49 protein-coding genes and 2 pseudogenes (1 of these 51 only partly in view) are annotated in these 56,946 nt (G+C 63.4%); 25 read left to right on the top strand and 26 right to left on the bottom strand.

Going from position 1 to position 56,946, the window contains the following annotated elements; genetic code table 11:
• Positions 1-107 carry the beginning of a putative quinol monooxygenase gene (locus DM374_RS21820; protein ID WP_110971766.1) on the bottom strand. Its footprint begins 202 nt before the window's first position, so 107 of the gene's 309 nt are visible here — the first part of the coding sequence; the start codon lies at positions 105-107; its stop codon lies beyond the left edge, outside the window.
• A 303-nt stretch (positions 108-410) separates the two neighbouring features.
• Here DM374_RS21820 and DM374_RS21815 point away from each other — a divergent pair, with 303 nt between their 5' ends.
• Entirely contained in the window at positions 411-1,316 is a 906-nt protein-coding gene (locus DM374_RS21815; protein ID WP_110971765.1) for an AraC family transcriptional regulator, read from the top strand.
• Between the two features lie 16 nt (positions 1,317-1,332).
• On the opposite strand, the gene DM374_RS21810 is transcribed toward DM374_RS21815, so the two are convergent.
• Positions 1,333-2,970: a 5-guanidino-2-oxopentanoate decarboxylase gene (locus DM374_RS21810; protein ID WP_110971764.1), complete on the bottom strand. Its 1,638-nt coding sequence runs from the start codon at positions 2,968-2,970 to the stop codon at positions 1,333-1,335.
• 116 nt (positions 2,971-3,086) lie between these two features.
• On the opposite strand from DM374_RS21810, the gene DM374_RS21805 reads away from it, so the two are divergent.
• Positions 3,087-3,965: a LysR substrate-binding domain-containing protein gene (locus DM374_RS21805; protein WP_110971763.1), complete on the top strand. Its 879-nt coding sequence runs from the start codon at positions 3,087-3,089 to the stop codon at positions 3,963-3,965.
• Between the two features lie 104 nt (positions 3,966-4,069).
• Here DM374_RS21805 and DM374_RS21800 read toward each other — a convergent pair whose 3' ends face one another.
• Positions 4,070-4,684, bottom strand: coding sequence for an NAD(P)-dependent oxidoreductase (locus DM374_RS21800; RefSeq protein WP_110971762.1), 615 nt, complete (start codon positions 4,682-4,684; stop codon positions 4,070-4,072).
• Between the two features lie 28 nt (positions 4,685-4,712).
• Positions 4,713-5,597 carry an MBL fold metallo-hydrolase gene (locus DM374_RS21795; RefSeq protein WP_110971761.1) on the bottom strand — a complete coding sequence of 295 codons (885 nt, stop codon included), beginning with the start codon at positions 5,595-5,597 and terminating at the stop codon, positions 4,713-4,715.
• 102 nt (positions 5,598-5,699) lie between these two features.
• Between DM374_RS21795 and DM374_RS21790 the strand changes: the two genes are divergently transcribed.
• Positions 5,700-6,608: a LysR family transcriptional regulator gene (locus DM374_RS21790; RefSeq protein ID WP_110971760.1), complete on the top strand. Its 909-nt coding sequence runs from the start codon at positions 5,700-5,702 to the stop codon at positions 6,606-6,608.
• A 77-nt stretch (positions 6,609-6,685) separates the two neighbouring features.
• Entirely contained in the window at positions 6,686-6,859 is a 174-nt protein-coding gene (locus DM374_RS33515) for a hypothetical protein (RefSeq protein ID WP_175652214.1), read from the top strand.
• On the opposite strand, the gene DM374_RS21785 is transcribed toward DM374_RS33515, so the two are convergent.
• Positions 6,843-7,739: a helix-turn-helix domain-containing protein gene (locus DM374_RS21785; RefSeq protein WP_110971759.1), complete on the bottom strand. Its 897-nt coding sequence runs from the start codon at positions 7,737-7,739 to the stop codon at positions 6,843-6,845. The genes DM374_RS33515 and DM374_RS21785 overlap by 17 nt on opposite strands.
• Before the next feature lie 165 nt (positions 7,740-7,904).
• Between DM374_RS21785 and pobA the strand changes: the two genes are divergently transcribed.
• On the top strand, positions 7,905-9,095 hold the full coding sequence (gene pobA, locus DM374_RS21780; RefSeq protein WP_110971758.1) for a 4-hydroxybenzoate 3-monooxygenase: 1,191 nt from the start codon (positions 7,905-7,907) through the stop codon (positions 9,093-9,095).
• A 146-nt stretch (positions 9,096-9,241) separates the two neighbouring features.
• Entirely contained in the window at positions 9,242-10,642 is a 1,401-nt protein-coding gene (locus tag DM374_RS21775; RefSeq protein WP_110971797.1) for an MDR family MFS transporter, read from the top strand.
• A 7-nt stretch (positions 10,643-10,649) separates the two neighbouring features.
• Here the strand turns inward: DM374_RS21775 and DM374_RS21770 are convergent, their stop codons facing one another.
• Both DM374_RS21770 and DM374_RS21765 read right to left on the bottom strand, forming a co-directional pair.
• Positions 10,650-11,534, bottom strand: a complete 885-nt coding sequence (locus tag DM374_RS21770) for a DMT family transporter (RefSeq protein WP_110971757.1) — start codon at positions 11,532-11,534, stop codon at positions 10,650-10,652.
• A 157-nt stretch (positions 11,535-11,691) separates the two neighbouring features.
• Positions 11,692-12,324: a TetR family transcriptional regulator gene (locus DM374_RS21765; RefSeq protein ID WP_110971756.1), complete on the bottom strand. Its 633-nt coding sequence runs from the start codon at positions 12,322-12,324 to the stop codon at positions 11,692-11,694.
• A gap of 264 nt (positions 12,325-12,588) precedes the next feature.
• Here DM374_RS21765 and DM374_RS21760 point away from each other — a divergent pair, with 264 nt between their 5' ends.
• The 4 genes from DM374_RS21760 to DM374_RS21745 all read left to right on the top strand — a co-directional run bounded on the left by DM374_RS21760 (position 12,589) and on the right by DM374_RS21745 (position 19,853).
• Positions 12,589-13,740, top strand: a complete 1,152-nt coding sequence (locus DM374_RS21760; RefSeq protein WP_110971755.1) for an efflux RND transporter periplasmic adaptor subunit — start codon at positions 12,589-12,591, stop codon at positions 13,738-13,740.
• A gap of 3 nt (positions 13,741-13,743) precedes the next feature.
• On the top strand, positions 13,744-16,896 hold the full coding sequence (gene ttgB / locus DM374_RS21755; RefSeq protein WP_110971754.1) for a multidrug efflux RND transporter permease subunit TtgB: 3,153 nt from the start codon (positions 13,744-13,746) through the stop codon (positions 16,894-16,896).
• Positions 16,893-18,311 (top strand): AdeC/AdeK/OprM family multidrug efflux complex outer membrane factor, encoded by a 1,419-nt coding sequence (gene adeC, locus DM374_RS21750; protein ID WP_110971753.1) that lies wholly within the window; start codon positions 16,893-16,895, stop codon positions 18,309-18,311. Before ttgB ends, adeC begins: the two co-directional genes overlap by 4 nt.
• Positions 18,312-18,599: 288 nt before the next feature.
• The gene (locus tag DM374_RS21745; RefSeq protein WP_110971752.1) at positions 18,600-19,853 is read left to right on the top strand and encodes an OprD family porin; all 1,254 of its coding nucleotides are present in this window, start codon (positions 18,600-18,602) and stop codon (positions 19,851-19,853) included.
• A gap of 97 nt (positions 19,854-19,950) precedes the next feature.
• Here the strand turns inward: DM374_RS21745 and DM374_RS21740 are convergent, their stop codons facing one another.
• On the bottom strand, positions 19,951-20,856 hold the full coding sequence (locus tag DM374_RS21740; RefSeq protein ID WP_110971751.1) for a TauD/TfdA dioxygenase family protein: 906 nt from the start codon (positions 20,854-20,856) through the stop codon (positions 19,951-19,953).
• Between the two features lie 183 nt (positions 20,857-21,039).
• On the opposite strand from DM374_RS21740, the gene DM374_RS21735 reads away from it, so the two are divergent.
• The gene (locus DM374_RS21735; protein WP_110971750.1) at positions 21,040-21,966 is read left to right on the top strand and encodes a LysR family transcriptional regulator; all 927 of its coding nucleotides are present in this window, start codon (positions 21,040-21,042) and stop codon (positions 21,964-21,966) included.
• On the opposite strand, the gene DM374_RS21730 is transcribed toward DM374_RS21735, so the two are convergent.
• Positions 21,923-22,969: an ABC transporter substrate-binding protein gene (locus DM374_RS21730; RefSeq protein WP_110971749.1), complete on the bottom strand. Its 1,047-nt coding sequence runs from the start codon at positions 22,967-22,969 to the stop codon at positions 21,923-21,925. The genes DM374_RS21735 and DM374_RS21730 overlap by 44 nt on opposite strands.
• A 286-nt stretch (positions 22,970-23,255) precedes the next feature.
• Between DM374_RS21730 and DM374_RS21725 the strand changes: the two genes are divergently transcribed.
• The 3 genes from DM374_RS21725 to DM374_RS21715 are packed head-to-tail and all read left to right on the top strand — an operon-like array spanning position 23,256 to position 27,281.
• Positions 23,256-24,848 carry an ABC transporter permease gene (locus tag DM374_RS21725; RefSeq protein WP_110971748.1) on the top strand — a complete coding sequence of 531 codons (1,593 nt, stop codon included), beginning with the start codon at positions 23,256-23,258 and terminating at the stop codon, positions 24,846-24,848.
• Positions 24,845-25,669 (top strand): ABC transporter ATP-binding protein, encoded by an 825-nt coding sequence (locus tag DM374_RS21720; protein ID WP_110971747.1) that lies wholly within the window; start codon positions 24,845-24,847, stop codon positions 25,667-25,669. The genes DM374_RS21725 and DM374_RS21720 overlap by 4 nt, the downstream gene beginning before the upstream one ends.
• Positions 25,670-25,679: 10 nt before the next feature.
• Positions 25,680-27,281, top strand: a complete 1,602-nt coding sequence (locus tag DM374_RS21715; protein WP_110971746.1) for an arylsulfatase — start codon at positions 25,680-25,682, stop codon at positions 27,279-27,281.
• 107 nt (positions 27,282-27,388) lie between these two features.
• Here DM374_RS21715 and DM374_RS21710 read toward each other — a convergent pair whose 3' ends face one another.
• On the bottom strand, positions 27,389-28,078 hold the full coding sequence (locus tag DM374_RS21710; RefSeq protein ID WP_110971745.1) for a Crp/Fnr family transcriptional regulator: 690 nt from the start codon (positions 28,076-28,078) through the stop codon (positions 27,389-27,391).
• Between the two features lie 91 nt (positions 28,079-28,169).
• Here DM374_RS21710 and DM374_RS21705 point away from each other — a divergent pair, with 91 nt between their 5' ends.
• The gene (locus DM374_RS21705; protein WP_110971744.1) at positions 28,170-28,694 is read left to right on the top strand and encodes an Mpo1 family 2-hydroxy fatty acid dioxygenase; all 525 of its coding nucleotides are present in this window, start codon (positions 28,170-28,172) and stop codon (positions 28,692-28,694) included.
• Between the two features lie 92 nt (positions 28,695-28,786).
• Here the strand turns inward: DM374_RS21705 and pcaC are convergent, their stop codons facing one another.
• The 9 genes from pcaC to pcaR all read right to left on the bottom strand — a co-directional run bounded on the left by pcaC (position 28,787) and on the right by pcaR (position 38,445).
• Positions 28,787-29,179 (bottom strand): 4-carboxymuconolactone decarboxylase, encoded by a 393-nt coding sequence (gene pcaC, locus DM374_RS21695; protein WP_095154770.1) that lies wholly within the window; start codon positions 29,177-29,179, stop codon positions 28,787-28,789.
• 12 nt (positions 29,180-29,191) lie between these two features.
• On the bottom strand, positions 29,192-29,983 hold the full coding sequence (pcaD, locus tag DM374_RS21690; protein ID WP_110971742.1) for a 3-oxoadipate enol-lactonase: 792 nt from the start codon (positions 29,981-29,983) through the stop codon (positions 29,192-29,194).
• Between the two features lie 10 nt (positions 29,984-29,993).
• Positions 29,994-31,358 (bottom strand): 3-carboxy-cis,cis-muconate cycloisomerase, encoded by a 1,365-nt coding sequence (locus tag DM374_RS21685; RefSeq protein WP_110971741.1) that lies wholly within the window; start codon positions 31,356-31,358, stop codon positions 29,994-29,996.
• Positions 31,359-31,403: 45 nt separating this feature from the next.
• Complete coding sequence (locus tag DM374_RS21680; protein ID WP_110971740.1) at positions 31,404-32,693, bottom strand: MFS family transporter; 1,290 nt, start codon at positions 32,691-32,693, stop codon at positions 31,404-31,406.
• 123 nt (positions 32,694-32,816) lie between these two features.
• Positions 32,817-34,022, bottom strand: a complete 1,206-nt coding sequence (pcaF, locus tag DM374_RS21675; protein WP_175652198.1) for a 3-oxoadipyl-CoA thiolase — start codon at positions 34,020-34,022, stop codon at positions 32,817-32,819.
• Positions 34,019-34,798, bottom strand: coding sequence for a CoA-transferase subunit beta (locus tag DM374_RS21670; RefSeq protein ID WP_095154765.1), 780 nt, complete (start codon positions 34,796-34,798; stop codon positions 34,019-34,021). Before DM374_RS21670 ends, pcaF begins: the two co-directional genes overlap by 4 nt.
• Positions 34,795-35,655, bottom strand: a complete 861-nt coding sequence (locus DM374_RS21665) for a CoA transferase subunit A (protein ID WP_110971738.1) — start codon at positions 35,653-35,655, stop codon at positions 34,795-34,797. Before DM374_RS21665 ends, DM374_RS21670 begins: the two co-directional genes overlap by 4 nt.
• Positions 35,656-35,940: 285 nt before the next feature.
• Positions 35,941-37,287 carry an MFS transporter gene (locus tag DM374_RS21660; RefSeq protein ID WP_110971737.1) on the bottom strand — a complete coding sequence of 449 codons (1,347 nt, stop codon included), beginning with the start codon at positions 37,285-37,287 and terminating at the stop codon, positions 35,941-35,943.
• 282 nt (positions 37,288-37,569) lie between these two features.
• Complete coding sequence (gene pcaR, locus DM374_RS21655; RefSeq protein ID WP_177431591.1) at positions 37,570-38,445, bottom strand: pca regulon transcriptional regulator PcaR; 876 nt, start codon at positions 38,443-38,445, stop codon at positions 37,570-37,572.
• A 564-nt stretch (positions 38,446-39,009) separates the two neighbouring features.
• On the opposite strand from pcaR, the gene DM374_RS21650 reads away from it, so the two are divergent.
• Together DM374_RS21650 and DM374_RS21645 are read left to right on the top strand one after the other, a co-directional pair.
• Positions 39,010-39,210 (top strand): hypothetical protein, encoded by a 201-nt coding sequence (locus DM374_RS21650; protein WP_110971735.1) that lies wholly within the window; start codon positions 39,010-39,012, stop codon positions 39,208-39,210.
• A gap of 332 nt (positions 39,211-39,542) precedes the next feature.
• Complete coding sequence (locus DM374_RS21645) at positions 39,543-41,015, top strand: inorganic phosphate transporter (RefSeq protein WP_095154760.1); 1,473 nt, start codon at positions 39,543-39,545, stop codon at positions 41,013-41,015.
• Positions 41,016-41,071: 56 nt separating this feature from the next.
• Here DM374_RS21645 and DM374_RS21640 read toward each other — a convergent pair whose 3' ends face one another.
• On the bottom strand, positions 41,072-42,547 hold the full coding sequence (locus DM374_RS21640; RefSeq protein WP_110971734.1) for a helicase HerA-like domain-containing protein: 1,476 nt from the start codon (positions 42,545-42,547) through the stop codon (positions 41,072-41,074).
• A gap of 171 nt (positions 42,548-42,718) precedes the next feature.
• Here DM374_RS21640 and DM374_RS34435 point away from each other — a divergent pair.
• From DM374_RS34435 to DM374_RS21620, 5 genes and pseudogenes are all read left to right on the top strand, one after another.
• A pseudogene (locus tag DM374_RS34435) lies at positions 42,719-43,738 on the top strand (cache domain-containing protein); the annotation flags it as partial.
• A 90-nt stretch (positions 43,739-43,828) separates the two neighbouring features.
• Positions 43,829-44,593 carry a methyl-accepting chemotaxis protein gene (locus DM374_RS34430; protein WP_404821364.1) on the top strand — a complete coding sequence of 255 codons (765 nt, stop codon included), beginning with the start codon at positions 43,829-43,831 and terminating at the stop codon, positions 44,591-44,593.
• A 152-nt stretch (positions 44,594-44,745) separates the two neighbouring features.
• Positions 44,746-45,861 (top strand): glycosyltransferase family 4 protein, encoded by a 1,116-nt coding sequence (locus tag DM374_RS21630; protein WP_404821363.1) that lies wholly within the window; start codon positions 44,746-44,748, stop codon positions 45,859-45,861.
• The gene (locus DM374_RS21625; RefSeq protein WP_110971731.1) at positions 45,854-46,621 is read left to right on the top strand and encodes a DUF2334 domain-containing protein; all 768 of its coding nucleotides are present in this window, start codon (positions 45,854-45,856) and stop codon (positions 46,619-46,621) included. The genes DM374_RS21630 and DM374_RS21625 overlap by 8 nt, the downstream gene beginning before the upstream one ends.
• A 32-nt stretch (positions 46,622-46,653) precedes the next feature.
• A pseudogene (locus tag DM374_RS21620) lies at positions 46,654-47,493 on the top strand (lysylphosphatidylglycerol synthase transmembrane domain-containing protein); the annotation flags it as partial.
• On the opposite strand, the gene DM374_RS34425 reads toward DM374_RS21620, so the two are convergent.
• On the bottom strand, positions 47,479-47,742 hold the full coding sequence (locus DM374_RS34425) for a hypothetical protein (RefSeq protein ID WP_404821362.1): 264 nt from the start codon (positions 47,740-47,742) through the stop codon (positions 47,479-47,481). The pseudogene DM374_RS21620 and the gene DM374_RS34425 overlap by 15 nt on opposite strands.
• 18 nt (positions 47,743-47,760) lie before the next feature.
• On the bottom strand, positions 47,761-48,612 hold the full coding sequence (gene purU / locus DM374_RS21615; RefSeq protein ID WP_110971729.1) for a formyltetrahydrofolate deformylase: 852 nt from the start codon (positions 48,610-48,612) through the stop codon (positions 47,761-47,763).
• A gap of 308 nt (positions 48,613-48,920) precedes the next feature.
• Between purU and mvaT the strand changes: the two genes are divergently transcribed.
• Entirely contained in the window at positions 48,921-49,301 is a 381-nt protein-coding gene (gene mvaT, locus DM374_RS21610) for a histone-like nucleoid-structuring protein MvaT (RefSeq protein WP_110971728.1), read from the top strand.
• Positions 49,302-49,380: 79 nt separating this feature from the next.
• On the opposite strand, the gene sbcB is transcribed toward mvaT, so the two are convergent.
• From sbcB to DM374_RS21595, 3 genes are all read right to left on the bottom strand, one after another.
• Positions 49,381-50,808 (bottom strand): exodeoxyribonuclease I, encoded by a 1,428-nt coding sequence (gene sbcB / locus DM374_RS21605; protein WP_110971727.1) that lies wholly within the window; start codon positions 50,806-50,808, stop codon positions 49,381-49,383.
• A gap of 41 nt (positions 50,809-50,849) precedes the next feature.
• Positions 50,850-51,209 carry a PilZ domain-containing protein gene (locus DM374_RS21600; protein ID WP_110971726.1) on the bottom strand — a complete coding sequence of 120 codons (360 nt, stop codon included), beginning with the start codon at positions 51,207-51,209 and terminating at the stop codon, positions 50,850-50,852.
• Between the two features lie 146 nt (positions 51,210-51,355).
• Complete coding sequence (locus tag DM374_RS21595; protein ID WP_095154750.1) at positions 51,356-51,742, bottom strand: tol-pal system YbgF family protein; 387 nt, start codon at positions 51,740-51,742, stop codon at positions 51,356-51,358.
• A gap of 203 nt (positions 51,743-51,945) precedes the next feature.
• On the opposite strand from DM374_RS21595, the gene pyk reads away from it, so the two are divergent.
• Positions 51,946-53,397, top strand: a complete 1,452-nt coding sequence (pyk, locus tag DM374_RS21590) for a pyruvate kinase (RefSeq protein WP_095154749.1) — start codon at positions 51,946-51,948, stop codon at positions 53,395-53,397.
• 96 nt (positions 53,398-53,493) lie between these two features.
• Here pyk and DM374_RS21585 read toward each other — a convergent pair whose 3' ends face one another.
• Positions 53,494-54,432, bottom strand: a complete 939-nt coding sequence (locus tag DM374_RS21585) for an iron-sulfur-binding ferredoxin reductase (protein WP_110971725.1) — start codon at positions 54,430-54,432, stop codon at positions 53,494-53,496.
• A gap of 421 nt (positions 54,433-54,853) precedes the next feature.
• Here DM374_RS21585 and DM374_RS21580 point away from each other — a divergent pair, with 421 nt between their 5' ends.
• On the top strand, positions 54,854-56,377 hold the full coding sequence (locus DM374_RS21580) for a fumarate hydratase (RefSeq protein ID WP_095154747.1): 1,524 nt from the start codon (positions 54,854-54,856) through the stop codon (positions 56,375-56,377).
• Positions 56,378-56,946: the final 569 nt, after the last annotated feature.

The following is a 56,946-nucleotide window of genomic DNA, read 5'->3' as shown; positions in this document are numbered from 1 at the left end:
CGCCGGCTGGGTTCGAGCAATTGCTGAAGACGTTCGCCCAGTTCCGCAGAACGGCCCGCGCTGGCGCGCACGAAGGAAAGGTGGCTGACCGGTTGAGATGACGTCATGTGCGGTGCTCCTGAAGACGGCCAGAGGGAAACTGCCAGGCTGCCAAGAGTACGGGCCGCCGCGCGAGCACGTTAGGCGAAAGCTGTCGAACGATTGCCTGATCCTGCATGCCTCACTGAGTTCATTGCGGCGAACCAGCACCCACGGCGATTTCGCCGAGAGGGCATCAGGCAATGGCAATCGCTTCAATTTGGTGACGGCACCAAGGTGGCAGCAGGATCGTGCAAGAACACGACAGCATCCGGCTAGCGTGCGCACTTGCACAAACCTATGCTGCGAGGATCCGCCGAGGAAGCCTCTCCATGTCATCCCCCGAACTGCTCGACTCCGCCCTCGAATCCCAGCGCCAGGCGCTGGCCGATCTCGTCCGCCGCCACGCCGCGCCAGAGTGCTCGGCAATCAATGGCCTGTACCTGGTGCGGCACGAAGAAAACATCCGCTCGATGCCGACCCTCGCCCAGCCGGCGCTGTGCATCCTGGCGCAGGGCAGCAAGGCAGTGCACCTGGGCGACGAACGCTATGTGTACGACCCGCTGCATTACATGGTGGTGTCGGTGGCGATGCCGATCAGTGGCGTCTACCTCGATGCCAGTCCGGAGAACCCGAGCCTGGGCATTCGCCTGGACATCGACCCGGCAGAAATCAACAAGCTGATTGCCGAGGGCGGGCCAATGGGCGTACCGGCCGCGTCGGCGCGCGGGCTGTATGTGGAACGGCTCGACGTACCGCTGCTGGACGCGCTGCTGCGCCTGATCCGCCTGCTGGAAACACCGAAGGACATCGCGGTGCTCGCGCCGCTGATCCGCCGCGAGATCCTCTACCGCCTGCTACGTGGGCAACAAGGCCACCGGCTGTACGAAATCGCCATGTCCAACAGCCAGACCCACCGCGTCTGCCAGGCGATCCAGTGGCTCAACGATCATTACAACAAACCGCTGCGCATCGAAGACCTGGCCAGGGAAGTGAACCTCAGCGCCTCGGCCCTGCACCACCGGTTCAAGGCGGTGACCTCGATGAGCCCGTTGCAGTACCAGAAGCAGTTGCGCTTGCAGGAAGCCCGTCGGTTGATGCTCAACGACGGGCTGGAGGCGGCGGTGGCGGGCTATCGGGTGGGGTATGAAAGCCCGTCGCAGTTCAGCCGCGAATACAGCCGGGCCTACGGCGCGCCGCCGCTGCGCGATATGGCGCGGTTGCGCAGCGCGCTGTAAGGCGCCGTCAGCAACCTCAGGCCAGGACGGTCTCGGTCCACTGCCATTGATCGATTTCGATCAGCGTCGGGCCTTTGCGCTCGCGGGCCTTGAGCAGGGCCTGACGCAGAGGCTCGATATCGCTCACCGCCTCGGTCGCACAGCCAAAGCCCTTGGCGATGGTGAGGAAGTCCGGGGTGTGGATGTCCACGCCCACCGGTTCGATGTCGCGGTTGACCATGTAGCGCTTGATCTCTTCATAGCCCTGGTTGTTCCACAGCAGGACGATCAGCGGCACCTGGGCTTCCACGGCACTGGCCAGTTCCGGCAAGGTGAACTGGATGCCGCCGTCACCGATCAGGCACACCGCAGGCAGGCGCGCCTGAGCATCTTCGGCGCTGCCCAGCCAGGCACCCATCGCCGCCGGCAAGGCGTAACCAAGAGTGCCGTAACCGGTGGAGGCGTTGAACCAGCGGCGCGGCTGGTCCAGGTCCAGGGTCAGGTTGCCGGTGTAGACCGGCTGGGTCGAATCGCCCACCAGCACCGCATCCGGCAGCGCACTGAGGATGGTGCGCAGGAACAAGGTTTGCGCCTGCGCCGCCGCATCCCACTGGCCGGCCAGGGTTTCCCGCAGGCGTGCAGCACGGGCCGGGCCCCATTCGGCGGCACGAACCGGCGCCGGCTGTTCGGCCAGGGCCAGCAGCAACGCATCGCTGGCTTCGCGGGAGTCGGCAACCAGGGCGAGCTTCGGCGGGTAGTTGCGCACGGTCTGATCCGGGTCGATATCGATGCGCAACAAGGTGCCGGGGATCTCGAAGCCGCCCTTGAACGTCACGTCGTAGTCGGTCTCGCCCAGCTCGGTGCCGATGGCCAGCACCACGTCAGCCTCGCGCACCAGTTCGCGGGTCGCCACCAGCGACTGGGTCGAGCCGATCAGCAGCGGGTGGCTCGACGGCAGCATGCCCTTGGCATTGATGGTCAGCGCGGTCGGCGCCTGCAGGTATTCGGCGAGGCGGGTCAGCGAGGCGCTGGCGTCGATGGCGCCGCCGCCAGCGAGGATCAGCGGGCGTCGCGCGCCTGCCAGCAACCCGGCCATCTTCGCCACGGTCGAAGGCGCCGCACCGGCGCGGGCAACCCGCACCGGCTCGCTGGCCAGCAGGTGATCGGCCTCTTCGACAATCACATCCAGCGGAATCTCGATATGCACCGGCCGCGGCCGCGCGCCTTGGAACACGGCGAAGGCCCGGGCCAGCACCGCCGGCAAGTCGTCGACGCTCATCAGGGTGTGGGAGAACGCGGCGACACCGGCTACCAGGTTGCTCTGCGCCGGCAGTTCGTGCAGCTTGCCGCGCCCGCCGCCGAGGGCATTGCGCGATTGCACGCTGGAAATCACCAGCATCGGGATCGAGTCGGCGTAGGCCTGGCCCATGGCGGTGGTGATGTTGGTCATGCCGGGGCCGGTGATGATGAAGCACACGCCCGGCTTGCCGCGAGTACGCGAATAGCCGTCGGCCATGAAGCCGGCGCCTTGCTCGTGGCGCGGGGTGATATGACGAATGGTCGATGCGGCCAGACCGCGATACAGCTCCACGGTGTGCACGCCGGGAATGCCGAAGACATGGTCCACGCCGTAGTTTTCGAGGAGTTTTACCAGCACTTCGCCGCAAGTCGCCATGTTCGTTCGCCTGTTGTTGGTTTTTGGAGCAGGCGTTAATTGGACCGCCGGGCGGCTACCGGCACAATGCAAAGTTCCTCATACTAGCCATGCGCCCAGATCATGGCTCCCGACCAATGAAACGACTTCCGCCTCTCCCCGCCCTGCACACCTTCCTTGTCACGGCCCAGTGCTGCAACTTCACCCATGCGGCGCAGCAGTTGCACCTGACCCAAGGTGCCGTCAGCCGGCAGATCGCCGGGCTGGAAGAACAGCTCGGCTACCCGCTGTTCGTGCGCCAGGCCCGTGGCCTGAGCCTGACCCGCGAGGGCCAGGAATGGCTGCCACGGGTGCAGCAGGTATTCGCGCTGATCGAGGACGGCGTGCAACAGATCGGCGCCGCCGGCACGACCTTGCAGCTCAAGGCGCCGACCTGCGTGATGCGCTGGCTGCTGCCACGGCTGATGGAATGGCAGGCGCTGCGCCCGGACGTCCCGGTGGAACTGACCACCACGCTCCAGCACGGCGGCGATTTTCGTCGTGAAGGCTTCGATGCTGCGGTGGTCTATGGCGCCGAGCCCGAGACCGCGATGCCACTGCTGAAGCTGTTCGATGAACAACTGACGCCGGTGTGTTCGCCGCAGTTGCTGGCGGGAAAACTGCCGCTGCGCGAGGTAGCGGACCTGGAAAAACACATGCTGCTGCACCCGGCGCGGGACGAGCGCGATTGGCAGACCTGGCTGGAAGCGGCGGGATCGAGCCTGTCGGCACAGGGCAAGCGCCAGCATTTCGAAACGCTGGACATGGCCATGGCGATGGCGGTGCAGGGAACCGGGGTGGCGATCGGCGATTGGTCGTTGATCGGCGAGGATCTGGCGGGCGGGCGATTGGTGTCGCCGTTCGGGCTGCGGGTGGCGACGGGGAAAGCGTATTACCTGGTGTGGCCGGAGAAAGCGCTGGCGCCGGGGTTGCTGGGGTTGTTTGAGTGGTTGGTGGAGCAGGCGAATAGCCGATAGAGGGCGGTGGGTCTGAGGGCCTCATCGTCGGCAAGCCGACTCCCACAGGTTCGGTGCACGCCGTACCTTGTGGGAGTTGGCTTGCCGACGATGGGGCCTTTAGATCAGTACCCGACAGTAAACCGCTGGCGCGAATGCGCTGGTTTCTCGACCTCATCCAGCAACGCGATGGCGAAATCGGCAAAGGTGATCCAGCTCTTGCCGTCCGCGCCGATCAGCAGGTGATCCTTGCCCAGACGGAAGGTGCCAGTGCGTTCGCCTTCAACGAATTCCGCCGATGGCGAGAGGAAGGTCCAGTCCAGTTCCTTCTCCTGTTTCAGGGCATCGAGGTACACCGCACCAGCACTGGCTTCGGCCTTGTAGGCTTCCGGGAAGTCCGGGCTGTCGATAACCCGCGAGTCGTCAGGCAGCAGCAGGCTGCCGGCCCCACCGACCACCAGTACGCGTTTCACGCCAGCCTTTTTCGCGGGCGCCAGCAACGTCTCGGCAGGGATGCCGGTAAAGTGCGCGGCGCTCAGCACCACGTCATGACCGGCCAGCGCCTTTTCCAGCGCCGCAGCATCCTTGATGTCCAGCGCCACCGGGGTTACCCCGGCACGGCCCTGCAACTTCGCCGGATCACGGGCGATGGCGGTAACGCTATGACCACGGCGCAGGGCCTCTTCCAGCAGTTGGCTGCCAGCACGGCCGGTCGCGCCGATGATTGCGATCTTGCTCATGAAACACCTCCGATCAGGATTGAATGACTTACCACTGCATTTCGCCCTTGGCGACCTTGGCTCCCAGCTCCAGGGAGCTTTCCTCGGCCAGGCCCGGGTAACGTTGCTTCATCGCCGCCGTCAGAGCGGCGGCATTGGCGGTGCGGGCGCTTTCTTCATCGAAGGCGCGAATGTATCCCGCAGTAAAGCGCACCGCGTCCAGCGAACCGCTGTTTTTACCCAGGAAATGGCCCGGCACCACGGTGACCGGGTGCAGGTTTTCGATACGCTGCAAGCCCGTCAGCCAGTCGGCGTGGGATTGCGCGGTCTGGGTATCAGCCATCCACACGTGCAGGTTTTCCGCCACGAGGATGCCGCCCACCACCGCCTTGATCGACGGAATCCAGACGAAGCTGCGATCCGGCTGCGGACCTTCGAGGCCGATCACTTGCAGCGCCTGGCCTTCCAGCAGCAAGCGATCACCGTCCAGCACCTGCGGCACGATCAGCCGCTGCGGTTTGTCGCTGCCCATTTGCGGGCCCCAGTAGGCGAGCTTGGCGTCCATGGTCTTCTTGATGTGCTCGACGGTCGGCGCGCTGGCGACCACGCGGGCGTCAGGGAAGGCGCTGACCAGGGTGTCGAGGCCGAAGTAGTAGTCCGGGTCGCCGTGGCTGATGTAGATGGTGGTCAGGTGTTTGCCGCTGGCGCGCAGCTTGTCCACCACCTGCTCGGCCTGGGCCTTGCCGAATTGGGCGTCTACCAGAATGGCGTCGTGCTGGCCGGCAACGATCACCGAACTGACCGGGAACAACGCATCGGTCCCCGGGTTGTAGACCGTCAGTTCCAGCGGCGCACCCGCCGCGTTGGCGCGGGCGATCCAGAGAAGAGCAAACAGGGCCAGCAACAGCCGGCGTGGCGAGAAGAGGCGAAGCATCGGGAAATTCCAGTGAGGGGCAATGGCTCACAGCTTAGTTGCGCGATTCGTCGCAAAAAATGCGATGCTTGGACATAGTTTGTTTCAAGAATCGGGCAAATCATGGACCGTCTTACCGCAATGCGGGTCTTCGTCACCGTCGTCGACCTGGGCAGCCAATCGGCCGCCGCCGACCATCTGGACATGTCGCGCCCAGTGATCTCACGCTATCTGGCGGACCTGGAGAACTGGGTCGGCGCACGCCTGATGCAGCGCACCACGCGCAAGCTGAGCCTGACCGCCGCCGGTAACGAAATTCTCCCGCGCTGCCGGCAGATGCTCGACCTTGCCGGCGACCTGCAGGCGGCCGTCAGCACCCCGGACGAGGCACCGCGCGGCGAGCTGCGGATCAGCGTCAGTACCTCGTTCGGCCAGGCGCAACTGGTGGACGCGGTGGCCGAGTACGTCAAACGCTACCCGCTGGTGAAGATCGAACTGCAGATGCTCGACCGCACCGTGAATCTGGTGGATGAGCGCATCGACCTGGCGATCCGCACCAGCAACGATATCGACCCGAACCTGATCGCCCGGCGCCTGAGCGTCTGTAATTCGGTGATCTGCGCCTCGCCCGAGTACCTGCGGCGACACCCTGTGCCAACGCGGGTGGAGGAACTGAGCAACCACAACTGCCTGACCCACTCCTACTTCGGCCGCAGCCTCTGGCACTTCGAGGTGGCCGGCGAGAACGTCGCGGTGCCGGTGCACGGCAACATCAGCGCCAACGAGGCACTGACCCTGCAACAGGCAACTCTCGCTGGTGCCGGCATCGCCATGCTGCCGACTTACTTGTCGGCCGGAAAACTGCGTAACGGCGAACTGATCCGCCTGCTGCCCGACGCCAGACCCATGCCGCTGAACCTCTACGCCGTGTACACCTCACGCAAGCACATGCCGGCGACGCTGCGCAGCATGCTGGACTTCCTCGCCGAGCGTTTCACCGACATCCCGGAATGGGACCAGGCGCTGGCCTGAGCAACTTGCGCGGTGCTGGACTATCCTCGTAGCAACATGCGAGTAACAGCATGTGTTGGTCGCCGGAGGTCAGCATCATGGGTGTCAAAACCGCAAAATGCGCCATCGTCCTGGGTATCGTCGCCGTCATGGGGCTTTATGCAACTGCTGCCTACCGGGTCGAGCAGACCCGTAACCAGCCGTGGTCCGCCGCCAGTTGCGGCCTCGCCCACTGCGTGCCGCACACCGCCACCCTCAGTGCGCTGAGGTAAGCCCGGTCTCGTTGGGTTCGCGCTGGCGAAAGGCCCGGGGTGACAAGCCCGTCAGACGGCGGAAGAACCGCGAGAAATACGCCGGATCGGCGAACCCCAGGCTGTCCGCCAACTGGTTGATGCTCAGGGTGGTGTAGATCAGCTCGCGCTTGGCCTCCAGCAACAGCCGCTGGTGAATGATCTGCAGCGCCGACTGCCCGGCCAGTTCGCGGCAGAGGGTGTTCAGCGACGTCACCGAAACCCCCACCTGATGCGCCAGGTCCTCCACCGCGGGGTGCTGGCGAAAGCTGTGTTCCACCAATTGATTGAAACGGCGCAACTGCTCGCGGCCGCGCTCGGGCACCTGCGCACCAGCCTGGCGTTGCAGGTGTCGGCGGCTGATCCACACCACCAGCAGGTTGATGATCGAACGCAGTTGCAGATCGCGGCCCGGCTGGTCGGTCTGGTATTCGGCCTGCAAGGTGCTGAACAGGCTGTAGAGATAGTCGGCATCGGCGCCGGCCAGCCAGGTGCCGGCCTGAGTCAACGGCGCCGGAGCGCTACCCAATTGCTGGTGGAGCAAGGCCACCAGCGGCGCGGCGAGGGTCACCACATAGCCGTCGACATCCTCGGAAAAACGAAAACCGTGCACGCACAGCGGCGGCACCACTTGCAGCGCCGGCTCGCGCAGAGTGCGCGCCTGGCCTTCCAGTTCCACCTCGGCGGTGCCCCGGTAAAGGAACAGCAACTGGCACAGATCGGCGTGCCGGTGCGGCTCGATTTCCCAATGGTGCAAGCGGCTGCGGGCCGGGATCGACTCGCTGTGGAGCAGATCGGGGGTCGGCCAGTCGAGGGACTCGCCGTAGAGCTTGAACACCGGAATCGCCGCTTTTGCCACCATCGTCCGCCCCTTGGGTGAATGCCCGATAATCGCCCGTATTGGCGAAAAGTACAGTTTTGCTGTGCCTTTATCCCTTCTTCCGCCGCTATTACAGGCGAAAAATACAGGCGCTCACCACTATAAGATGCCTTCGGCGTTCAGCTGAAGCTGCCTGGGACAATAACAATGAAAACTCAAGTCGCAATCATCGGTGCCGGTCCGTCCGGTCTCCTGCTCGGCCAGTTGCTGCACAACGCCGGGATTTCCAACGTCATCGTCGAACGCCAGAGCCCTGACTACGTGCTCGGCCGCATCCGTGCCGGCGTGCTGGAACAAGGCATGGTCGACCTGCTGCGCGAGGCCGGGGTTGGCGAGCGCATGGACGCCGAAGGCCTGCCCCATGATGGTTTCGAACTGGCCTTCGACGGTCGCCGCGAACACATCGACCTCAAGGGCCTGACCGGCGGCCAGGGCGTGATGATTTACGGCCAGACCGAAGTCACCCGCGACCTGATGGCCGCTCGCCAAGCCTGCGGCGCCGTCACTGTCTATGAGGCGACAAACGTACAGCCTCATGAACCGAAGTCCGAGCAGCCCTGGCTGACCTACGAGAAAGACGGCCAGGTGCATCGCCTGGACTGCGACTACATTGCCGGCTGCGATGGCTACCACGGCGTCGCCCGGCAATCGATCCCGGCCGATGCGCTGAAGGTGTTCGAGCGGGTCTACCCGTTCGGCTGGCTGGGCATCCTCGCCGACACCCCGCCGGTCAACGACGAACTGGTCTACGCCCGCCACGAGCGCGGCTTCGCCCTGTGCAGCATGCGTTCGCCGACCCGCACCCGTTACTACGTTCAAGTGGGTGCCGAAGAGAAAGTCGAGGACTGGTCCGACGAGCGCTTCTGGGACGAACTCAAGACCCGCCTGCCCGCCGACCTCGCCGAACGCCTGGTGACCGGGCCGTCGATCGAAAAGAGCATCGCGCCGCTGCGCAGCTTCGTGGTCGAACCGATGCAGTACGGACGGATGTTCCTCGTCGGCGACGCCGCGCACATCGTCCCGCCAACCGGCGCCAAGGGCCTGAACCTGGCCGCGAGTGACGTCAGCACCTTGTTCAACATCCTGCGCCGGGTCTACGCCGAAGGCCGCACCGACTTGCTGGAGCAATACTCGTCCATCTGCCTGCGGCGGATCTGGAAGGCCGAACGCTTCTCGTGGTGGATGACCTCGATCCTGCACCGCTTCCCTGACAGCGACCCGTTCAGCCAGCGCATCCAGCAGACTGAACTGGATTACTTCGTCAGCTCCGAGGCGGGGCGCAAGACCCTGGCGGAAAACTACGTCGGGCTGCCTTACGAGGCCATTGCAGACGCTTAGCAAGCTATCGGATAGACTCGGACATACTTTGCTTCGATCTTCAGGGCCTCATCGCTGCGGTCCTGAAGACTCCAATAAGTAACGAGCCTGCCGTGACCCAACTGAGCACACCCCAACCCGCCATCAAGACCGTCCTCGTCGCGCTGATGCTGGCCATCTTCCTCGGCGCCCTCGACCAGACCATCATCGCCGTATCGATGCCGGCGATCTCCGCGCAATTCAACGATGTTGGCCTGCTGGCCTGGGTGATCTCCGGCTACATGGTGGCGATGACCGTGGCCACGCCGATCTACGGCAAGCTCGGCGATTTGTATGGGCGGCGACGGATGATCCTGTCCGGCACGGCGATCTTTACTCTCGCTTCGGTGTTCTGCGCCGCCGCCCAGAACATGGAACAACTGGTGCTGGCGCGGGTACTGCAAGGCATCGGCGCTGGCGGCATGGTCTCGGTCAGTCAGGCGATCCTCGGCGATCTGGTGCCGCCTCGGGAACGCGGGCGCTATCAGGGCTACTTCAGCAGCATGTACGCGGCGGCGAGTGTGGCCGGGCCGGTGCTCGGTGGCCTGCTGACCGAGTACCTGTCGTGGCGCTGGGTGTTCTGGCTGAACCTGCCGCTGGGCCTGACCGCCTGGTGGGTGACCCGCAACAGCCTGCGCGGGCTGGCGACTCCGCAGCGTCAGGCCAAGGTCGATTATCCCGGCGCCTTGCTGTTGATCCTCGGCCTCACTGGCCTGCTGCTCGCCATCACCCTGATCGGCCAGGGCCACCCGTGGCACAGCCAGGCGGTGCTGGCGCTATTGGCGGCCGCGCTGTTCGGTCTGACGCTGTTCGTGCTCTATGAACGCCGCGCGCCGGAACCGCTGCTGCCGCTGAAGCTGTTTGGCAACCGGGTCGCGGTGCTGTGCTGGTGCACCATCTTCTTCACCAGCTTCCAGGCCATTTCGCTGACCATGCTGATGCCGCTGCGCTACCAGAGCATCACCGGCGCCGGTGCCGACAGCGCCGCGCTGCACCTGCTGCCGCTGGCCATGGGCCTGCCGATCGGGGCTTACTGCGCCGGTCGCCTGACCAACATGACCGGCCGCTTCAAGCCACAGATTCTCTTCGGCAGCGTGCTGATGCCGCTGTCGATTGTCGGCATGGCGCTGAGCCCACCCTCCTCCGGCCTGCTCAGCGGGCTGTTCATGCTGCTGACCGGCATCGCTTCCGGCACCCAGTTCCCGACCTCGCTGGTGGCGACCCAAAGTGCGGTGCAACAGCAGGACATCGGCGTCGCCACCAGCACAACCAACCTGTTTCGCTCGCTCGGCGGCGCAGTAGGCGTGGCCCTTATGTCGGCCTTGTTGCTGGCGATGTTGCAAGACGGCGGCTACACCCTTGCGGGCGAAGCGCTACTTGGTAGCCTGCGCACCGGTGAGGCGAGCCTGGCGGTGCAGGCCGAGCTGTCGGTTACGTTCCGCAACCTGTTGCTGGGCAGTGCGGCGATTTCGCTGTTCGGCCTGGCGGCGGCGCTGGCCTTGCCCAATCGCGAGCTGCGCGGTCACTGACCGACGTTCAACCGCGTCGCTGCACCCAGGCCACGGCCAGGCCGCTGAGGCAGATGATGGAGATGCCGACTACGCCAAAGACGTCCGGGCTGTGGTCGAAGATCAGGTAGCCGAACATCCCGGCGAAGATAATCTGGCCATAACTGAACGGCGCCAGCATCGCCGGCGCGGCATGGCGGAAGGCCTGGGTCAGAAGCATGTGACCGAGCATTCCGCAGGTGCCGAGGCAAAGCATGAACAGGGCGTGGCTGAAGGTCGGCACGCTCCAGAAGAACGGCACCAGCGCGGTCATGATCAGGCTGTTGAAGATCCCGGTGAGGAAGTTGCTGGTGGTCGGGCTGTCGGTGGCGCTGAGCTTGCGGGTCAGCAACTGATAGCAGCCAAAGCAGAAGGCCGAACCCAGCGGCAGCAGGATCGCCGGGGTAAACAGCGCGCCACCGGGGCGAATCACGATCAGCACGCCGACAAAGCCGGCGAGCACCGCGATCCACTGCCCACGACTGACCCGCTCACCCAGCAGCGGCACCGACAATGCGGTCACCAGCAACGGCGCGAGAAAGTTGACCGCCGTGGCTTCAGCCAGCGGGATATACCGCAAGCCGGTGGTGAACAGCAGGCTGGTGCCGATCAGGCACAACGCCCGGGCCAGTTGCAGCAGCGGCCGCCGCGTGCGCACCACCGCCGACAGCCCGGTGCGCGGCACAAATACCACCAGCATCAACAGGGTGTGCACCACATAGCGCGCCCACACCACCATGACGATGGCGTAGAAACCGGACAGGTATTTGGACAGGGCGTCGTGGCTGGCGAACAGCAGCACCGCCAGGCAGATCAGGGCAATCCCCCGCAGCGGTTGCTCGGCGCCTCGAAGGGACGGAATCTGCGCGGTCATGTGCGGACTCGATGAAGAAAATTTAATTAGCCAGCTAAGTATCCACCTGGACCCCAGCACCCATAATGACGACGCCAGGCGGATTCTTGCTCAGCCCGGCGTCGGAAACAACTCAACTCAATTGGAAATACAAAGATTCACAAACGCTCACAAAACCTCAATTGCGCAGGGCCGGGCTCACGCGCAGCATGTCGAGCCCTGTATCGACCCAGCGTTCCGCATCGTTGAACAGGTCAAAACTGTCCGGCAACAGCAGCCAGCGTCGGATCAATCCGTCGATGTAGGCAAACAACGCCACGGCCGCGCGCTCCGGGTCGACATCGGTCGGCAACTGCCCGCGCTTGATGGCGTTGCCCAGTGAGCGGGTGATGCGTTCGTGACACTCGACGGTCGCGCTCTGGCGCTGGAGACGGATCTCGCACATCTCGTCGGTGAATTCACATTTGTGATGAAGGATTTCATTGATACGCCGCGTCTTCGGGTCGCTGGCCATCTGGTGCATCAACTGCACCAGCAGCTTGCGCATGCAGCCCAGCGGGTCGAGTTCGTCCTCGCTTTCGCTGGCCTGGGCCAGGGCGTCCAGCGGCTCTTGCAGGCTGTCGAGCAGGGCCTGCACCAGTTCGGCTTTATTGTCGAAATGCCAGTAGATGGCACCACGGGTCACGCCAGCCAATTCCGCGATGTCGGCAAGGGTGGTACGCGCAATCCCGCGCTTGTAAAAGGCTTTTTCCGCAGCTTCGAGGATCTGGTTACGGGTTTCCTGAGCTTCCTCTTTGGTTCGATGGACCATGGCAGTACAACCTCATCAAGGAGCCGGCCACCTGCATCGGGCGACCGATTTCTGATCCGGTGCGACCTGGGTGGGGCCGCGTTCCGGGTGTTCTAGTTTCGTGCCTTGCGCAATGAGAAGACAAGGTAACGGGTGTTTACAAACAAGCATGAATGTAAGTATATTCATTAGCATGCTACTTATCCAGCCGGATAGAGTTTTTTCCTACATCCCGTTTTCTATTACTCTTGAGCGTCTTCAGCTCTTTCTGACCCGAGGATCTTCATGCAACTCAAGCCAGCTGTTTCCGCTCTGGTTTCCGCCGTCGCCCTGGCAACACTGCTCAGCGGCTGTAAAAAGGAAGAAGCGGCGCCCGTGGCGCAGATTCCTCAGGTCGGCGTCGTCACCCTTCAGGCCCAACCCTATACCCTCGTCTCCGATCTACCAGGTCGCACCATTGCGTACCGGGTGGCGGAAGTGCGTCCGCAGGTAAACGGCATCATCCTCAAGCGCCTGTTCAAGGAAGGCAGCGAGGTCAAAGACGGCCAGCAGCTCTACCAGATTGACTCGGCGGTCTACGAGGCGACCCTGGCCAGCGCCAAGGCCAACCTGCAATCGACCCGCTCGCTGTCCGAGCGCTACAAGCAGCTGGTGGCCGAACAAGCCGTCAGCCGCCAGGAATTCGACGACGCCCAGGCCAAACGTTTGCAGGCTGAAGCGACGCTGAAGAGCGCCGAGATCGACCTGCGCTACACCAAGGTCCTCGCGCCGCTGAGCGGCCGTATCGGGCGCTCCAACTTCACCGAGGGCGCGCTGGTCAGCAACGGCCAGACCGACGCCATGGCCGTGATCCAGCAACTGGACCCGATCTACGTCGACGTCACCCAGTCCTCGGCCGAGCTGCTCAAGCTGCGTCGCGAGCTGGAAAGCGGCCGCCTGCAGAAGGTCGGCGAGAACGCCGCCAAGGTCACCCTCAACCTGGAAGACGGCAGCACCTACGCTCAGGAAGGCCGCCTGGAGTTCTCCGAAGTCTCGGTCGACCAGACCACAGGTTCCGTGACCCTGCGCGCCGTGTTCCCCAACCCGGAGCACAACCTGCTGCCTGGCATGTTCGTCCACGCGCGCCTCAACAACGGTGTGAACGCCGCCGCCATCCTCGCGCCGCAACAAGGCGTGACCCGCGACCTGAAAGGCCAGCCGACCGCCCTGGTGGTCAACCAGGACAACAAGGTCGAGCTGCGTCAGCTCAAGGCCAGCCGTACCGTCGGCAGTGACTGGCTGATCGAAGAAGGCCTGAACCCAGGCGACCGCCTGATCACCGAAGGCCTGCAATACGTCAAGCCGGGCGCCGAAGTGAAGGTGAGCGAAGCCACCAACATCAAGCCTGCCCAGCCAACCCAGGCCAATGCCGCGACCGCAGGGGCCAAAGGGGAATAAACCATGTCGAGATTCTTTATCGATCGCCCGATCTTCGCCTGGGTGATCGCCCTCGTGATCATGCTGGTCGGGGCGCTGTCGATCCTCAAGCTGCCGATCAACCAGTACCCGAGCATCGCCCCGCCAGCGATCGCCATTGCCGTGACCTACCCGGGCGCTTCCGCGCAGACCGTGCAGGACACCGTGGTCCAGGTGATCGAGCAACAGCTCAACGGTATCGACAACCTGCGTTATGTATCGTCGGAAAGTAACTCCGACGGCAGCATGACCATCACCGCGACCTTCGAGCAGGGCACCAACCCTGACACCGCGCAGGTCCAGGTGCAGAACAAGCTGAACCTGGCCACCCCGCTGCTGCCGCAAGAAGTGCAGCAGCAGGGTATCCGCGTGACCAAGGCGGTGAAGAACTTCCTGTTGGTGATCGGTCTGGTGTCGGAAGACGGCAGCATGACCAAGGACGACCTGGCCAACTACATCGTCTCCAACATGCAGGACCCGATCTCGCGGACCGCCGGTGTCGGTGACTTCCAGGTCTTCGGTGCCCAGTACGCGATGCGTATCTGGCTCGATCCGGCCAAGCTGAACAAGTTCCAGTTGACCCCGGTAGACGTGAAAACCGCCGTTGCCGCGCAGAACGTCCAGGTGTCGTCCGGTCAGCTCGGCGGCCTGCCCGCCCTGCCCGGCCAGCAACTGAACGCGACCATCATCGGCAAGACCCGCCTGCAGACCGCCGAGCAGTTCGAAAAGATTCTGCTCAAGGTCAACCGCGACGGTTCGCAAGTGCGCCTGGGCGATGTCGCCAAGGTCGCGCTGGGTGGTGAAAACTACGCGGTCAGCGCCCAGTTCAACGGCAAGCCGGCCTCTGGTCTGGCCGTGAAACTGGCAACCGGCTCCAACGCCCTGGATACCGCCAAGGCGCTGCGCAAGACCATCTCCGACCTCGAACCGTTCTTCCCGCCAGGCATGAAGGCCGTATTCCCGTATGACACCACCCCGGTGGTGACCGAATCGATCAGCGGCGTGATCCACACCCTGATCGAAGCGATCGTGCTGGTGTTCCTGGTGATGTACCTGTTCCTGCAGAACTTCCGCGCTACGGTCATCACCACCATGACGGTGCCGGTGGTATTGCTGGGCACGTTCGGCATCCTTGCCGCTTCGGGTTTCAGCATCAACACCCTGACCATGTTCGCGATGGTCCTGGCCATCGGCCTGCTGGTGGACGATGCCATCGTCGTGGTGGAAAACGTCGAGCGGGTGATGTCCGAAGAGGGGCTTTCACCCAAGGAAGCGACCAAGAAGTCCATGGGCCAGATCCAGGGCGCACTGGTCGGTATCGCCTTGGTACTCTCGGCGGTGCTGCTGCCGATGGCCTTCTTCGGCGGCTCCACGGGTGTGATCTACCGGCAGTTCTCGATCACCATCGTTTCGGCCATGGGCCTGTCGGTGCTGGTTGCCTTGATCTTCACCCCGGCGCTTTGCGCCACCATGCTCAAGCCGGTCAAGAAAGGCGAGCACCACACGGCCAAGCGCGGCTTCTTCGGCTGGTTCAACCGCAACTTCGACCGCAGCGTGCAGAGCTACGAGCGCGGCGTGGGTAACATCCTGCGCCACAAGGCCCCGTATTTCCTCGCCTACATCCTGATCGTGGTCGGCATGGTCTGGCTGTTCATGCGCATCCCGACTGCGTTCCTGCCCGAGGAAGACCAGGGCGTGCTGTTCGCCCAGGTGCAAACCCCGGCCGGCTCCAGTGCCGAGCGCACCCAGGCGGTGGTCGATGAAATGCGCGCCTACCTACTGGACAAGGAATCCGATACGGTCGCCTCGGTGTTCACCGTGAACGGCTTCAACTTCGCGGGCCGCGGCCAGAGCTCGGGTATGGCCTTCATCATGCTCAAGCCGTGGGGCGAGCGCTCTGCCGAAAACAGTGTGTTCAACCTGGCAACCCGCGCCCAGCAGCACTTCTTCACCTTCCGCGACGCGATGGTGTTCGCCTTCGCCCCGCCTGCGGTACTGGAGCTGGGTAACGCCACCGGTTTCGACGTGTTCCTGCAGGACCGCGCCGGTGTCGGCCACGCCAAGCTGATGGAAGCCCGCAACCAGTTCCTCGGCATGGCAGCGCAAAGCAAGATCCTGTCCGCCGTGCGTCCGAACGGCCTGAACGACGAACCGCAGTACCAGTTGACCATCGACGATGAACGCGCCAGCGCACTGGGCGTCACCATCTCCGATATCAACAACACCCTGTCGATCGCCCTCGGTGCCAGCTACGTCAACGACTTCATCGACCGTGGCCGGGTCAAGAAGGTCTACCTCCAGGGCGAAGCCTCGTCGCGGATGAGTCCGGAAGACCTGCAGAAATGGTACGTGCGCAACGCCGCTGGCGAGATGGTGCCGTTCTCCTCCTTCGCCAAGGGCGAGTGGATTTACGGTGCGCCGAAGCTGTCGCGTTACAACGGTGTCGAAGCAATGGAAGTCCTCGGTGCGCCAGCCCCTGGCTACAGTACCGGTGAGGCGATGGCCGAGGTCGAACGCCTGGCCGCTCAACTGCCAGCCGGTGTCGGCTTCGCATGGACCGGCATGTCGTATGAAGAGAAGCTGTCGGGCTCGCAGATGCCAGCACTGTTCGCGCTGTCGCTGCTGATGGTGTTCCTGTGCCTGGCAGCACTGTACGAAAGCTGGTCGATTCCGATCGCGGTCGTGCTGGTGGTACCGCTGGGTATCATCGGTGCACTGATGGCGGCCAGCATGCGCGGGCTGTCCAACGACGTGTACTTCCTGGTGGGGCTGCTGACCACCATCGGTCTCGCGGCGAAGAACGCGATCCTGATCGTCGAGTTCGCCAAGGAACTGCACGAACAGGGTCGCAGCCTCGCCGACGCCGCCATCGAAGCCTGCCGCATGCGTCTGCGCCCGATCATCATGACCTCGCTGGCGTTCATCCTCGGCGTGGTGCCGCTGACCATCGCCACCGGTGCAGGTTCGGGCAGCCAGCACGCCATTGGTACCGGAGTGATCGGCGGTATGATCACGGCCACCGTTCTGGCCATCTTCTGGGTGCCACTGTTCTTCGTTAGCGTGTCGTCGCTGTTCGGCAGCAAAAAGCCCGAAGAAGACGCCACACCTGAAACTCCACGCTATGAGGCTGGGCAATGACCAAGTCCCTGATATCCCTGGCGGTCACCGCGTTCATCCTGGGAGGATGTTCGCTGATCCCCGAGTACAAGACCCCTGAGGCACCGGTGGCGGCTGAGTGGCCGGCAGGCCCGGCCTACTCGCCGGCCGAGTCGGCCCAGGTGGCCGCCGCCGAGCAAGGCTGGCGCCAGTTCTTCCACGACCCGGCGCTGCAGCAGCTGATCCAGGGTTCGCTGGAAAACAACCGCGACCTGCGGGTCGCGGCGCTGAACATCGACGCCTACCGCGCGCAGTACCGCATCCAGCGCGCCGACCTGTTCCCGGCAGTCTCGGCCAACGCCAGCGGCCAACGCCAGCGCACGCCGGCGGACATGTCGCAGACCGGTCAGTCGACCATCAGCAGCCAATACTCGGCCACCATCGGCGTCAGCGCCTATGAGCTGGACCTGTTCGGCCGGGTGCGCAGCCTGAGCCAACAGGCCCTGGAAACCTACCTGTCCAGTGAACAGGCGCGCCGTTCGACGCAGATCGCCCTGGTGGCCAGCGTCGCCAACGCCTACTACACCTGGCAGGCCGACCAGGCCCTGCTCAAGCTGACCGGCGAGACGCTCAAGACCTACGAGGAAAGCTTCAAGCTGACCAAGCGCAGCAGCGACGTCGGCGTGGCCTCGGCCCTGGACCTGAGCCAGGCGCGTACCGCGGTCGAAGGCGCCCGGGTCAAGCTGGCGCAGTACCAGCGCCTGGTGGCCCAGGACCTCAACAGCCTGACTCTGCTGGTCGGCGCCGGTCTGCCGGGCAACCTGCCGGCGGCCCTGCCGCTGGACGGCGACCTGCTCGCGGAAATGCCGGCCGGCCTGCCATCGGACCTGCTGACCCGGCGTCCGGACATCATGGAAGCCGAGCACCTGCTCAAGGGCGCCAACGCCAATATCGGCGCTGCCCGTGCGGCGTTCTTCCCAAGCATCAGCCTGACCGCCAATGCCGGGACCCTGAGCTCCGACATGAGCGGCCTGTTCAAGGGCGGCTCCGGCACGTGGCTGTTCCAGCCGCAGATCAATCTGCCGATCTTCAATGCCGGTTCGCTCAAGGCCAGCCTCGATTACTCGAAGATCCAGAAAGATATCAACATCGCCAAGTACGAAAAAACCATCCAGACCGCCTTCCAGGAAGTCTCCGATGGCCTGGCAGCGCGGCAGACCTTCAACCAGCAGTTGCAGGCCCAGCGCGATCTGGTCGCCGCCAACCAGAATTACTACCGCCTGGCCGAGCGTCGCTACCGTATCGGCGTCGACAGCAACCTGGTGTTCCTCGACGCTCAGCGCAACCTGTTCAGTGCCCAGCAGTCGCTGATCACTGACCGGCTGTCGCAGGTGGTCAGCGAGGTCAACCTGTACAAGGCCCTCGGTGGCGGCTGGTACGAGCGGACGCAGCTTTAAGCTGCAAGCCGCAAGCCGTAAGCCGCAAGAAGAAGCAGTCCGCGTTGGGCTGCTTTTTCTTTCTGCTTGAAGCTTCAAGCTTGAAGCTGCCCCTCTGAACTAACTATTCAGTTAGTGTTCGATAATCGCCCATTACCGCCTGTAACGAATTGATTCGTCCCCGCCCGTCACAGCACCATCCTCTTGCCGCTTTTCCCAACGCAAACCCCAAAGACGCAACCCGGCCTGTGACCCTTTTCAGTCATGGCGGATGGTTTCGCTTACATAAAAACAAGAGACACATTGACGATGAACACTCCGCACCCAGCACGACACCTGCTTCCCGGCTTCATTGCCATGACTTGCGCCCTCCCCGCCCTGGCTGCTGAAAGCGGCTTCGTCGAGGACGCCAAGGCCTCCCTGAACCTGCGCAATTTCTACATCAACCGCAATTTCGTCGACCCGGCCAACGCTCAGGGCAAAGGCGAGGAATGGACTCAGAGTTTCATCCTCGACGCCAAGTCCGGCTTCACCCAAGGCACTGTCGGCTTCGGTGTCGATATCCTCGGTCTGTATTCGGTCAAGCTCGACGGCGGCAAAGGCACTGCGGGCACACACCTGCTGCCGGTGCATGACGACGGTCGCCCGGCCGACGATTTCGGTCGTCTCGGTGTGGCGCTGAAAGCCAAAGTGTCGAAGACCGAACTGAAAGTCGGCGAGTGGATGCCGGTGCTGCCGATTCTCCGCTCGGACGACGGTCGCTCGCTGCCACAAACCTTCCGCGGTGGCCAGCTCACCTCGCAGGAAATCGACGGCCTGACCCTCTATGCCGGTCAGTTCCGCGGCAACAGCCCGCGCAACGACGCGAGCATGGAAGACATGTTCATGAACGGCCGTGGAGGAATCACCTCCGATCGCTTCAACTTCGCCGGTGGTGAATTCACCTTCAACGAAAAGCGCACCCTGATCGGTCTGTGGAACGCGGAACTGAAGGACATCTACCAGCAGCAGTACATCAACCTGGTGCACAGCCAACCGCTGGGCGACTGGACCCTGGGTGCCAACCTCGGTTACTTCCTCGGCAAGGAAGATGGCTCGGCCCGTGCCGGCGACCTCGACAACCGCACCGCCTCGGCCCTGCTTTCGGCCCGCTACGGTGGCAGCACCTTCTACGTCGGCCTGCAGAAAGTCAGCGGCGACGATGCCTGGATGCGCGTCAACGGCACCAGCGGCGGCACCCTGGCCAACGACAGCTACAACTCGAGCTTCGACAACGCTCAGGAACGCTCCTGGCAAGTGCGCCACGACTACAACTTCGCCGCCCTCGGCGTACCCGGTCTGACCCTGATGAACCGCTACATCAAGGGCGACAACGTGCACACCGCCGCGGTGGACGACGGTGAAGAATGGGCACGGGAATCGGAACTGGCCTACGTGATTCAGAGCGGTGCGCTGAAGAACCTGTCGATGAAATGGCGTAACTCGACCATGCGTCGGGACTACAGCACCAACTCGTTTGATGAGAACCGGCTGATCATCAGCTATCCGATCGGGATTCTCTGAGGTTTCAAGGGCCTCATCGCTGGCAAGCCAGCTCCCACAGGTTTTGCGGTGCATGCAAAACCTGTGGGAGCCGGCTTGCCGGCGATGCTTCTGAAGGTCAGGCGCCTTTTACCGTCCGGCTCCGCTCCCCCGCCACACTCACCGGCACATCCCCCTGCAGCGTCACCCGGCGCACCACCCGCCCCTGGGTGCCGTAGTCATCCACCGCGTAATGCTGGGTCGCGCGGTTGTCCCAGATTGCCACGTCACCCGCCTGCCAGCGCCAGCGCACGGTGTTCTCCAGACGCGTCACATACCCCTGCAACAAGCTGAACAGATGCTGTGAATCGTTCTGCGAATACCCCTTCAGGCGTTTGACGAAATGTCCCAGCAGCAGGTGCTTCTCACCGCTGACCGGGTGCACCCGCACCACCGGATGCTCGGTCTCGTACACGGTCGAAGTGAAGATCCGACGATAACTTTCCAGTTGCTCGACGCTGACATTGGGCTTGGCCCCGGCGTAGTCGTATTCGTTGCTGTGCACTGCCCACAGCTCTTCGGCGAGGGCCTTGAGCGCCGGCGACAGGTCGTTGTAGGCCGTCGCGGTGTTGGCCCAGACCGTGTCGCCGCCAGACACCGGCGCCACCACCGAGCGCAGGATCGAGGCCTTGGGGTAAGCGTCGACAAAGGTCACGTCGGTGTGCCAGGAGTTGGCGCGGCGCCCTTCGCCGCCATCCAGTTCCAGCAGGTAGCGAGTGCCGTCACGCACTGGCACCGTGGGGTGGGCGATCGGCTCGCCGAGCAGGTGGGCGAAGGCTTCCTGGCCCTGGTCGTCGAGGTGGTGCTGGGCGCGGAAGAACAGCACCTTGTGTTCCACCAGCGCGGCCTGGATGGCCTCGATCAACGCCGGCTCCAGATCGGCGCTCAGTTGCACGCCACGCACTTCGGCGCCGATGCGTCCGGCGACCGGGTGAATGTCCAGCGCATGGCTGACAGGGGTTGCGGCGAGTGCGGCATTGCTCATGGTTCAAACCCTCATTGGCTGACGACACGGAAGTTGTCTTTGGAACAGTGCTCTATCGTTATGCAAATAAGTACTAACAGATAGATAACTGCTTCATTGACGGAATAAGAGCTTGCATTTAAAACCCCAGTCTCCCGTGGCGGCAAATACCTTCGCCCTATTTTTGAAATGCCGGAAATGCATATGGATCTTCGTCAACTGCGCTACTTCATCGCCCTTACTGAACACCGCAGTTTCGTTCGCGCGGCCGAGGCCATGGGTATCACCCAGCCGGCATTCAGCCGCAGTATCCAAGGCCTGGAGCAGGAATTCGGCTGTGTGCTGGTGGACCGCGGCAACAAGGACCTGCGCCCCACGCCCGAAGGCCAGGTGGTCCTGCAGCACGCCTTGCGCCTGGTGCAGGGCGCGGCGCAACTGAGCAGCGAAGTGCTGCAGATGACCAAGCTCGATGCCGGCGAACTGCGCTTCGGCTGCGGTCCGGCGCCGGCAGCGGAACTGGTGCCGCGGGCGCTGGCGCAGTTCGTCAACGCGCACCCGAAAGTGCGCACCCGCCTGCAGGTGGATAACTGGGAAAAACTCAGCCGCGCGTTGAACCGTGAGGAAGTCGAATTTTTCGTCGCCGATATCCGCCATTTCGAGGCCGACCCGAATTTCCAGACCCAAGCCCTCACGCCCCGCCGCGGCCTGTTCTTCTGCCGCCCTGGCCACCCGCTGCTGGCCAAGGACAGCCTGTCCACCAACGACATGTTCGACTACCCGCTGGCTACCTCGCTGATCCCGCCAGGAGTGCGCAAGCTGCTGGCCAACCTGAGCGGCAAGACCGACTTCTCACCTCAGGTGCAAACCGAACACCTGCCGACCCTGTTACGCGTGGTGCAGGACAGCAACGCCATCGGCATCGGCACCGAAGAGGCTTTTTCCGCGTACATCGGCCGCAGCGAGTTAGTCCAGTTGCACTGGCGCAACCTGCCCACCAACCTCGACAGCCTCAGCGCCCGCTGCGGCATTGTCAGCCGCAGCGGTTACCGCCTCTCGCCGGCTGCCCGGGCGATGATCGAAACCCTGGTTACTCTTGACCGCCAGCCTGTGCCACAGGAACTGGCCGGATAGCCTGGGGCGCCAGCCACTGGTTGACCTGGAACGGCTTGCGAATCAGCCGTTCCTTGGCCGCCAGGTCCACCGAGGCCTGCAGGCGGGTGAGGAACTGCTCGTCGAGGGTAGCGGGGAAAATCTGGCTCAGGTGCTCGTCCTTCAGGTCATGGGTGAGGATCGCCGGCGGGTAGCTGGCGCGGGACGAGACCAACTGCACATAGGCGTCCTTGTTGCCGTCACTGGTCAGCCACTGCACCGCGGGCTGCTGCGCGGCGAGGAACTTCGCCACGATCTCGGGATGGGCATCGATAAACGCACCGGACCCTACCAGCACCGCCTGGACATTGCCGGCGCCGCCCAGGTCGCGGGTGCTCAGCGGCAGTTCGGCGAGGCCGCGCTCTTTCAGCGCGGTGATCCCGGTCGAGCCCCAGGTGGCGTCGATCTGTTTGGCGGCCAACGCGGCAATGGCGGCGTTGAAGTCCAGGTTGATGACTTTCAGGTCTTTCTCGCTCAGGCCCTGACTGGCCAGCGCGGCATCGAATGACAGTTGCGTGGCGGTGCCACGGAATATCGCCACCCGCTTGCCCTTGAGGTCCTGCAGCGTCTTGATGCCGCTGTCCGGGGCGACGCCGAGGTAGTGCTTGACCCCGCGCGCTGTGGCCGCGAGCAGCCGGGTATCGACGCCATTGGCCTTGCCGATGATTGCCGCCAGATCGCCCAGGTAGGCGAAGTCGACCTGGCCGTTGGCGAACGCCTCGTTGATCACCGGACCGGCGCCCTTGAAGTAGTTCCACTGGATGCTGATGCCGTCGGCGGCGAAGGCTTTTTCCAGCAGTTGCTGCTCCTGCAACACGTCGGTGATGCCGCCCCCCGAGTGCTGAGTGCCGGCGCTCAAGTCAGGCACAGCGATGCGGATCTGCTTCACCTCGGCGCCTAGCGCTTCGGCAGGCAACCAGCCGACGACAGCGGCCAGGGCGGGGACGGCGAACAGGCTGAAAACACGGTTGAGCGACAGGTTCATGGCACGCGGCTCCTTGTAATGGTGCCGCCACCTAACGCTATTCCGTCGCGCAAGTTAAATACTAAGAAATTACATTTTAATAACTTTATTACATATGAGCGCTGGAGCCGGCGTCCTTATGGGCTATGCATGAAGCACACGAAAAATATGCTTCGAATGCATTGGCCGCTGCTTTGACTGTGCGCTTTAAATGCATTTCTTATTACCCGATCGAATTTATCAATCAATAAATAGATCAATAAGAACTAAGTAAAGAACCGCCTGTGCAGCCAATCCGGAGGTCTTCATGGCCCACGCTTCCCGCTCAGCCTTGCCGCTGACCGACCCGCCCACCGCGCAAGGTTTCAACCGCCTGCCCTGGCAGCGGTTGAACGCCTGGTATCTGCCGCTGGCGCTAGCCGCGCTGTGGTGGCTGGCGAGCCGTCATGAATGGATGAGCGAACAGATCCTGCCACCGCCTTCACTGATCTGGAGCAGCGCCGTCGAGTTGGGCCACGGCGAACTCTGGCTGCACCTGGGCATCAGCCTCTGGCGGTTGTTCGTCGGCCTGCTGCTGGGGGTCAGTGCCGGCGCGGTGCTCGGCGCCTGGCTGGGCTTCAGTCGGCGCAGCGAGCGCCTGGTGCTGCCGACCTTCAACACGCTTGCGCAGATTCCGACCCTGGCCTGGGTGCCGCTGTTCATGGCGCTGTTCGGCATCGGCGAAACCCTCAAGCTAGTGGTGCTGGTCAAGGCGATCATCGTGCCGATCACCCTGCACACCCTGGTCGGCGTGCGTGATGCCCAGCCCCGTCTGCGTGAAGCTGCCGCAGTGCTGCGCCTGCCGCCGCACCTGTTGATCACCCGGCTGATCCTGCCAGCCGCGCTGCCGTCGTTCTTCGCCGGCCTGCGCCTGGCGCTGGCCACCGGCTGGACCTCGCTGCTGGCGGTGGAACTGCTGGCCTCCAGCGAAGGCATCGGCTACCTGATGGTCTGGGCGCGGCAACTGTTCATGCTGGATATCGTTTTCGTCTGCATCGCGGTGATCGGCGTGATCGGCCTGCTGATGGACCATGGCCTTGGCTGGCTCGACCGTCGCCTGTTGCACTGGCCACATCCGGCGACTGCCGAACTGCGGATCCAGCGCCTGCGCGGCGTCGAGCGGTTGCAGGCGCTGATTCTGCCGCTGGCCCTGCTCGCCCTCTGGCAGGTGGCGAGCCAGGCCGAGTGGGTCGACGCCAATATTCTCGCGGCGCCGCTGGCGGTGCTCGACACCCTTGGCAACGGCGTGATCGACGGCAGCCTCAGCGGCTCGCTGGCGATCAGCCTCGGCCGCGCCCTCGGCGGTCTGCTGCTGGGTGGCGGGCTGGGTCTGCTGTTCGGCTTGTTGCTGGGGCTGTCGTCACGCGCCGAGCAGTTGCTCGGTCCGAGCCTCTCCGGGTTGCGGCAGATTGCCCTGTTCGCCTGGGTGCCGCTGCTGACCGCCTGGTTTGGCCTGGGCGAACTGGCCAAGTGGGTATTTGTCGGCCTGGCGGCGTTCTTCCCGTTGTTCATCGCCACCCAGCGCGCCGTCGCCAGCGTCTCGCCGCAACTGCACGAAGCGGCCCGGGTGCTGCGCCTGAGCCGCTGGCAGCGCCTGCGCCGGCTGGTGCTGCCCAACGCCGCGCCGGGGATCTTCGCCGGCCTGCGCATCGGCCTGATCTATTCCTGGCTCGGTACCATCGGCGCCGAATACTTCATGCCCTCGGGCGGTGGCATCGGCAGCCTGATGATCGCCGCCCAGCAACTGCTGCGTATGGACCAGATCATGGCCGGGATGCTTCTGGTCGGCTTCACCGGCGCCCTGCTCGGCGCCCTCGGACAACATATCGAAGCGCGTGCCACGCGCTGGAGACGCGCATGAATGCACAGGTTTCCCCTCTGGTCAGCTTTCAACAGGTCAGCAAGCGCTTCGCCGTCAGCGATGGCGATGTCGAAGCGCTGCGCGACTTCAACCTTGATATCCGCGAAGGCGAATTCGTCGCCATCGTCGGCGCCAGCGGCTGCGGCAAGTCCACCCTGCTGCGCCTGCTGATCGGCCTCGACAACGACTATCAGGGCCAGATCCTGATCGACGGCAAGCGGGTCAGCGGCATCGGCAGCGAGCGCGGCATCGTCTTCCAGGAGCACCGCCTGTTCCCCTGGCTGACGGTGGCCGAGAACATCGAGCTGGGCCTGGTCAACGAAGCACTGGACGCTGCGACGAAACAGCAGCGGGTCAAAGACTTCATCGCCCTGGTCGGCCTGCACGACTTCAGCGCCGCCTACCCGCACCAGCTTTCCGGTGGCATGGCCCAGCGCGTGGCGATCGCCCGCGGCCTGGTGGCCAGCCCGCGCATCCTGCTGCTGGACGAACCCTTCGGCGCCCTCGATGCCCTGACCCGCCAGCAGATGCAGGACGAACTGCTGGCGATCCGCGAGCGGGCGCGCATCACCACGTTGCTGGTGACCCATGACGTCGAGGAAGCGATCTTCCTCGCCGACCGCGTGGTGGTGCTGGAGCCCCGGCCAGGGCGGATCAAGCGCGTGGTCGAGATCGACCTGCCGCACCCGCGCCAGCGCGCCAGCCTGGACTTTCACCTGCTGCGGGAAACCTTGCTGCACGAACTGACCCGCGACGACCGCTACCTGCCGACACCGGCACCGCGGATCCACGACCTGCCCCTGACTTACCTGGCCTGCTGAGGAGCGCTTCATGAGCCATCGCCCCAACTTCCTGGTCATCGTTGCCGACGATCTGGGCTTCTCCGACATCGGCGCGTTCGGCGGCGAGATCGCCACGCCGAACCTTGACGCCCTGGCCAGCGCCGGCCTGCGCCTGACCGATTTTCATACTGCGCCAACCTGCTCGCCGACCCGCTCAATGCTGCTCACCGGCACCGACCACCATATCGCCGGCATCGGCACCATGGCCGAGGCGCTGACACCTGAACTGATCGGCAAGCCCGGCTACGAGGGCTACCTCAACGACCGCGTGGTGGCCCTGCCGGAACTGCTCCGCGAAGCCGGCTACCAGACGCTGATGAGCGGCAAATGGCACCTGGGCCTGACCGCCGAGCTGGCGCCTCACGCCCGCGGTTTCGAACGTTCCTTCGCCCTGCTGCCGGGCGCCGCCAACCACTACGGCTTCGAGCCGACCTACGACGACGACACCCCGGGCCTGCTGAAATCCACCCCGGCGCTGTACATCGAAGACGACCAGTTCATCGACGAGTTGCCGAAGGATTTCTATTCCTCCGACGCCTTCGGCGACAAGCTGCTGCAGTACCTCAAGGAGCGCGACCAGAGCCGGCCGTTCTTCGCCTACCTGCCCTTCTCCGCGCCGCACTGGCCACTGCAGGCGCCGGCCGACGTGGTCGAGCGCTACAAGGGCCGCTACGACGCCGGCCCCGAGGTGCTGCGCCAGGAGCGCCTGGAAAAACTCCGCGCCCTCGGCCTGATCGCCGCCGACACCGAGGCCCATCCGGTGGACGGCCAGTGGCAGGCGCTGAGCGACGAACAACGCCAGCGCTCGGCGCGGTCGATGGAGGTCTACGCGGCGATGGTCGAGCGCATGGACTGGAACATCGGCCGGGTGCTGGACTACCTGCGCAACCAGGGCCAGCTGGACAACACCCTGGTGCTGTTCATGTCCGACAACGGCGCCGAAGGCGCGCTGCTGGAAGCCTTCCCGAAATTCGGTCCGCACCTGGCCAGCTATCTCGACCAGCATTACGACAACAGCCTGGAAAACATTGGCCGGGCCAACTCCTACGTCTGGTACGGCCCACATTGGGCGCAGGCGGCCACCGCGCCGTCGCGGCTGTTCAAGGCCTTCACCACCGAAGGCGGCATCCGCGTACCGGCGCTGCTGCACTACCCGGCGCTATCGCGGCAGAAACAGATCAGCCATGAATTCAGCACCGTGATGGACATCACCCCGACCCTGCTCGACCTGGCGGGGGTACGCCATCCCGGCAAGCGCTGGCGCGGCCGCGATGTCGCGCCGCTGCGGGGCAAGTCGTGGCTGGGGTATCTGTCGGGCGAGACCGAGCAGGTGCACGACGAACACACCGTCACCGGCTGGGAACTGTTCGGCCGCCGGGCGATTCGCCAGGGGCACTGGAAAGCGGTGTATATCCCGGGACCGGTGGGGCCGGCGACCTGGCAGTTGTATGACTTGAGTCGGGATCCGGGGGAAATTCATGACCTGGCAGCGGAACAGCCGGCGAAGCTGGAGGCACTGTTGGGGGAATGGCAGAAGTATGTGGAGGAGACTGGGGTGATTTTGAGTCAGTCGCCGTTTCAGCCGGATTGATGTGATCTTTAGGGCCTCATCGCTGGCAAGCCAGCTCCCACAGGTATCTGGCGACACCGCACCCCGTGGGAGCTGGCTTGCCAGCGATGAGGTCCGCAAGACCACCCTCACTTCCCAGCCAACCGCTGCAACCGCCCCGGATCAAGAATCTCGATCTCGCCATAACTCAAGCGCACCGCCCCGTCCTGCTCCAGCGCCTTGAGAATCTGGTTGGTGGTCTGCCGCGACAGCGACAGCATCAGCGCCAGTTGCTCTTGGGACAACTGCAACACCCGCCGCTCACCATCCACCTCGCCGTACCCCGCCGCCATCTGCAACAGCCGATACGCCAAGCGCGGGGCGGCGCCCATCAGGCTTTGCTGTTCCAGAGCGACAAACGCCAGACGCAACTTGTGGCTCATCAACAAGGCGAACTCGCGCCAGTACGCCGGTTGCTGGTCAAGCAGGCTCAGCAAGGTCGCCTGTGGCACTCGCAGCAGCGTGGTCGGGCCTTCGGCGAAGGCGTCATGAGTACGCGGCTGGCCGTCGAACAGGCAGATTTCGCCAAACCAGTGCGGCGGTTCGATCAGGGTCAACAGCGCCTCCTTGCCCCCGGCATTCACCGCGCCGATCCGCACCGCGCCCACCAGTACCGCATACAGCCCGCAGGGCGCATCGCCGCGCTGGAACAGGCGCTCGCCGGCGGCCAGCGCGCGCGGGCGGGCGGCGTCCAGCAGGCTATCCTGCAACGCAGGTGAGAGTTGCCGGAACCAGTGACCATGCAAGAGTTGCTCGCGCCAGGCGCAACGATCGTTCATCCCAAGCCTCGAAAAGTGACTCTGTCGGCCAGGCGACAGACTGGCGCCCGGCCGCAGTCCATGCTGGGCCATCCCAACAGGAGGAATAACAATGAAAAACCTCGTGGAACACCTGAGTCAATATGCCAGCTACCACCGTGACCCGCGCAACATCGCGACCCACTTCGTCGGTATCCCCATGATCGTGGTGGCGGTCACCGTGCTGCTGTCACGGCCGGGACTTGAAGTGGGCGGGCTGTGGCTGTCGCCGGCTTTCGTCGCGGCGCTGGCGTCGGTGTGGTTCTACCTGCGCCTGGACCTGCGCTTCGGTGTGGTGATGAGCGCCCTTCTCGGAGCCTGCCTGTGGGCTGGGCAAGCGCTGGCGGTGCAAAGCACGTCGGTATGGCTGGTGGCCGGGCTGGGGCTGTTTTTCGTCGGCTGGGTAATCCAGTTCGTCGGGCATTACTACGAGGGGCGCAAGCCGGCGTTCGTCGACGATATCAGCGGGCTGATCGTCGGGCCGTTGTTCGTGGTGGCGGAGCTGGCGTTCATGCTGGGGATGCGGCCGGAGTTGAAGGCGGCGGTGGAACACAATGCAGGGCCGGTGGCGATTCGGCAGAAAAAGGCTGTGGTTTGATTCGAGGGCCTCATCGCCGGCAAGCCGGCTCCCACAGGTACTGCGTGCACCAACCTGTGGGAGCCGGCTTGCCGGCGATGAGGCCCTGAAGATCAAGCCCTGGACTCAACCCCCAACTCATCCCACACCGATTCCGCCAGGTGGAAGGTGGCATTGGCCGCCGGAATTCCGCAGTAGATCGCGCTCTGCATCAGCACTTCCTTGATCTCATCGCGGGTCACGCCGTTGTTGGCGGCGGCGCGCAGGTGCAGTTTCAGTTCGTCGTTGCGGTTCATACCGATCAGCATGGCGATGGTGATCAGGCTGCGGGTGTGCCGCGGCAAGCCCGGACGGGTCCAGATATCACCCCAGGCGTGGCGGGTGATCATTTCCTGGAACTCGCTGTTGAACTCGGTCAGGTTGGTCAGGCTGCGGTCCACGTGGGCATCGCCCAGTACCGCGCGACGCACTTGCATGCCAGCGTCGTAACGTTGTTTCTCATCCACGAAAACAGCTCCTCAACGGGCCAGCAGAAAATCGATGACGCGGCGGCTGAACGGCTCGCCCACTTCAACGTTGGACAGGTGCGCAGCGTGGAACTCGGCGAACTCGGCACCGGCCACCCGCTCCTGGATAAACAGGCTGCCCGACGGCGGGGTCACCGCGTCGGCGCTGCCGGCGATGACCAGCAGCGGCGCCTTGATTTCGCCCAGTTGATCGCGGAAATCAGCATCGCGAACGGCGCCGCAGTTGGCCGCGTAACCTTCAGGCGAGGTGGACGCGAGCATGTCGGTGATGCGCTTGGCCTGATCCGGGTTGGAACCGGCAAACGCCGGGGTGAACCAGCGCTCGATGGACGCATCGCGCAGGCCGACCATCGCCGCCTCGCGGTCACGCAGGACCATCTCGATGCGCGGGTTCCAGATCTCCGGCGTGCCGATCTTGGCTGCGGTATTGCAGACGATCAGGCGATTCAGGCGCTCCGGCGCATTGATGCCCAGCCACTGGCCGATCAGACCGCCCATGGACAGGCCGCAAAAATGCACCCGGTCCAGCTTCAAGGCATCCAGCAGCGCCAGCACGTCGCGGCCCAGTTGCTCGATGCTGTACGGGCCATCGGTGACCAGCGAATCGCCGTGGCCGCGGGTGTCGTAGCGCAGCACGCGGAAATGCGTGGCGAAGGCCGGCACCTGGGTGTCCCACATGTGCAGGTTGGTGCCCAGCGAGTTGGACAGCACCAACACCGGTGCGCCTTCAGGGCCATCGAGCTGGTAGTTCAGAACGCCATCGGCGAGTTGTACGCTTCCCACAGCAGCCTCCTCAGGCTTTGAATCGTTGATGTTCGGCCAGCGCACGCTCGACCCAGGCGCGGGCCTGGCCGAGGTAGTGAGCCGGGTCCAGCAGACGGTCGAGTTCGTCTGCCGACAGTTCGCCGCTCACCTGCGGATCGTCGCCGAGCACGGCGCGCAGATGGCGTTGTTCGGCGACCGCGCGTTTGCAGCAGGTCTCCAGCAGATGGTGCGCGGCATCGCGGCCCAGGCGCTGGGCGAGAACGATGCTCACCGCTTCGGCCAGGACCAGGCCCTGGGTCAGGTCGAGGTTGCGGCGCATGCGCTCGGCGTCCACTTCCAGGCCCTCGGCGATGATCCGCGCCTGACGCAGCGCGCCCGACACCAGGCAGCAGATTTCCGGTAGGGTTTCCCATTCGGCGTGCCACAGGCCGAGGCTGCGCTCGTGCTCCTGGGGCATGGCGGCGAACAGCGTGGCGAGCAGGCCAGGGACACGGGTCGCGGCGCCGATCAGCACGGCGGCGCCCACTGGGTTGCGCTTGTGCGGCATGGTCGAGGAACCGCCCTTGCCCGGTGCCGACGGCTCGAAGACTTCTCCGGCTTCGGTCTGCATCAGCAGGCTGATATCGCGGCCCAGCTTGCCCAGGGTGCCGGCGACCAGGCCGAGCACCGAGGCGAATTCCACCAGACGGTCGCGTTGGGTGTGCCAAGGCTGTTCCGGCAGGTTCAGGCCCAACTGGTCGGCCAGCGCTTCGGCCACCGGCAACGCCTTGTCACCCAGCGCCGCGAGGGTGCCGGACGCGCCGCCGAACTGCAGGGTCAGCAGGCGCGGTTTGAGTTCGCGCAGGCGCTGGCGATGACGGACCAGGGCGCCGAGGGTGCCGGCGAGCTTCATGCCCAGGGTCACCGGGGTCGCGTGCTGCAGCCAGGTGCGCCCGGCCAGCGGTGTGTCGGCGTGGGCGCGGGCCTGGGTGGCGAGGGCGTCGGCCAAGTGCGCCAGTTCGTCGTCGATCAGGGCCAGGGCATCACGCAATTGCAGGACCAGGCCGGTGTCCATCGCGTCCTGGCTGGTAGCGCCGAGGTGCACGTAGCGCTCGGCCTCGGCCACGCCGCTGGCGATCACCTTGCCCAGCGCCTTGACCAGCGGAATCGCCGAGTTGCCGGCGATGCCGATGGCTTCTGCCAGGGCGGCGAAATCGTAGCGTTCGGCCTTGCAGGCCAGTTCGATCGGCGCCACCACCACTGCCGGGATCACCCCGACGGCGGCTTCGGCACGGGCCAGTCCGGCTTCGAAATCGAGCATGCCCTGGATGCGGCCACGGTCGGAAAAGATCTCGCGCATGGCGGGCGCGGTGAAGTAGGCATCGAACAACTGGTTGCCCGGTCGTGGAGTCATGACAGGTCCTTCAACGGGGCGCGCCGGTCAGGGCGCGCCACTGGGTCAATGATCGTTGTGCAGGTACGCGGCCTGCTTCGGCAGGCGCAGGCTGAACAGGAAGGCGATCGCCATCATCGCGGTAACGTACCAGTAAAAAGTGTTTTCCATGCCCATGGATTTCAGGCCCAGGGCCACGTATTCAGCGGAGCCACCGAACACTGCGTTAGCCACCGCGTAGGCCAGGCCAACGCCCAGCGCGCGCACCTGTGGCGGGAACATTTCGGCCTTCACCAGGCCACTGATGGAGGTGTAGAAACTGACGATGCACAGCGCCAGGGTGATCAGCACGAACGCCAGGAACGGGCTGGTGACGGTCTTCAGTGCCAGCAGGATCGGCACGGTGAACAGCGTGCCCAGCGCACCGAACAGCAGCATCGAATTACGCCGGCCGATCCGGTCGGACAACATGCCGAACAGCGGCTGCATGCACATGTACAGGAACAGGGCGCCTGTCATGATGAAGCTGGCGGTCTTGGCACTCATCCCGGCGGTGTTCACCAGGTACTTCTGCATGTAGGTGGTGAAAGTGTAGAAAATCAGCGAACCGCCAGCGGTGTAGCCAAGCACGGTGATGAAGGCGGCGGTGTGGTTGCGGAACAGCCCGGCGATGCTGCCGGCTTCCTTGTCGTTGCGGGTTTCGGCACTGCTGGTTTCTTCCAGCGAGCGGCGCAGGAACAGCGAGATCACGGCGGCGATGGCGCCGACCACGAACGGAATCCGCCAGCCCCAGGCGCGCAGTTCGTCCTCGCTCAGCAGTTGCTGGAGGATCACCACCACCAACACCGCCAGCAGTTGCCCGCCGATCAGCGTGACGTACTGGAACGAGGCGAAAAATCCACGCTGACCGCGCAGCGCCACTTCACTCATGTAGGTGGCGGTGGTGCCGTATTCGCCCCCTACCGACAACCCCTGGAACAGTCGGGCAACCAGCAGCAGCGCCGGCGCCCAGGCACCGATGCTGGCGTAGGTCGGCAGGCAGGCAATCACCAGCGAACCCGCGCACATCATCAGCACGGAAATCATCATCGAATTCTTGCGGCCATGACGGTCGGCAACACGGCCGAACAGCCAGCCACCGATCGGGCGCATCAGGAAGCCCGCGGCAAATACACCGGCGGTGTTGAGCAGTTGCACCGTGGGGTCGTCAGACGGGAAGAACGCCGGCGCGAAATAGATGGCGCAGAAGGCGTAGACGTAAAAGTCGAACCATTCGACCAGGTTGCCCGAGGACGCACCAACGATGGCAAAGATGCGTTTGCTGCGTTCTTCACCGGTGTAATAGGTTGAAGTCATGACTGCTTTACTCCTGGAGGGTATCACTGAGTCTAGACACACTCAGTAACACTCTCGTTCCGCCAGACAATCACCCCGGACAACCGGCCTTGCGTGGAGGCCGCCCGTCCGGGGTCATTGGTTTTACACGCGCTCGATAGCCAGGGCGAGACCCTGTCCGACGCCAACACACATGGTCGCCAGACCTTTGCGGCCACCGGTTTTTTCCAGGTGATGCAAGGCGGTGAGGATCAAGCGTGCGCCGCTCATGCCCAGCGGGTGGCCGAGGGCGATGGCGCCGCCGTTCGGGTTGACCTGCGGTGCGTCGTCGGCCAGGCCGAGACCGCGCAGCACGGCCAGGCCCTGGCTGGCGAAGGCTTCGTTGAGTTCGATCACGTCGAAGTCAGCGACCGCCACGCCAAGACGCTCGGTCAGTTTGAGGACTGCCGGGACCGGGCCGATGCCCATCACCCGTGGCGCCACACCGGCGCTGGCCATGCCGAGCACGCGGGCGCGCGGGGTCAGGCCGTGTTTCTTCACCGCTTCGGCGGAGGCAAGGATCATTGCCGCGGCACCGTCGTTGACGCCCGAGGCGTTGCCAGCGGTGACGGTCTTGTCCGGGCCGTTGACCGGCTTCAGTTTCGTCAGCGCTTCCAGCGTGGTTTCAGCACGTGGATGCTCGTCCTGCTCGACGATGGTCTCGCCCTTCTTGTGGGCGATACGCACCGGCACGATTTCTTCAGCGAAGAAGCCGGCAGCCTGGGCGGCAGCGGTGCGCTGCTGGCTGCGCAGGGCGAAGGCGTCCTGGTCGGCGCGGGACACCTGATGGTCGTCCGCCACGTTGTCGGCGGTCTGCGGCATGGCGTCGACGCCGTACTGGGCTTTCATCAACGGGTTGATGAAGCGCCAGCCGATGGTAGTGTCTTCCAGCTTCATGTTGCGCGAGTAGGCGCTGTCGGCCTTGCCCATCACGAACGGCGCGCGGGACATCGACTCGACGCCGCCGGCGATCGCCAGCTCCATCTCGCCGCTGGCGATGGCGCGGAAGGCAGTGCCCACCGCGTCCATGCCCGAGGCGCAGAGGCGGTTCAGGGTCACGCCCGGCACGCTTTCCGGCAGACCGGCCAGCAGCAGCGCCATGCGCGCCACGTTGCGGTTGTCTTCACCGGCCTGGTTGGCGCAGCCGAGGAATACTTCGTCGATCTGGTCCCACTGGACGGTCGGGTTGCGCTCGATCAGCGCTTTCAGCGGCACAGCAGCCAGGTCGTCGGCGCGAACGCCGGCCAGGCCACCGCCGAAGCGGCCAATCGGGGTGCGAATCGCGTCGCAGATAAATACGTCACGCATCACGCTTCTCCTGGCGCCTGGCCGTGGGCCGCAGCGGTACGGGCTTCGAGGTCACGCAGGGCGGTCAGCTCGACTTCGGTCGGTTCTGCGGTGGTTTCAACGTTGTCGGCGAAACGAATGGCCCAGCCGGTGGCGGCGACAATCTGCTCACGGGTCACGCCCGGGTGGATCGCGGTGACCACGAATTCGTTGGTGCCGGCTTCCGGCTCCATGATGCACAGGTCGGTGATGATGCCCACCGGCCCTTGGCCTGGCAGCCCCAGACGTTTGCGGGAGTCGCCGCCTTCGCCGTGACCGACGGAAGTGATGAAGTCCAGCTTGTCCACGAACGCACGGTTGGACTGCTTGAGGATGATCAGCACGGTCTTCGCGGAACCGGCGATTTCCGGCGCGCCACCGGCACCCGGCAGGCGCACTTTCGGCGCGTGGTAGTCACCGACCACGGTGGTGTTGATGTTGCCGAAGCGGTCGACCTGAGCGGCGCCGAGGAAGCCGACGTCAATGCGCCCGCCTTGCAGCCAGTAGCGGAAGATTTCGCCGGTAGGCACCACGGTGTCAGCGGTTTCGGCCAGTTCGCCGTCACCGATGGACAGCGGCAGTACAGTCGGCTTGGCGCCGATCGGACCTGATTCGTAGATCAGCACCACGTCAGGCGAGGACGTCAGGCGGGCCAGGTTGGCAGCCTTGGACGGCAGGCCGATGCCAACGAAGCATACGGCGCCGTTCTGCAGGCGGCGGGCGGCGGCGACGGTCATCATTTCATTGGTGGAGTAGCTCATTGTGCAGCCTCCGAAGCGCTGGCCAGTTTTGCCTTGAATTCGTTGAAGTCGGCGGTGCCACGGATGTACTGGTCGATCCAGGCGGTGAAGGTTTCGCGGTTGCGGGCGATCGGGTCCCAGGCCTGGTAGAAGCGGTTGTCGCGCTCGTAGTAACCGTGGGCGTAGGACGGATGCGCGCCGCCCGGTACCAGGCAGACCGCAGACAGCGCCCAGGTCGGCAGGACGCAGGCGTTCATCGGTGCCTGCAGGTCGTCGACGATCTCTTCGACGGTGACGATGCAGCGCTTGGCCGCCAGGGCCGCTTCTTTCTGCACGCCGAGGATGCCCCACAGCAGCACGTTGCCTTTACGGTCGGCTTTCTGCGCGTGGATCACGGTGACGTCCGGACGCACCGACGGCACGGCGGCCAGTACTTCACCGGTGAACGGGCAGGTCACGGTCTTGATCAGCGGGTTGACCTTCGGCAGGTCGGAACCGGCGTAGGCACGCAGCACCGCGAATGGCAGGCCGGAAGCGCCGGCGACGTAGGCGTTGGCCAGGTCGGCGTGGCTGTGTTCTTCGATTTCGATGTCGTGCGGCCATTGCTTCTCGACGGCATCACGCAGACGGTGCAGGGAACCGACACCCGGGTTGCCGCCCCAGGAGAAGATCAGTTTTTTCGCGCAGCCGGCGCCGATCAACTGGTCGTAGATCAGGTCGGGCGTCATGCGCACCAGCGTCAGATCCTTTTTGCCCTGACGAATGATTTCATGCCCGGCGGCGGTCGGAATCAGGTGCGTGAAGCCTTCAAGGGCAACGCTGTCACCGTCGTGGACGAACTGCTTCACGGCGTCGTGGAGCGAGAGGATTGCAGCCATGGAAGACTCCTGGATGTGCTGAGTCGAGGTCAGTTTCAAGGCGCCTTGAGCGGCGCCGGTATGAATTCAGATTAAGGCGGGGTGCGGGGCTGTTCAATCCGATAATCGGCATAGCGTTCGATTATCGAACGGATTGTTATTGAGCTAAGAGTCTGGATTGTGATGCGTTTTCAAGGGCCCTATCGCTGGCAAGCCAGCTCCCACAGGGCCTGCATGCACCAAATCTGTGGGAGCTGGCTTGTCGGGGCGCCGAACCGCAGCGATGAGGCCCTAAGCAATTAGCGATCAGGTCGCGTCCGCGTGGCTGACAATCCCCTTCACCACCACCGCCACGGTCGCCAGACCAGCTGGAATCACCAGCGCCGTCAGCACTTGCTCGAAGTTCCAGCCCAGCCCCAGCAGCGTCGCGCCCATCCAGGCGCCGAGGATCGCGCCGAAGCGCCCGATACCCAGCATCCACGACACACCGGTCGCCCGGCCCTGGGTCGGATAGAATCGCGCCGCCAGGGATGGCATGGCCGATTGCGCGCCGTTGACGCACATCCCGGCAATCAGCACCAGCGTCGCCAGCAAGGTGATGTTGCCCAGGCTCTGCCCCACCGCGTAGGCAAACACCCCGGCGAGCAGGTAGAAGGTGCCGATAACCTTGTGCGGATTGAAACGGTCCATCGCCCAGCCCACGCCCACCGCGCTGAGCACGCCGCCGAACTGGAACAACGCGCCGATGAACGCTGCCTGCTCCATGCTCGCGCCACTGTCGCGCATCAGGGTCGGCAACCAACTGGTCAGCAGGTAAACGATCACCAGACCCATGAAGTAGGTCAGCCACAGCAGCAAGGTGCCGACGCTGTAAGTGCCGGAGAAGATCACCGCCAGCACGTTGCGGCTCTTGACGGTCTTCTGTTCCGGCACAGTGAAGGCGCTGGCCTGGGCCACGGTCGCCGGGTCGATGGGCGCGAGGGTCTTGCGGATCTTCTCGATGCTGCGGTTACGCACCACCAGGAAACGCGCCGACTCCGGCAGCCACACCACCAACACCAGCGCCAGCAGCAGCGGCAGCACACCACCGATCAGCAGCAGGCTGTGCCAGCCGAACGCCGGGATCAACTTGGCCGAGATGAAACCGCCACCCGCCATGCCCAGGTTGAAGCCGCAGAACATGCTGGTCACCAGCAGCGACTTGAGGCGCTCGGGGGTGTACTCGGACAGCAGCGTGGTGGCATTGGGCATGCCGGCGCCAAGACCCAGGCCGGTCAGGAAGCGCAGCACCAGCAACTGGTCGACGTTGGTGCTGTAGGCCGAGGCCAGGCTGAAGGCACCGAATACCAGTACGGCACCGACCAATACCACTTTGCGTCCGAAACGGTCGGCCAGCGGCCCGGAGCCCAGGGCGCCGAAGACCATGCCGATCAGCGCGGCGCTCATCACCGGGCCCAGGCTCGCGCGGTCGATGCCCCAGTCCTGCGACAACGCCGGGGCGATGAAGCCCATGGCGGCAGTGTCCAGGCCGTCGAGGAAGACAATCAGAAAACAGAGAATCACCACCCGCCATTGGTAGCGCGACAGGGGCTGGGCGTTGATGAACGACTGGACATCCAGTGGCGTTCCAATAGGAGCTTGCGGACTATTCATTGTTTTTTTATCCAGAAGAAAGCGCGCGAGCACCGGAAAGGCGCGCACGTCGAAGCGAAGGCGGATCAGTTCAGTCAGACGGAAATTTCTAGCGTCCGCATCGTCGGCAGGGAGACGGGCGGCTCGGGGAAAGGGTGCGGGTCATGGGGCTATGCCTCTCGCTTCATTATTATTGACAGTCGGGGCGGGCCAACCGTTGCGAGGGACATTAATCAGGCGCACCGGACGGTGCAATTCGATAAACGCAACAGTGTGCGTTTATCGAACAGGATCGCGCCGCCGTCAGGCGAACAACTGGGTGCTGAGGTCGCGACTGGCGGACAGCATGATCGGCAGAAACCGCTGCTCCAGCTCGCTACGGCTGACCCGCCCGGCGTGGGTGCTGACGTTGAGCGCGGCCAGCACCTGGCCGGAAGCGTCATACACCGGCACGGCAATCGAACGCAGGCCCTGCTCCAGTTCCTGGTCGACGACACACCAGCCTTGCTGTCGCACCTGTTGCAGGCATTCCAGCAGCGCTTGCCGGTCGTGGATGGTGCGGCTGGTCTTGGCCTGCAGATCGGCGTGTTCGAGGTATTCGTGAAGGGTCGCGTCATCCAGCGCCGCCAGCAGGATCCGGCCCATGGACGTGCAATAGGCCGGCAGTCTGCCGCCCACCGACAGGTCTACCGAGATCAGCCGCTGGACCGTGGCCGAGCGGGCGATATAAAGGATGTCATCGCCTTCCAGGGTGGCCATGTTGCAGGCCTCGTGGAGCTGGTCGCTCATGCGGTCCAGATAAGGCTGCGCCGACACCGCCAACGGCGTCGAAGACAGATAGGCATGACCCAGCGTCAGCACCTTGGGCAGCAGCGAATAAGTGCGGCCGTCGGTGGTGGCATAGCCAAGCTTGATCAGCGTATGCAAACAGCGGCGCACTGCGGCCCGGGGAATCTCGGTGCGGTGGCTGATCTGGGCGATGGTCAGGTGCCGCTTGCGCTCCTGGAACGCCTGCACCACTGCCAGACCTCGCGCGAGAGAGGTCATGAAATCCGGATCACCGGTGAACGCCTGGATACGCCTGGCCGGCGAAGCCACGATGGGCGGGGCCAGGGACGCAAAGGAACTGCGCACGTTGTCGTTCAAACCAGGTCCTTTGGGTGTTGCTTCATCACTCATGACTCACCTCGGTCACTCACACACAAGGGCGATTATCGAACCATCGACCGATAATCGCAATTGACCGCTGACCACAATTGCTTATACCTTTCCCCAGCCACAATGTGGCTTCTTGGAGAGACTGGTCAGGTACCCACCGTAGAAGTCCCCGGGCACGGCCTCGCCCACCAGCGAGGCCGTTTTTCATTTAAAGCACAACCGACCAACCCGACCCGGATGTTTCCCGGAAGTAGTGGTGTACGCCACAACGGTTGAAACAAAGACCCTTCTTTTATTGTCCATTCTTGCAAGGCTTACTTGAACGGTATCCTTCCTGATTGCAATTGCTATACTCAAAACCTGATGCCGCCCACCCGGCGCCATCGAGAAGGGATCCAACACTGACGTAAAGTTGTCAGTTGCCGGATCCAGCGTGTCAGACGCCAGTGCGCGTCGGCACATACAGAATGTCTGTAGCTGCGACAGCCATTACTACACTGGCAACGTAGCCGCGTGCGCGTTACGCACTCTCGCAACAACGCCCTCGCGAAAAGCCAGCGTTAACTTTGATCAACAGGTAGCACTGTGACGAAAGAAGAACTGCGCGCGGAACTTGAGCGCCAGGAACAACGTTACAAGGATGTTTATGGCGGAGAAGTCACGACTTATGCCGCTCAACCCGACCCGGAACGCAAACCCTGGCGCAAACGCGCCACCGTCATGGACCAGGCGTTTGCCGAGGAACTTCGCAAGATTGAAGAGGAACTCAAGCCCGAAGAGCCCTGATGCACGCCCTTCATTAACGTGCCGCGAAGACCTCCCGGTACCTGTTCGAACAGGTACCCGGGTCTATCATTGCGCGTGCGAACATGAAACCGTAATGGATTCTCACAAATTTCATACGTTTGTTTGAAACCTTTCCGACATCAAAAGTTCATCCTGTTACCTTCAGAAAGCCACATTCTCCCGGCTTTTTGCCGACGTTTTCCGATACCCGCCGCATTCGATACCTGAACGGAACTTTCGCTGAAGCGATCAACCGGTCGGCAGCCAGTGCATCGATTACCGGGGATTTCTGGCATAATCGCGCCCCCTTATGACCGGGTCAGAAAACCTTCATGATCGAATTATTCAGCGGACTTGATGCGTGGGTACTGGTGAGTCTCCTGCTCGCCTTGACCTTCGTCCTCGCCTTCGAGTTCATCAATGGCTTTCATGACACCGCAAACGCGGTTGCGACAGTCATCTACACCAAAGCCATGCCTCCTCAACTGGCGGTCTTCGCCTCCGGGATCTTCAACTTCCTCGGGGTACTGCTGGGCGGCGTCGGCGTCGCCTACGCCATCGTTCACCTGCTGCCGGTCGAGCTGCTGATCAACGTGAACACCGGGCACGGCCTGGCCATGGTCTTCTCGCTGCTGGCCGCAGCCATCGCCTGGAACCTGGGCACCTGGTATTTCGGTATCCCGGCGTCCAGTTCCCACACCCTGATCGGTTCGATCCTCGGTGTCGGCCTGGCCAACGCCCTGATCAACGACATTCCGTTGGGTGACGGGGTCAACTGGCAGAAAGCGATCGATATCGGCATGTCGCTGGTGCTCTCGCCAATGGCCGGCTTTGTCGTTGCCGCGCTGGTGCTGCTGGGCCTGAAATGGTGGCGTCCGCTGTCGAAGATGCACAAGACGCCAGAACAGCGCCGCATGCTCGACGACAAGAAGCACCCACCCTTCTGGAACCGCCTGGTACTGATCATGTCCGCGATGGGCGTGAGCTTCGTGCACGGCTCCAACGACGGCCAGAAAGGTATTGGCCTGATCATGCTGGTGCTGATCGGTATCGTTCCGGCGCAGTTCGTTCTGGACCTCAACAGCACGACCTACCAGATCGAGCGGACCCGCGACGCAACCCTGCACCTGAGCCAGTTCTACGAGCGCAACCACGAAACCCTGGGCGAATTCCTGGCCCTGGGCAAGGCCGCCAAGGGCGATCTGCCTGAGCAGTTCAGCTGCAACCCGCACCAGACCGAGCCGACCATTGCCGCGCTGCAGCAGTCGCTGGCAGGCGTGACCGACTACCGCGCCCTGAGCTCCGAGCAACGTGTCGAAGTACGCCGCTACCTGCTCTGCCTGGACGACACGGCGAAGAAGGTCGGCAAGCTGCCGGTCCTGCAACCCCGTGAAAAAGCCGACCTCGACAAGCTGCGTAAAGACCTGACCGCCACTACCGAATACGCACCGTTCTGGGTGATCCTGGCCGTCGCCCTGGCGCTGGGCCTGGGCACCATGGTTGGCTGGAAGCGCGTGGTACTGACCATCGGCGAGAAGATCGGCAAGCAGGGCATGACCTATGCCCAGGGCATGTCGGCGCAGATCACCGCAGCCTGCGCGATCGGCATGGCCAACATCTTCAGCCTGCCGGTATCGACGACCCACGTGCTGTCCTCGGGTGTTGCCGGCACCATGGTCGCCAACAAGAGCGGCCTGCAAGGCGGCACGGTCAAGACCATCCTGCTGGCGTGGGTCCTGACCCTGCCAGCCACGATGGGCCTGGCGGCGGGACTGTTCTGGCTGGCGACCAAGTTCATCAGCTAAAACTCACCGCACTGAAAAAGGCGTCGAAGGACGCCTTTTTCATGCCTGCGAAAACACTATTTACGCTTGCTGCCCAGCAGCGACCCCATCAAACCGCGCACCAACTGCCGGCCAAACTGGTTCGCCGCCTGGCGCACCGCAGACTTGATTGCCTGCCCCGCCGCACTTTGCAAGAACTCACCCGCCTTGTCGGCCAGGCTCTCTTCTTCTTTCTGTGCCGCCACCGGCGTGTCGGGGGCCTCGCCCTTGCGCGCCGTGAGCATTTCGTAGGCGGACTCGCGATCAATCGGCTTGTCATAACGCCCGGCCAATGGCGACGCGGCAATCAGCGCAGCGCGTTCGGCCTCGCTCAACGGACCGATCCGCGATTGCGGCGGCGCGATCAACACCCGCTCGACCATCGCCGGTGTGCCCTTGTCCTGCAGGGTGCCGACCAGCGCCTCGCCAATGCCCAGTTCGGTCAGCACTGCCAGGGTGTCGAACGCCGGGTTTGGGCGGAAACCATCCGCCACCGCGCGCAGCGACTTCTGCTCCTTGGCCGTGAACGCCCGCAGCCCGTGCTGAACCCGCAGGCCCAACTGCGCCAGCACATCGTCCGGCAGGTCGCCGGGCGACTGCGTGACGAAATACACCCCGACGCCCTTGGAGCGGATCAGCCGCACCACCTGCTCCAGCCGATCCTGCAATGCCTTGGGCGTGCCATTGAACAGCAGGTGCGCTTCGTCGAAGAACAGCGCCAGCAACGGTTTATCGGCATCGCCGCGCTCCGGCAGTTGCTCGAACAACTCGGCCAGCAGCCACAGCAGGAACGTCGCATAGACCTTGGGCGCCTCGTGAACCAGACGGCTGGCATCGAGCAGATGAATCCGCCCACGCCCATCTGCGGCGGGGTGCAACAGGTCTTCCAGTTGCAGCGCCGGCTCGCCGAACAGCGCCTCGGCGCCCTGCTGCTCCAAGGTTGCCAGCCGACGCAGCAGCGCTTGAGAAGAACCGCTGGTCATCAGTGCGCTGTCTTCGCCGAGCACTTGCGGGTTGTCCTTCAAGTGACCGAGCAGCGCCTTGAGGTCCTTGATGTCCAGCAGCAACAGCCCTTCTCGGTCGGCCACCTTGAACGCCGCATACAGCGCGGCCTGCTGGCTGTCGTTCAGTTCCAGCAGGTTGCCCAGTAACAGTGGGCCCATTTCACTCAGGGTCGTGCGCAATGGATGGCCGGACTGACCGTGAATGTCCCACAGGGTTACCGGGTACGCCTGCGCCTGGTAATCGAGGAAAGGCATCCCGGCGATGCGCTCGGCGATCTTGCCTTCGGGCTTGCCCACCGCACCGAGGCCACACAGGTCGCCCTTGACGTCTGCGGCAAATACCGCCACCCCGGCATCGCTGAACGCCTCGGCCAGATGTTGCAGGGTCACGGTCTTGCCAGTACCGGTGGCACCGGCCACCAAGCCATGGCGGTTGGCCAGACGCATGGCCTGCGACACGGGTTTTCCACCCAGGTCGCTACCAATCACGAATTGCGAAGAATCTGGCATGTTTTTTCATCCTCCATTTAAAGCTTTGGTACGACTCAGCCGATACCGAAGTGTGATTGATTACCTGAAAGTGAGGAAAAACCCGACACGGATAGGGGACATACGCGGCTTCAAAGCTGCTCTTTCGTGCGAACGACCCGAACTTCAAGACCTTAGCGGACCCAACACGCCATGAACAAAAACCTCCGTTTCAGCCACAAGATATTGTTGGCCGCCTCGCTGATCGTGATGATCGCGTTCTCGCTCTTTACGCTGTACAACGATTACTTGCAGCGTAATGCGATTCGCGAAAACCTGGAGAACTATCTTCAGGAAATGGGCGATACCACGGCAACCAACATCAAGAACCTCTTCGATGGCCGGATGCTCCTGGTAGAAAGTGCTGTTCAGAACATTGCCGCCGACCCGCAGAATGCCGGCAACCTGCTCGGCCAGAAAGCACTGACTTCAAGTTTCCTCACTATTTACCTGGGTCACCCCAATGGTGATTTCACCATTCGTCCCTTGATGAAAATGCCGGACGGCTATGACCCGCGCGTCCGTCCCTGGTACAAGGACGGCCTGGCCGCCGGCAAGACCATCCTGACCGAACCCTATATCGACATGAGTACCGGCAAGATGGTGATCTCCATCGTTTCGCCGGTCTCGCCGCAAGTCGGTGTAGTGGGTGGCGACCTGGCGCTGGATGGCCTGGTGGAAATCATCAACTCGCTGAACTTCGGCGGCATGGGCTACGCCTTCCTGGTCAACGACCAAGGCAAGATTCTGGTCCACCCGAACAAAGACCTGACGATGAAGTCGATGACCGACGTGTTCCCGCAGAACACGCCGCGCCTGAGCAAGGATCCGGTTGAAGTCGAACTCGACGGCAAGACCCGTATCCTCAGCTTCACCCCGGTGAAGGGCTTGCCGTCGGCGAACTGGTACATCGGTCTGTCCGTAGATAAGGACAAAGCCTACGCAATGCTGAGCAAGTTCCGCACCTCGGCGGTCGTTGCCACCATTGTTGCGGTTGGCTTCATCATCGGTCTGCTGGGCTTGCTGATCAGTGCCCTGATGCGCCCGCTGCACACCATGATCCGAGCGATGGAAGGCATTGCCCAGGGCGAGGGCGATCTGACCCGCCGCCTGAACATCCACAACCACGACGAATTCGGCATGCTCGGCAAGGCCTTCAACCACTTCGTCGGGCGTATCCACGAGTCGATCCGCGAAGTAGCCTCGGCCACCGAGCACGTCAACGAAGTGGCCCTGCGCGTGGTCAGTGCCTCGAACTCGTCGATGGTCAACTCCGACGAGCAGACCAACCGCACCAACAGTGTCGCCGCGGCGATCAACGAGCTCGGTGCGGCCGCCCAGGAAATTGCCCACAACGCCGCCCAGGCGTCGCAACAGGCAAGCTCCGCGCGGCACCTGGCGGAAGAAGGCCAACAGGTCGTGGACCGCAGCATTCAGGCGATGAACCGTCTGTCGGACATGATTTCCACGTCCAGCAGCCACATCGAGACGCTGAACAGCAAGACCGTGAACATCGGTCAGATCCTCGAAGTGATCACCAGCATTTCCCAGCAGACCAACCTGCTGGCGCTGAACGCCGCCATTGAGGCCGCGCGTGCCGGTGAAGCCGGTCGCGGCTTCGCGGTGGTCGCCGACGAGGTGCGCAACCTGGCTCACCGCACCCAGGAGTCGGCGCAGCAAGTGCAGGGCATGATCGAGGAACTGCAGGTCGGCGCCCGCGAGTCGGTGGAAACCATGGGCCAGAGCCAACGCCACAGCCACGACAGCGTGTCCATCGCCAACCAGGCCGGCGAGCGCCTGAACAGCGTGACCCTGCGCATCGGCGAGATCGACGGCATGAACCAGTCGGTCGCCACCGCGACCGAAGAGCAGACCGCCGTGGTCGACTCGATCAACATGGACATCAACGAAATCAACATGCTCAACCAGGAAGGCGTCGAGAACCTGCAATCGACTCTGCGCGCCTGTTCCGATCTGGAAGAACAGGCCGGTCGCCTGAAGCATCTGGTCGGCAGCTTCCGCATCTGACCCTCCCCCCACCCGGCGGCGCAATGCCGCCGGGCCCTTGATCGCCGATCGAACAAACTATCCTTATGAAAGGTCAACCTTAGGGCGCGTCATCGCGGCAGCCAGTACGCCGGATGACAGTCTCTGAAGACGATCCCGGAGGGATGCTGATCGTGCATATCGCGGACATCACCATGTTCTACGCCCCCGCCAGCGGCGGAGTGCGTACCTATCTTGATGCCAAACATCGACGCCTTGGGCTGACCCCGAACGTGCGCCACAGCCTGTTGATCCCCGGCGCCAGCGCCTGCCAGCACAACGGCATCCACGAAGTCCCCGCACCTCCCCTGCCCTTCGGCAACGGTTATCGCTTTCCCCTGCGCCTTGCACCCTGGTGCAACGTGTTGCACGAACTGCAACCGGACCTCATCGAGGTCGGTGACCCCTACCTCACCGCCTGGGCCGCGCTCGGCGCGCGCCGGCGCCTGGATGTGCCCGTGATCGGCTTCTACCACTCCGACCTGCCGCTGCTGGTAAGCAACCGCATGGGCAACTGGTTCACCCCCAACGTCGAAGCCTATGTCAGCAAGCTCTACGGCAATTTCGACCGGGTCCTGGCGCCCAGCCAGGTGATGGCCAGCAAGCTGCGCAGGCTTGGCATCGACAATGTCCATGTGCAGCGCCTCGGGGTCGATCTCGTCACCTTCCATCCAGACCATCGCGATCCGGGCCTGCGCGCCGAATTGGGCGTGCCGGACGACACCCGCCTGCTGGTGTTCGCCGGGCGCGGTTCGCGGGAGAAGAACCTGCCGGTGCTGCTGGACTGCATCCAGCGCCTGGGCAAGCCGTATCACCTGTTGCTGGTGGGTTCGCATATGCCCGCCCATGTGCCGGACAACGTCACCGTCTTCGATCACTTCCGCCCGGCCAGCGAAGTGGCGCGGCTGCTGGCCAGCGCCGACCTGCTGGTACACGCCGGCGATCAGGAGACCTTTGGCCTGGTGATCCTCGAAGCGATGGCCAGCGCCATTCCGGTGGTGGCGGTGGCGGCCGGGGCGTTTCGCGAGATTGTCGATCCCGGCTGCGGCCAACTCTGCGCCCCGGGCGACGGGCAGGCGATGGCCACCGCCGTGACCGAAGTGTTCGAGCGAAATGTGACCGTCCTCGGCCAGCGGGCGCGCCTGCATGTGGAACAGCATTACAGCTGGGATAGCGTGGTCAGCGGCCTGCTGGAGCATTACCGGGCCGTGCTCGGCTACAGCAACCTGCCGGTACGCGCCCATGCCTGATTCCAATTCCGCCCCCGAGCGCAGTGTGTTGCTGGTGCTGCACGATGTGGCGCCGCAGACCTGGCCGGATTATCAGCCCTTTGTCGAGGCGGTGGACGCCCTCGGCAACATTCCCATGACCTTGCTGGTGGTACCCGACTTCCATAAGTGCAACGCGCTGGAAAACGCCCCCGACTTTCGCCGCGTCATGGATCAGCGCCTGGCCCGTGGCGACGAGCTGGCCCTGCACGGCTACTACCACGCCGACGACGGCCCGCCGCCGCGTTCGCCCGGCGAGTACTTCATGCGCCGTATCTATACCTGGGAAGGCGAGTTCCACAGCCTCGATCAGGATCAGGCCTTACAACGGCTGAGCGCCGGGATCGAGGTGTTCGAGCGGATGGACTGGCCCCTGAGCGGCTTCGTCGCACCCGCCTGGCTGATGAGCGAAGGCACGCGGCAGGCGCTGCGCAAACTGCCGCTGCACTACACCAGCGATCCGCAGCATTTATATCGCCTTCCCGATTTCAGCACGGTGAAAGCCCCGGGTCTGGTCTGGAGCGCTCGCAGTGCCTGGCGCCGGGGCCTGTCGAAAATGGTCTGCACGTATCAGGAAAGCCGCCAGCAACAGGCCAACACCCTTCGCCTCGGCCTGCACCCGGTGGACATGCGCCACGGTTTCTCCCGGCGCTATTGGCTGCAGGCACTGCAACGCCTGCTGGCGGACGGGCGCACGCCCATGACCAAGATGGCCTGGCTGGCCAGCAGGCCCGGCCCGTGAATCGCATCGGCTGGTTGCTGGCGGCGCTGGTCATGGCGGCGCTGGTGCCAGTCGTGCTCGGCGGCAGCGAACTGCTGCCGCGGCTGCGCAGTTTCCCGCCCGGTCTGCTGTTGGCGCTATTCGGCATGATCGTGCTGTGCTGGACCCTCAACGCCATGCGCCTGCGTCTGTTACTGGGCAGCCAGGGCGAGAAGATCAGTCGGCTGCGCAGCCTCGGCGTGATCATGGCTACCGAGTTCGCCATCTGCTCCACGCCGGGTGGCAGCGGCGGGCCGCTGACCCTGATGGCGCTGCTGTCCCGCGACCGGGTGCGCCCGGCCCACAGCGGCGCGGTGTTCGCCATGGATCAGCTGAACGACTTGCTGTTCTTCCTCTTCGCCGTCCTGGGAATCGTCGTCTACACCCTGTTCCACAGCTTCAATCGCAGTCTTGAAGGGCTGCTGATCAGCAGCGCGGTATTGATGCTGGCCACCTTGGGACTGGGCCTGGTGCTGGTGCGCTGGCGACGGGGGGTGATGCGGTTCAACGGCTGGCTGTTAAAGCGCGTGAAGGTTTCGCCCCTGACCCGGCGTCGCTGGGCGCGGCGCCTGCTGCATTTCTTCCGCGCCTTCCGGGCCACCCTGCGCCTGCCACGGCGCGTCCTCGCGCTGGTGTTCGGCCTGACCTGCCTGCACTGGGCGCTGCGCTACAGCGTGCTGTATCTGGTATTGATCGGGCTGGGCGGAAATCTGCAGTGGATAACGAGCTTCCTGGTGCAGGTGCTCTCGTTGAGCGCCGGGCAAGTCAGTCTGCTGCCCGGGGGAGCCGGCGCCGCAGAGCTGACTTCGGCCACGCTGCTGACGCCCATGGTGGGCAAATCAACGGCGGCGGCGGCGGTGCTGGTCTGGCGGGTGGTGACCTACTACTTCTACCTGGTCGCCGGCGGGCCAGTGTTCCTCTGGCTGCTCGGTCGACCGCTGCTCGAGCGCATCACCCGCTAACTGCGCCTGCCACAGCTCGGCGGCACCGGGAAACTCGGTGCCATCCTCGCTGCTCAGCGCGTCAGGGTCGTAACGACTCAGGCAGCCCTCGCCCAGGGTAGGCGGGGCATGGGCGGCGGCTTTATCCAGAGGATCACGCATCGCACCGCCCTCGTGCTGTCAGTTGAAGACCACAGTCTTGTTGCCGTGCACCAGCACGCGGTCTTCCAGGTGATAACGCAGGCCGCGGGCCAGCACCATCTTCTCGACGTCACGGCCGAAACGCACCATGTCTTCGATACTGTCGCTGTGGCTGACACGCACTACGTCCTGCTCGATGATCGGACCGGCGTCCAGCTCTTCGGTGACATAGTGGCACGTCGCGCCGATCAGCTTCACACCGCGCAAGGACGCCTGGTGATACGGTTTGGCGCCAACGAAGGACGGCAGGAAGCTGTGGTGGATGTTGATGACCTGCTGGGCATATTCCTGGCACAACTGCGGCGGCAGGATCTGCATGTAGCGCGCCAGCACCACGACATCGGCACGGTGTTCCTTGACCAGGCGCGACACTTCGGCGAAAGCCGGTTGTTTGTCTTTCGGATCGACCGGTACGTGGAAGAACGGAATGCCGTGCCACTCGACCATGCTGCGCAGGTCGTTGTGGTTGGAAATCACGCAGGGAATATCGTAATCCAGCTCATTGCTGTGCCAGCGGTGCAGCAGGTCGGCCAGGCAGTGGGACTCGCGGCTGGCCATCAGCACGACACGTTTCTTCTGGTCGGTGTCGGTAATCCGCCAGGTCATCGAGAATTCTTCGGCGATTGGCGCGAACGCCTCGCGGAAGCCTTCGATATCGAATGGCAGGGTATCGGCACGGATTTCGTGACGCATGAAGAACCAGCCGCTCTGGTCATCGGAGTGATGGTTCGCTTCGTTGATCCAGCCATTGTGGGACGCCAGGAAATTACTGACTTTGGCGACAATGCCGACACGGTCAGGACAAGCGATCACCAGCCGATAGGTACGCATGCAGGGGGCTCCAGAAACTCGCAAAGGCGCACATTCTAACGATTGCCCGGCAAAACAACAGTATTGATGTGACGTCCGGCCTCATCCGCGGCATGCCCGAAGACGGGGCACAACATCGCCCGGAAACGACCGATGGATTAAAAAGTTGGGTATTTTCCGCCGCACACATTTGTAAATTTCTATCTCTACAATCTGCCGTAGCAAACAAACATTGAAATCCCCTCGCACTTGTATGTTTACTTGGTCACATTGTCTGACTATTATTGCCCCACTGTTTATCCCGAACTACCTAATCCAAGGAATGCCGCATGTCCCTGATCAACGAGTATCGCGCGACCGAAGAAGCCATCAAAGAACTGCAAACCCGCCTGAAGAATCTGTCTGAAGACGGCAAGCTGCAGACCGAACTGGAATTCGAAAAGAAGCTGCGTGAGCTGATGGGGGCCTACGGCAAATCCCTGCGTGACGTCATTGCCCTGCTGGATCCGGAAGCCAAACTGAACAAGGCACCTCGTAGCACCGCAGCTAAACCAGCCGGCACCAAGCGCGCGCGCAAGGTCAAGCAATACAAGAACCCGCACAACGGCGAAGTCATCGAAACCAAAGGCGGCAACCACAAAACCTTGAAAGAGTGGAAAGCCAAGTGGGGCGGTGATGTTGTTGAAGGCTGGGCAACCCTGCTGGGTTAATTCCCGCTTCCTGCCTTGCGGATTCATGAAAAACGCCAGCATCGCTGGCGTTTTTTTATTTACCTATCCTTTACACATCTTATAGCGCCAATCGTTGTTTCAACGCTTGCGCGTGGCTGCGCCACTCCTCCAGCAACACTCGTTTCGCGCCGTCAACATCCCCTAGCGCCTGCGCCAAAGCGGTTTCGAACGCCGCCAGCGTATGCGGTGCGCCCATCGCTTCATTGGTCAGGCGCTGCCGGCAGAATTCACGCCATTGCAACTGCTCTTGTTCACTAAGGGTCGCCGGAAAGTTCCTGGCCCTATATCGGAACAACAACTCGGACAACCGCGAGTCATCGAACATCCAGCGCTCACCGGCCAATTGTTGTGGGTCGACACTGCGCACCTGCTCGCACAAACGTCGATCACGATCGCCAAAGAATCCGTCATATAGCTGTTGTTCCGGGTCTTCGCTCGCAGCGAACTCACCAGCAGAATAAATTGACGCCAATTTATTCTCCCACTGCGCTTTCGCGGCAATCAGCTGTTCACTGCGCCGTAGCAAGTCAGACATATCCAGCCCTAAACGCTGCTGATCTTCAGCGCGCAATACCGCCAATGGTGCCAGCACCGGGCAACGGTTGACGTGTACCAACTTGAGGGGAACCGACAGTTGTCCGTCAGGCATTTCCTCACGTCGCGTGTATAAACGCTGACGCAATACTTCGGAATCCTCTGTCAACAGCGGCTCAATGCTCTGATGAAGATCACAAACAATCAGTGCGTTGCGATTAGCCGGGTGCCAGCCCAGCGGTAGCACCACCCCCAGATAATTACGCGCGGCCGAGAAGCGTCCGGAAATATGTACCAGGGGCTGCAACAGGCGAATCTGGTCGAGGACTTTCTGTTTACTGCGCAGGGCAAACAACCAGTCGTAGAGACGCGGTTGTTTCTCCCGGATCAAACGGGCCAGGGCGATGGTGGCTCGCACATCCGAGAGCGCTTCGTGCGCCTGGCCATGCTCGATGCCGTTGGCCGCGCTGAGCAGTTCCAGACGCAGGCTGACCTTGCCGTCCACCTCCGGCCATTGAAAACCTTCCGGGCGCAGGGCATAGGCAGTGCGCACCGTGTCGATGAGGTCCCAGCGGGTATTGCCGCCCTGCCACTCACGGGCGTACGGGTCGAAGAAGTTGCGATAAAGGCTGTAGCGCGTCACTTCATCGTCAAAGCGCAGCGTGTTGTAGCCCGCGCCACAGGTACCAGGCCGGGACAGCTCGGCATGCACCCGGGTCATGAAATCGGCTTCGGCCAAGCCGTCCCTGGCCAGTTGCGCCGGACTGATACCGGTGATCAGACACGCAGCCGGGTGCGGCAGAATATCGTCGCTGGGCTGGCAGAAGAGATTGACCGGAGCCTCGATCTCGTTGAGGTCCAGATCGGTACGCACGCCTGCGACCTGCAAGGGCCGGTCGCAGCGTGGGTTGATGCCGGTGGTTTCGTAGTCGTGCCAGAAAATGGAGCTCACGGCGGGCCTCGTCCTGAACGGGGAAATCGCCGAAGTCTAACTCAAGCCGACGCGCTCAACGGGCGGAAACTGAAGTAGCCGCGCAGGGCTTCCACCAACTGTTCGTACTCCCGCGGCGCCTGCAACAACATGAAACCGGAATCGTAGAAGCCTGGACTTTCGTCCTCGTGGCACCACAGACAACTGGCAGTGAGGTTGACCCGCTGGACCCCGTCGGTGCGGCTCGGGATCCTGAGTTGAAGTTCGAAGTCAGGGCCGACCAGCAGTGGCAGGTTGCTGATCAGCATCAGGCCGTCTTCCGAAGCATTGCCCAGGTAACCAATGGGCTGATCCGTGAAGCGGTTGAATACCTTGAGGAAACAGGGGAGCAGGTGACGCTCTATTCGGCGCTCTGTATGCATGGCGAGGATCGCAATGGATGACCCTTTGAGCAGGGTCGCGCTAGTGCCGCTCTTGTACAGATGTGAACTCTTTGTACACAGTCTGTTTCAATCAGAGTAGCGCAGACTGGTACAAAGGTTCCACCGCAAAAATGCCCCGGCGCTTATCAGCGAAGAGGCGTCACGCCCACCGGATGGGTCACCGCTGCTTCACCGGCGCGGTAATGCCCCAACTGCTCCAGGGTCTCCAGACGCGCGCGGGCGCGGTAGGCGTATTCGTTCTGCGGGTACTGCTGAATGATGAACTGGTAGGTCTGCGCCGCGTCGACGAACAGCTTTTGTCGCTCCAGGCACTGGCCGCGCAGCATCGAGGCTTCCGGGTGAATGAACGGACGCGCGCGGCTGGTACGGTCGACCTGCGACAGCTCCAGCATGACGCGCTCGCAATCGCCCCGGTCGTAAGCCCGGTAGGCGTTGTTCAGATGATGGTCCATGGACCAGCGGGTGCAACCGACGACGCTGGTCGCCAGCGCCAGGATGATCAGGGCTCGCATGGGGGTTCTCCTTTGCTGAGCACTATATCGGCGTTTTCCTACAAATCTATAGCCGCTGTCAGGTTTGACTGCAGTGGCCCGACAACGCCCGTGATGGCCGTTCAAACGCCACCCACACCCCTCCCAAGGTAGTGCAAAGGAACAATGACTACAGCGTTTTTCAGGAGTAGCCTTTCGCTGCGCTTCACTACAGGAGTCTGTGCATGACCATCCGCCGTACCAAAATCGTCGCCACCCTTGGCCCCGCCAGCAATTCACCGGAAGTGATCGAACAACTGATCCTTGCCGGCCTGGATGTCGCCCGCCTGAACTTCTCTCACGGCACCCCGGACGAGCACAAGGCTCGCGCCGTGCTGATCCGTGAAATCGCCGCTCGCCACGGCCGCCATGTGGCGCTGCTGGGCGACCTGCAAGGTCCGAAGATCCGTATCGCCAAGTTCGCCAACAAGCGTATCGAACTGAAGGTCGGTGACCGCTTCACCTTCTCCACCGCACACCCGCTGACTGCCGGTACTCAGGAAATCGTCGGCATCGACTATCCGGATCTGGTCAAGGACTGCGGCGTCGGCGACGAACTGCTGCTCGATGACGGCCGTGTGGTCATGCGCGTCGAGACCGCCACCGAAGATTCGCTGCACTGCGTGGTACTGATCGGCGGCCCGCTGTCGGACCACAAAGGCATCAACCGCAAGGGTGGCGGCCTGACCGCGCCGGCCCTGACCGAGAAAGACAAAGCCGACATCAAGCTGGCTGCGGAAATGGACGTGGACTACCTGGCCGTTTCCTTCCCGCGCGATGCATCCGACATGGAATACGCCCGTCGCCTGCGTGACGAGTCCGGCGGTACCGCCTGGCTGGTGGCCAAGATCGAACGTGCCGAAGCCGTGGCCGACGACGAGACCCTCGACGGCCTGATCCGCGCCAGTGACGCGGTGATGGTTGCCCGTGGTGACCTGGGTGTGGAAATCGGCGACGCCGAGCTGGTGGGCATCCAGAAGAAAATCATTCTGCACTCGCGCCGCCACAACAAGGCTGTGATCGTTGCGACCCAGATGATGGAGTCGATGATCCAGAACCCGATGCCGACCCGCGCGGAAGTGTCCGACGTTTCCAACGCCGTGCTGGACTACACCGACGCCGTCATGCTTTCCGCGGAAAGTGCTGCCGGCCTCTACCCGCTGGAAGCGGTGCAGGCCATGGCGCGGATCTGCCTCGGCGCTGAAAAGCACCCGACCAGCAAGACCTCCAGCCACCGCATGGGCACCCAGTTCAGCCGCTGCGACGAAAGCATCGCGCTGGCCGCCATGTACACCGCCAACCACTTCCCGGGCGTGAAGGCGATCATCGCCTTGACCGAGAGTGGCTACACCCCGCTGATCATGTCGCGGATCCGTTCCTCGATCCCGATCTTCGCCTTCTCTCCACACCGCGAGACCCAGGCCCGCGTGGCGATGTTCCGTGGCGTCTACACCGTGCCGTTCGACCCGGCCGCACTGGCGCCGGAGCAGGTCAGCCAAGCGGCGGTGGACGAGCTGCTGAAGCGCGGCGTGGTCAAGCAGGGTGACTGGGTGATCCTGACCAAGGGCGACAGCTACCACACCATCGGTGGCACCAACGGCATGAAGATCCTGCACGTCGGTGACCCGCTGGTTTGATCCGGCTGCTGTAAATGAAAACGCCCGGCCTTAGAGCCGGGCGTTTTTGTTTATGGCCAGTGGGGCTGTATTGGGGCCGCTTTGCGGCCCCGAAAATCACGCATGCCCGACAAACAGATCCGAATACACCTGATTCCTCGGCACACCCGCCAGAAACAACCGCCGCGAAAACTGCTCCACACTCCCCGGCGATCCGCAGACCAGCGCCACCGTCTGCCGCGACTGCACCTTCAATGAGGCCAGGGCCGCCGGCAGCTCATCCGGCGTCACCAGTTCAACCTGCACCTGCGGGTGCTGCTCCGCCCTCTCCCGCAATGCCGACGCCAAATAATGGCTGTCCCGGTCCCGCGCCAGGTGCAACAGACGAATTGGCCCACGGTGCTCCTGACGCAACGCTTCGCGCAAAATGCCCCACAACGGCGCCAGCCCGGTGCCCGCCGCCAGCAGCCAGAGCGGCCGTTCCTGCCAGTCCGGGTCGTAATGCAGCGCGCCGGCACGCAGTTCGCCCAGGCGCAGTTCCATACCCACCGAAAACGCCCGCGCCGAGCGACAGAACGCTCCGGGATGACGGCAATCGATATGAAACTCTAAATACGGATCCTCGCCCGGCACGCTGGCCAGCGAATAAGGCCGGGCCACGCCCTCGGCATTCCACAGCAGCAAGTGCTGGCCCGCCTGATAGCGCAGGCCGTTCAACGGTTGAAGGCGCAAGCGCAGCACCTCGCCGCCCAGCCAGTCGGCGGCCAGCACCCGCGCCGGCTGACCGTCGCGGTGCGGATCGAACAACGCCACGCGCAGGTCCATCTCGACCCGGCATTGGCAGGACAACCGCCAGCCCGCATCCCGCTGCGCCAGGCTCAGCGCCTCCGGGCTGGCGTCTGCGGGTTCACCGTCGAGACAGCGCACCAGGCAGGCATGGCAACTGCCGGCGCGGCAGCTATAAGGCACGGCACAACCCGCCTCGTTGAGGGCGTCGAGCAGGTTGCTGCCCGCCGCCACCGACCAGTGGCGCTCGCCTACACGCAGTTCGGGCATTGCTGTTCTTCTCCTGGGAATATTCTTCGGCCAATCTAGGCTCTGTACGAAACGCATCCGAACTCGGCCATGCTGCGTTGAAAACAGGCTCGGAATGCTCATTGACAACCAGTCAACTCCGCTTCCTCGCCTGCTTTCGCCTTGCCTAGCCTTCGCTCGAATACATTTCGTACAGAGCCTAAGCCTGTTACTCAAGACAGGCCAGCGCTCGCAGCAAAACCAGCAAGATCAATGCCGGGCGATAACCGACCATGGTTGGACCACTGGCGCGTGTACCAAAAGCCGAGCCGCGCTATACTGCCGCGCCTTTTTTGCGTCGGACACCCCGTCCTGGCGCGTCTGAAAGGTCGTTTCGACAACTCGGCCTGTCCGCGTCGGAATACCTTATTGAATGTTCCCGTGTTTAAGAGGAGCGCGCTGCATGACCGTGATCAAGCAAGACGACCTGATTCAGAGCGTCGCCGATGCCCTGCAATTCATTTCGTACTACCACCCCGTTGATTTCATCCAGGCGATGCACGAAGCCTATCTGCGTGAAGAGTCGCCCGCCGCGCGCGATTCCATTGCCCAGATCCTGATCAACTCGCGCATGTGCGCCACCGGCCACCGCCCGATCTGCCAGGACACCGGTATCGTCACCGTGTTCGTCCGCGTCGGCATGGATGTGAGCTGGAACGGCGCCACCATGAGCGTCGACGACATGATCAACGAAGGCGTGCGCCGCGCCTACAACCTGCCGGAAAACGTCCTGCGCGCCTCGATCCTGGCCGACCCGGCCGGTGCCCGCAAGAACACCAAGGACAACACCCCGGCAGTCATCCACTACTCCATCGTCCCGGGTAACACCGTGGAAGTGGACGTGGCGGCCAAAGGCGGCGGTTCCGAGAACAAGTCGAAAATGGCCATGCTCAACCCGTCCGACTCCATCGTCGACTGGGTGCTGAAGACCGTTCCGACCATGGGCGCCGGCTGGTGCCCACCTGGCATGCTCGGCATCGGCATCGGCGGCACCGCCGAGAAAGCCGCGGTCATGGCCAAGGAAGTGTTGATGGAGTCCATCGACATCCACGAACTGAAAGCCCGTGGCCCGCAGAACCGCATCGAGGAAATCCGCCTCGAGCTGTTCGACAAGGTCAATCAGCTGGGCATCGGTGCCCAGGGCCTCGGCGGCCTGACCACCGTGCTCGACGTGAAGATCATGGACTACCCGACCCACGCAGCGTCCCTGCCGGTCTGCATGATCCCGAACTGCGCCGCCACCCGTCACGCCCACTTCGTCCTCGACGGTTCGGGCCCTGCCGAGCTGGAAGCGCCATCGCTGGACGCCTACCCGGAAATCGTCTGGGAAGCCGGCCCGTCGGCCCGTCGCGTCAACCTCGACACCCTGACCCCGGAAGACGTGCAGAGCTGGAAGCCGGGCGAGACCGTCCTGCTCAACGGCAAGATGCTCACCGGCCGCGACGCTGCGCACAAGCGCATGGTCGAGATGCTCAACCGTGGCGAAGAGCTGCCGGTCGATCTGAAAGGTCGCTTCATCTACTACGTCGGCCCGGTCGATCCAGTGCGTGAAGAAGTCGTCGGCCCAGCCGGTCCGACCACCGCAACCCGCATGGACAAGTTCACTCGCCAGATCCTCGAGCAGACCGGTCTGCTGGGCATGATCGGCAAGTCCGAGCGTGGTCCGACCGCGATCGACGCGATCAAGGACAACAAGGCCGTTTACCTGATGGCCGTCGGCGGCGCTGCGTACCTCGTGGCTCAAGCGATCAAGAAATCCCAGGTGCTGGCGTTCGCCGAACTGGGCATGGAAGCGATCTACGAGTTCGAGGTCAAGGACATGCCAGTGACTGTCGCGGTCGACAGCAAAGGTGAGTCGGTGCACATCACCGGTCCTGCGATCTGGCAGAGCAAGATTGCCGAAAGCCTGGCGGTAGAAGTGAAGTAAAGCTGCGAGCTTGAAGCGGTAAGTTTCAAGTGAAAGGCAAAAGCGGTGGGGGTTTCCCTGCCGCTTTTTTATGGGCTTTGGCTTGGGGGCTGTGAACTTATCCGTTGGATGTGGCGCCGCTGCCGGCCCCTTCCGCCCTTACGGCGGCCGACTTTTTTCTTGGAAAAAGTAGGCAAAACCGCTCGCTCCCGCATCCGGCCCTACGCTGCGCTTCGGGTCCCCTCGCTACGGCGCCTTTCGGGGCCACGCGGCCTACGACTTGCAAGCAAGTCTACATCTCGCGTCTTCGGCTACGCCGAAGGGTGCTTCGCACCTGCCCCTACAGGCACCTCCGCTCGGCCTCCTGAAGTCGCGAAGTTACGGGCGGCGTCTGGGCTGACGGATCTTCGAAATCAGAATCTAACTAACAGGCGTACCCCAAGGCGCTCTTGATCTTCGTACGCGAAAGTCCAGACGCCACAAATTGCGACGTCAGGAGGCCGAGTGGAGGTGTCTGAAGGGGCAGATGCGCAGCATCCTTCGGCGCAGCCGAAGACGCGAGATGTAGACTTGCTTGCAAGTCGTAGGCC

Origin of the sequence: Pseudomonas huaxiensis, from assembly GCF_003231275.1 — a bacterium.
GTDB lineage: Bacteria > Pseudomonadota > Gammaproteobacteria > Pseudomonadales > Pseudomonadaceae > Aquipseudomonas > Aquipseudomonas huaxiensis.
Note: the sequence above shows the minus strand (reverse complement) of the source record. Positions and strands in the feature narration are given on the sequence as shown.

Bases quoted from the DNA above. Each gene is read 5' to 3' on its own strand.
- DM374_RS21815 (WP_110971765.1), top strand. From the start codon at position 411: ATGTCATCCCCCGAACTGCTCGACTCCGCCCTCGAATCCCAGCGCCAG.
- DM374_RS21810 (WP_110971764.1), bottom strand. From the start codon at position 2,970: ATGGCGACTTGCGGCGAAGTGCTGGTAAAACTCCTCGAAAACTACGGC.
- DM374_RS21805 (WP_110971763.1), top strand. From the start codon at position 3,087: ATGAAACGACTTCCGCCTCTCCCCGCCCTGCACACCTTCCTTGTCACG.
- DM374_RS21800 (WP_110971762.1), bottom strand. From the start codon at position 4,684: ATGAGCAAGATCGCAATCATCGGCGCGACCGGCCGTGCTGGCAGCCAA.
- DM374_RS21795 (WP_110971761.1), bottom strand. From the start codon at position 5,597: ATGCTTCGCCTCTTCTCGCCACGCCGGCTGTTGCTGGCCCTGTTTGCT.
- DM374_RS21790 (WP_110971760.1), top strand. From the start codon at position 5,700: ATGGACCGTCTTACCGCAATGCGGGTCTTCGTCACCGTCGTCGACCTG.
- DM374_RS33515 (WP_175652214.1), top strand. From the start codon at position 6,686: ATGGGTGTCAAAACCGCAAAATGCGCCATCGTCCTGGGTATCGTCGCC.
- DM374_RS21785 (WP_110971759.1), bottom strand. From the start codon at position 7,739: ATGGTGGCAAAAGCGGCGATTCCGGTGTTCAAGCTCTACGGCGAGTCC.
- pobA (WP_110971758.1), top strand. From the start codon at position 7,905: ATGAAAACTCAAGTCGCAATCATCGGTGCCGGTCCGTCCGGTCTCCTG.
- DM374_RS21775 (WP_110971797.1), top strand. From the start codon at position 9,242: ATGCTGGCCATCTTCCTCGGCGCCCTCGACCAGACCATCATCGCCGTA.
- DM374_RS21770 (WP_110971757.1), bottom strand. From the start codon at position 11,534: ATGACCGCGCAGATTCCGTCCCTTCGAGGCGCCGAGCAACCGCTGCGG.
- DM374_RS21765 (WP_110971756.1), bottom strand. From the start codon at position 12,324: ATGGTCCATCGAACCAAAGAGGAAGCTCAGGAAACCCGTAACCAGATC.
- DM374_RS21760 (WP_110971755.1), top strand. From the start codon at position 12,589: ATGCAACTCAAGCCAGCTGTTTCCGCTCTGGTTTCCGCCGTCGCCCTG.
- ttgB (WP_110971754.1), top strand. From the start codon at position 13,744: ATGTCGAGATTCTTTATCGATCGCCCGATCTTCGCCTGGGTGATCGCC.
- adeC (WP_110971753.1), top strand. From the start codon at position 16,893: ATGACCAAGTCCCTGATATCCCTGGCGGTCACCGCGTTCATCCTGGGA.
- DM374_RS21745 (WP_110971752.1), top strand. From the start codon at position 18,600: ATGAACACTCCGCACCCAGCACGACACCTGCTTCCCGGCTTCATTGCC.
- DM374_RS21740 (WP_110971751.1), bottom strand. From the start codon at position 20,856: ATGAGCAATGCCGCACTCGCCGCAACCCCTGTCAGCCATGCGCTGGAC.
- DM374_RS21735 (WP_110971750.1), top strand. From the start codon at position 21,040: ATGGATCTTCGTCAACTGCGCTACTTCATCGCCCTTACTGAACACCGC.
- DM374_RS21730 (WP_110971749.1), bottom strand. From the start codon at position 22,969: ATGAACCTGTCGCTCAACCGTGTTTTCAGCCTGTTCGCCGTCCCCGCC.
- DM374_RS21725 (WP_110971748.1), top strand. From the start codon at position 23,256: ATGGCCCACGCTTCCCGCTCAGCCTTGCCGCTGACCGACCCGCCCACC.
- DM374_RS21720 (WP_110971747.1), top strand. From the start codon at position 24,845: ATGAATGCACAGGTTTCCCCTCTGGTCAGCTTTCAACAGGTCAGCAAG.
- DM374_RS21715 (WP_110971746.1), top strand. From the start codon at position 25,680: ATGAGCCATCGCCCCAACTTCCTGGTCATCGTTGCCGACGATCTGGGC.
- DM374_RS21710 (WP_110971745.1), bottom strand. From the start codon at position 28,078: ATGAACGATCGTTGCGCCTGGCGCGAGCAACTCTTGCATGGTCACTGG.
- DM374_RS21705 (WP_110971744.1), top strand. From the start codon at position 28,170: ATGAAAAACCTCGTGGAACACCTGAGTCAATATGCCAGCTACCACCGT.
- DM374_RS21685 (WP_110971741.1), bottom strand. From the start codon at position 31,358: ATGACTCCACGACCGGGCAACCAGTTGTTCGATGCCTACTTCACCGCG.
- DM374_RS21680 (WP_110971740.1), bottom strand. From the start codon at position 32,693: ATGACTTCAACCTATTACACCGGTGAAGAACGCAGCAAACGCATCTTT.
- DM374_RS21670 (WP_095154765.1), bottom strand. From the start codon at position 34,798: ATGAGCTACTCCACCAATGAAATGATGACCGTCGCCGCCGCCCGCCGC.
- DM374_RS21665 (WP_110971738.1), bottom strand. From the start codon at position 35,655: ATGGCTGCAATCCTCTCGCTCCACGACGCCGTGAAGCAGTTCGTCCAC.
- DM374_RS21660 (WP_110971737.1), bottom strand. From the start codon at position 37,287: ATGAATAGTCCGCAAGCTCCTATTGGAACGCCACTGGATGTCCAGTCG.
- pcaR (WP_177431591.1), bottom strand. From the start codon at position 38,445: ATGAGTGATGAAGCAACACCCAAAGGACCTGGTTTGAACGACAACGTG.
- DM374_RS21645 (WP_095154760.1), top strand. From the start codon at position 39,543: ATGATCGAATTATTCAGCGGACTTGATGCGTGGGTACTGGTGAGTCTC.
- DM374_RS21640 (WP_110971734.1), bottom strand. From the start codon at position 42,547: ATGCCAGATTCTTCGCAATTCGTGATTGGTAGCGACCTGGGTGGAAAA.
- DM374_RS34430 (WP_404821364.1), top strand. From the start codon at position 43,829: ATGGTCAACTCCGACGAGCAGACCAACCGCACCAACAGTGTCGCCGCG.
- DM374_RS21625 (WP_110971731.1), top strand. From the start codon at position 45,854: ATGCCTGATTCCAATTCCGCCCCCGAGCGCAGTGTGTTGCTGGTGCTG.
- DM374_RS34425 (WP_404821362.1), bottom strand. From the start codon at position 47,742: ATGCGTGATCCTCTGGATAAAGCCGCCGCCCATGCCCCGCCTACCCTG.
- purU (WP_110971729.1), bottom strand. From the start codon at position 48,612: ATGCGTACCTATCGGCTGGTGATCGCTTGTCCTGACCGTGTCGGCATT.
- mvaT (WP_110971728.1), top strand. From the start codon at position 48,921: ATGTCCCTGATCAACGAGTATCGCGCGACCGAAGAAGCCATCAAAGAA.
- DM374_RS21600 (WP_110971726.1), bottom strand. From the start codon at position 51,209: ATGCATACAGAGCGCCGAATAGAGCGTCACCTGCTCCCCTGTTTCCTC.
- DM374_RS21595 (WP_095154750.1), bottom strand. From the start codon at position 51,742: ATGCGAGCCCTGATCATCCTGGCGCTGGCGACCAGCGTCGTCGGTTGC.
- pyk (WP_095154749.1), top strand. From the start codon at position 51,946: ATGACCATCCGCCGTACCAAAATCGTCGCCACCCTTGGCCCCGCCAGC.
- DM374_RS21585 (WP_110971725.1), bottom strand. From the start codon at position 54,432: ATGCCCGAACTGCGTGTAGGCGAGCGCCACTGGTCGGTGGCGGCGGGC.
- DM374_RS21580 (WP_095154747.1), top strand. From the start codon at position 54,854: ATGACCGTGATCAAGCAAGACGACCTGATTCAGAGCGTCGCCGATGCC.